Raw genomic sequence first — 44,395 nt, forward strand, 5'->3', positions numbered from 1 at the left:
GGTGCGGCGCTCGGCGGCCAGCTCGGCGAGCCGGGTCGACCGTTCGCCGGCCTTGCGCGGAAGGAAACCCTCGAAGCAGAACCGGTCGGTGGGAAGCCCGGAGAGCGCCAGTGCCGTGAGCACGGCCGAGGGCCCCGGAGCTGCGGTGACCGCGATCCCTTCGGCCACGGCGGCCTCCACCAGGCGGTAGCCGGGGTCGGACACCGACGGCATGCCGGCGTCGGTGACCATCAGGAGGGTCGCCCCGGAGCGCACGTCCTCGAGCAGTTCGGCGGTGCGGGTGGCCTCGTTGTGCTCGTGGTAGCTCACGATCTTCCCGCCCACCGTGACCTCGAGCGCCTGCACCAGCCGGTGGAGCCGGCGAGTGTCTTCGGCGGCAACCACATCGGCGCTGGCCAGCAGCCCGACGAGCCGTTCGGTCGCATCACCCATATTGCCGATCGGGGTTCCCGCCAGCACCACGCGGCCGTGGGTTCCGCCGTCGCCCGTGGTTCCCCGGTAGGCGGCGAAGGCCGGGCGGGCGGTGTCCGCCCCCGGCCCTGCGGCGTCGTCGGGGCCGGGTGCCGGGGCATTTCCTGCGGGATTATTCACTACTCAAGGGTAGCCCCTGCGCTGCAGCCCGGCCCCGCCGCCGAGGTGACCGGAGCTCAGGTGGTGCTGACGTCCTTCGTGGCATGGTCGTAGCGGAAGGTGACCTGACCACCGGGGTGGTGCAGTTCGTGGTCGGAACCGTCCCGGACGCCGAAGGCCCCGTAGTTCTCCACCCAGGAGCGGTCGATGGCCACCTTGTAGGAGTACGCACCCGCCGGAAGGTCGGTGGTGATCTTCCAGACCGACTCTTCCTGATCGAACACCATCTGCACCTCATCGAAGTGCGGGGCCCAGTCCTCGGCGGCACCGAGGTGGGAGCCGAAGTTACCGGCGATGGCGACGGCCGCCGGCTGCCCGGCATGCTGCTCCGCCGCGGAGGTGTGCCCTCCGCTTTCAGCCTCCGCCGGGGCGCCCTCGCCGGCATCCTTCGCTGCGCCGTCCGCGCCGTCTGCAGTTGCAGAGGCCGCGGGAAGCGGGGTGTCCGCGGGCACGGGCGTGCCGGCGGCCAGTGCCGAGGCGAAGGATTCCTCGTCGGGGAAGGCAACCGTCGCCCGGAGCCCCTCCTCAGTGATGGTCCAGCCGCTGCGGCCCTTGACCATCCAGCCCGCCTTGACGAGCTTCGCCGAGGCCGTCGTCAGGGTCTTGAATCCCCGCGGGACGCCGCCGCTGAGCAGTTCGCTTTCACGCTCGTTCAGGGGCACGCGGGCGATGGCCTCGGCCAGCACGGCGGAGCCGGGGCCCCCGGCGGCACCCTGCGCCCGGTCGGCAAGGACATCGAGTACGGCCTTCAGCCTCTGGGTCGTGCCGTCCTGCGCCTTCGTCTTCACAATCGCCCTCCATGGGTTCGTCTTTACACCCGGCAACGCGGAGCCGGTGCCGCATTCCGTCAGTGTCAACGCTAAGTGACGTCCGCGGCATCGGTCCAATAGGTAAGCAGGCGGCCGACTTTCCCCGTCGCGGGTTCCTCGGCCGCGTGCTGGGCACGGTACCCTTGGCGCATGGGGAACCACCACCACGGACACGACTCCACGCACCGCGGGCCGCTCGCCGCCGCGCTGGCAATCACGGTGGCAGTCTTTATTCTCCAGGTCATCGGCGCCGCCCTGACGGGCAGCCTCGCCCTGCTCTTCGACTCGGCCCACGTCTTCACCGACGCCGCCGGGCTCTCCCTCGCACTGGCGGCGGCCACCCTGGCCCTGCGGCCGGCCACCGCACGGCGCACCTGGGGCTTCCGCCGGGCGGAGGTTGTCGCGGCCATGGCCCAGGCCGGCCTGCTCCTCGCCGTCGGGCTCTACGTGCTCATCGAGGGCGTACGCCGGCTCATCGAGCCGACCCCCGTCGCCGGGCCCGAACTGATCGTCTTCGGCGTCATCGGTCTGGCGGGCAATATCGCGGCGCTGGCCGTGCTGGCACGCCACCGCTCTGCGAACTTCAACCTCCGTGCCGCCTTCCTCGAGGTGCTCAACGACGCGCTGGGGTCGGTGGCCGTGATCATTGCCGCCGTCATCATCACCCTGACCGGCTGGGTGCGCGCCGATGCGCTGGTGGCCCTGCTGATCGGGGCCCTGATCGTTCCCCGCACCATCCGTCTGCTGCGCCAGACGGTCAGCGTGTTGCTCGAATCGACGCCTGCGGGCATCGACCCGGACGCCGTACGCTCCCATATTTCGAACCTTGCCTTCGTCACCGACGTCCACGACCTCCACATCACGCAGATCGCCACGGGCCTGCCCGTCCTGACCGCCCACGTGGTGGTGGAAGACGAGTGCTATACCAGCGGCAACGCGCACAAGGTGCTCGACCAGCTGCAGGTGTGCGTCGGGCAGCACTTCGATCTCAGCATCGAGCACAGCACCTTCCAGATCGAACCCGCGAGCCACCGCCTCCACGAAGAGGGTCTCGCCCACTAGGAGAGCGCCCGGCGGAAACGATGCGCCCCGGTAGCATGACAGGGTGAGCCACGCCGCCGTCCTGGAACCCGGGAAGTCCCTGCCGGGATCGCGCAGGTGGGTGGCCTCCGCCCGGGCGGCCTTCACCGAGCAGGCGCTGCTGGCCCGGCTCCTCGGTGCGCAGGCGCCTGGCGGTGTGCTGGCCTGGCTGCTGCCGGTGGTCATCGCCGTCCTGGGCGGAGTGCTGCGCTTCGTCCGCCTCGGCGAGCCGGGCAGCCTGGTCTTCGACGAGACCTACTACGTCAAGGACGCCTACTCGCTGCTGCGTTCCGGCTATGAACGGGAGTGGCCCGAGGAGGCCAACGATTCCTTCAATGCCGGCGATCCGTCGGTAATCCTTCCGACCGCCGACTATGTGGTGCACCCGCCGCTGGGAAAGTGGATGATCGCCGGAGGCCTGCTGCTCTTCGGCCCCGGCAATCCCTTCGGATGGCGTTTCTCGGCGGCGCTGGTCGGAACCCTCTCGATCCTCCTGCTGGCCTTCGTCGCCGGGCGTCTCCTGGGCTCTCCTGTCCTGGGGGCGGCGGCCGGGCTGCTCCTCGCCGTCGACGGCCACCACCTGGTGCACTCGCGCACATCACTCCTTGACATCTTCCTGATGTTCTGGCTGCTGCTGGCCTTCGCCGCGCTGCTGCTGGACCGGGAGCAGGGCCGGAGGCGCCTGGCTCGACGGCTGGCGGCCGCGGCCGGCGGCACCGGCAGCCCGCCGTCCGCCGCCCACCTGCGGTTTGGCCCGTGGCTCGGCCTCCGCCCCTGGCGCATCGCGGCCGGGATCTGCCTGGGGCTGGCCCTCGGGACGAAGTGGTCGGCCCTTCCCTACATCGCCGCGTTCGGCCTCCTCACCGTGGCGTGGGACCTCGGTGCCCGGCGCGTCGCCGGGATCCGGCGGTGGGCCAGCGGGGCCGTGCTGAAGGACGGCCTGCAGGCGTTTGCCTCGATCGTGCCGCTGGCCGCGCTGACCTACCTCGTCACCTGGTCCGGGTGGTTCGCCTCCCGGGACGCCTACGACCGCCAGTGGGCCGCAGCCAACCCGTCCGCGCAGTGGGACTGGGTGCCCCCTGCCCTGAGATCGCTGGCCGAATACCACCGCAGCGCCTACACCTTCCACCAGGGCCTGGCCACGGACCACCCGTATGAGGCCCATGCGGGACTGTGGCTGATCCTCGCCCGCCCCACCTCCTTCTTCTATGAAAAGCCGGCCGGCTGCGGCGCGGAGGCGTGCTCGCAGGCGGTCACGGTGCTGGGCAATCCGCTGATCTGGTGGAGTTCGGCGCTCGCCCTGCTCATCCTGCTGGCGGTGTGGATCCGCAGCAGGGACTGGCGGGCCGCAGCGGTTCTTGTGGGCGCCGCCGCGGGCTACCTGCCGTGGTTCCTCTACCCCGAGCGCACCATGTTCTACTTCTACGCCGTCGCCTTCGAACCCTTCCTCATCCTCGCCCTGGTCTATTGCCTGGGCCTGGTGCTGGGCGGCCCGTCGGACACCCTGCGGCGCCGGCGCGTCGGCGTCCTGCTCGTCGGCGCGTTCCTTGCTGCCGCGGTCCTGGTCTCCGCCTACTTCCTGCCGATCTGGACCGCCGACGTTATTCCCTACGAGCAGTGGCGGCAGCGCATGTGGTTTCCGCGCTGGATCTGAGCCCGCACTCCCCGGGCGGCGCGCGCCGGCGGATACTGTAAGGGCCGGCAGCGGTGCGGCACACCGGCACACCGGCACAAGAACCGGGCCGGGCAGGGGGACGACGGGCGGGGGTGGGACGAATGCTCTTTCGGGACCGGATCGATGCGGGACGGCAGCTCGCCGGGCGGCTGGCCGATCTTTCGGGCCCGGTGGTGGTCCTCGGCCTGCCCCGGGGCGGGGTGCCCGTGGCGGCGGAGGTCGCAGCGGCCCTGCGGGTGCCGCTGGATGTGGTGGTGGTGCGCAAGCTGGGAGTGCCCTCCCAGCCCGAACTGGCGATGGGCGCGATCGGCGAAGACGGCACCCGCGTCCTTGAGGAACGCGTGATCCAGCGCGCCCGCGTGAGCGACGAGCAGCTGCGGGCCGTCGAGGAAAGGGAACGATCCGTCCTCCAGGCACGCACGGCCCTGCTGCGGCGGGGACGCGCGCGCATCGACCTCACCGGCCGCACGGCCGTGGTGGTCGACGACGGCGTCGCCACGGGCGCCACCGCCCGGGTGGCGTGCAGGGTGGTGCGGGGCCTCAACGCCGCCCGGGTCATCCTCGCGGCGCCGGTCGCGCCGTTCGATGCGGCCGCCCGCATCCCCGAGGCCGACGCCCACGTGTTCCTCGCCGTCCCCCACCGCTTCCGGTCCGTGGGCGAGCACTACGGCGATTTCTCCCCCGTGGAGGAGGCCGAGGTCATCTCCCTGCTCAACGCCGCGGCCGCCGGCCGGCCGGACTGAGCCCCCCGAAGACGTCCCATTGCGACAAACCGGCCCGCTTTTTCTGCCGCGCCGGTCGCATTCGGGTGTGCTAGTCGCTTTCGGATGCACGCGTCGTCCCGGTCCGCCCGTCGTCGGGTGCGCCGGCCGCGCCGGTTGACGCTGACACGGAAGGGACTTGTTCTTTCCATTGCCCCAGCGAAGTGATAGAACGGGCCACGAGGCGCAACCCCTACCGCTCGGCGACGCGTTCAGGGCTCCCCGAGGGGCAGGCCTGTCCGTTCCGACGGCAGGGCTCCGCATCCGATTGGAGGAACACATGGGCATCATCTCATCAGGGTTTCGGGGGCGCAGGAACAAGGACCAGCCCGGCCTGCCGCCCGGGCAGTACCTGACCGAAAGCTTCCCTGTCCTCTCCGCCGGCCCGACGCCGAGGATCGACACCGCGGAGTGGGAGTTCCAGCTCACAACCGAGACCGGGCAGGCGCACTCCTGGTCCTGGGACGAGTTCCAGAACCTGCCGCAGGAGGAATTCACCGTCGACATCCACTGCGTGACCAGCTGGTCGAAGTTCGGCACGCGCTGGAAGGGAGTGTCCCTCGACACCTTCTTCCAGGATGTTGACACCTCCCACCCCTACACGATGTTCTCCAGCTACGGCGGCTACACCACGAACCTGCCGATGGAGGACATCCTCAACGGCAAGGCGTGGATCGTCCACCAGTTCGACGGCGAGGATCTCGCGCCCGCCCACGGCGGCCCCGCACGGCTGCTCGTCCCCCACCTCTACTTCTGGAAGAGCGCGAAGTGGGTCCGGGGACTGAGGATGATGGAGCGCAACGACCCGGGCTTCTGGGAGACCAACGGCTACAACCTCCACGGCGATCCCTGGCTCGAGGAACGGTACTGGTGAGCCGCACCTGGAGGACCGCCGACGTCGCCGAGGCCCGGTTCGAGACGGCCACCGCGCGGACCATCGCCCTCCAGTTCCCCGAACCGGTCAGCAGCATCGGGGGCCAGCACGTCGATATCCGGCTCACGGCCCCCGACGGGTACACCGCCGTGCGGTCGTACTCGGTGGCCGGGACGCTGCCGCCGACCGGCCTTGAAATCACCGTTGAGGAGTTGGAGGACGGCGAGGTCTCCCCATACCTCGTGCGTGACCTGACGGTGGGCGACCAGGTGGAGATGCGGGGGCCAGTCGGCGGCTGGTTCGTGTGGCAGCCCTCGGACACCTCCCCGGTGCAGCTCATCGGCGGAGGTTCCGGGGTGGTGCCCCTGATGGCCATGGTGCGCTCCCACCGCGCTGCAGCCAGTACTGTGCCGATGCAGCTCCTCTATTCGGTCCGTGGGCCCTCGAGCATTATCTACCGCGGGGAACTCGAAAAGCTCGAGGCCTCCTCACCGCCCCTGCCGGTTGAGTACATCTATACCCGGGAGGCGCCCGCCGGGGAGCCCGTGGGGCGGCTCTCCTCCGCCACGCTGATGTCACGGATCCTGCCGCCCGCGGCAGACCCGGCCGTGTTCATCTGCGGCGCCACGGGCTTCGTGGAAACGGTGGCGGCCTGGCTCGTGGAGGCCGGGTACCCGGAAGGCCGCATCAAGACGGAACGCTACGGCGGAACAGGAGACGGATCATGAGCCTTGGACTCGATGATGGGTTGGCCGGCGGCACCGGAGCGGAAGCCGACGGGCAGGACTGCCTCGATGGAAACGCCCTGGCGGGACCGCTCTCCGAATTCTCCGCAGGGGATCTCACCCTGGCCGAGGGCCGGTGCGAGAACTGCGGGATGACGGGCGTGCTGGCCACCACCCGCGTCTATGCGCACGCTCCGGGGATGACCGCCCGGTGCAGGGGGTGCGGATCGGTTCTGCTGCGGCTGACCGAGGCGGGGGGCCGGACAGTCCTTGATCTGCGGGGGTTGAGCTACCTGAGCATCCAGCGGGACTGACCGGCGGAGACCTGACCGGCGGGACCCGCTGCGGGGACCGGGCCGGAGCGCCGGGAGTTTCGAAGACGGCCGGCGCGCGGCCCGGCATGACGAATGGTCCCGCGGGCCCGCCGCCCGTGCCCGAGGGCGGCGGGTCCGTACCGGGTCTACTCTCCGCCGGGTCCGGACAGGACGCAGAACTCGTTCCCCTCCGGATCGGCAAGGACCGTCCAGGACGCGTCTGCCGGCTGGCCGATGTCGATCCGGCGCGCGCCCAGCCCGAGGAGCCGCTCCACCTCCGCAGCCGGGGAGCCATCGGCCCGCAGGTCCAAGTGGAGGCGGTTCTTTCCGGTCTTCGGCTCGGGCACCGCAACGACGTCGATGCCCGGCTCCCGGCCGTCCGCGGAGGCGATGCTGATGATGCCCTCGTCCTCCCCGGTCACCTGCCAGCCGAGAGCCGCCGTCCAGAAGGCGGCGACGGCCCGCGGATCGGCGGCGTCAATAGCGACGACGGCGATGCGGCTTGCCATCCTCAGGATTCCGGCGCGCCGATATTGACCAGCCAGCTCACCCCGAACCTGTCGCTACACATGCCGAAGCTGTCGCCCCAGGGTGCCCGTTCGAGCGGCAGCGTCACCGTGCCGCCGTCGATGAGCTTGTCCCAGTACCCGCGCAGTTCGGCCTCGTCGGCGCCGCTCAGCGAGACCGAGTAATTGGTGCCCACGGTGTAATCCATGCTGTTCGGAGTGTCGGCCCCCATCAGCACCAAGCCGCCCTCGGTCTCAAGCATTCCGTGCATGATCTTGTCCTGCTCCGCCGGGTCCTCGCTGGCCTGGAAGTCGCCGAAGGTGCTCAGGGTGAGCTCACCGCCGAAGACCGAATGGTAGAACTCCATCGCCTCCCTGGCCGTATCGCGGAACCCAAGATATGGGTTAAGGCGTGTGGTCATCGCGCTTCCTCCTCAAGGTCGGTGCTGCTCGGCGGTGCTGCTTGGCGGTTCGAAGCGGTGTGCTGCTCCGTGGTACAGCACCGATTATGGGCCCCGGGACGGCGGTGCGGTAGGTCGGAAGGAGATTTCCGCGGGCCCCTGCCTGGCGGCGGGACCCGGCGGACGCGGGTGCCTAGGAGCCGGACAGTGCGGCGCGGTGCCGGGCCTGCAGCTCGTCCTGGGCGGCCTGCGACCGCTCCCGGCGCCTCCGGGTGGGCCAGGTGAGCACCAGGGTCAGCAGCGTCGCCGCGAGCACGAGGAAGCCCACGGTGGCGGCCGCGTCGGTCCAGAACTGCTCGGGGAAGAGCCGGATCAGGGTGTCGTCCACCCGGAAGGTCCAGGTACCGTCGGCGAAGAACACCGCGTGGACCGAGGTGAAGAAGACCTCCCAGGCCAGTACCGCCGACACGGCAAGGACCACGATGAGGACCAGGGTCAGCACGGCGCCCGAGAACAGCGCCCTGCGGATTCCACCCTTGTACCGGCGGGCAAGGTAGGCACAGGCCGCGATTGCGATCAGCAGCAGCACGAACGCGGCGGCGAAGGACAGCTGGAGTACGGCTTTCACGTCCGCCATGTGGCTGACCTCGCTGTCGAGGAACAACTGCTGGCCGCCGGGGTTGACCAGCCCGCCCAGGTAGCGGGCAGGAGCGAAGTTGAGGACGTAGTCGAGCGCGTAGGACCCATAGGTCAGGCGGTCCTGGGTGGAGAACCCGAACTCGTCGGCGGGAAAGCCCGGGCGGTGGTATTCGACCCAGAGGAAGAAGGAGGAGGTGACGGCCCGGACCGCGCCGGCCAGCACCACGATCGGGAAGATCACGGCGACAACCACCTGCAGGAACCGTGCGAGGGCTGGCTTGGCGGCCACGGCGTGTTCCCGTTCGAGGGCGCGCCGCCGGACTTCCTGCTCGGACGGGCGCAGCAGCAGTGCCCCGGTGTCGGAATCCGGTTCGTTCTCCGGCTCCCGGCGCGCATCATTCCCCCCACGCGGGGTCCGTGCCCCTCCGGCCTCCCCCGCGGAGGCACCGGCGGCGGAGGCACCGACGGCGGAGGCCCCGACGGCGGAGGAACCGGCGGCGGTGGCCCCAACGGCGGAGGCGGTGGCAGCGGAGGCCTCGGCTGAGGTCCCGGTGGTGGGGGTGCCGGCTGACGTGTCCGCGCCGGTCCATCCCAACGCCGTTTCCTGCCGCGGGGCATCGCTGACCGGCAGCGCGGCGGTGGCTGGTTCAGGGTCCGTCGCTGGTTCAGTGTCCCTGACTGGTTCAGTGTCCCTGACTGGTTCAGTGTCCCTGACTGGTTCAGTGTCCCTGACTGGTTCAGTGTCCCTGACTGGTTCAGTGTCCCTGACTGGTTCAGTGTCCCTGACTGGTTCAGACCCTTCGAGGCCGGACTCCGGTGCCGGCGGCGCCGGTTCACGCACCGACGTCGACCCCGTAGGCTCCGATGCGTGCCCGGGCGTTCCGGCTCCCCCGGTCGACGCCGCCGGGGAGCCGTGCCACTCGCTGTCGGATGCCCCCGCGGGGACATACCTGGACACATCGGGCATGGTGCTTGCCCTGCGCATGGGCAGCGAGTTGCGCTGGGCGATGGGAGCCGGGGCGGACTCCGGGGCGCGCCCCTGGTGGTCCTGCTCGGTGCCGGTTCCGTCGGTCTCAGCCACTGGGATGTCTCCTTGTTTTGCCTCACTCCGCCGCGTCGCGGCTTTCCCCTTCGAGACTACCGGGCCGCACCCCCGTGCACCCGGAAGGGAAGCCCCGCACGGCGTTCCTTACGCCGTGCGCGCCGCCCCTCCCCGGTCAAGGGCTGCAAGATCTCCGCTGGCCCCGGCCCGGACGGCGCGCCGGCCGAGGATCAGGGCGTACGCCCAGTACGCGGCGAGGACGAGGAGACCGATCCCCAGCCGCGCCCAGTGCGGCAGCCCGCTGGGAGTGACGAAGCCTTCGACGAGGCCCGAGACGAACAGGACGAGGACGAGTCCGAGGGCGACCGTGATCAGGGACCGCCCCTCCTCGGACAGCGCGGCCACCCGGGTCCGCCGTCCCGGCGACACCCAGGCCCAGAAGATCCTCAGGCCCGCAGCCGTGGCGATGAAGATGGCCGTCACCTCCATGAGCCCGTGGGGAAGGATGTAGAGGAAGAACACGTCGAGCTTGTCGAAGGCGGCCATCATCCCGCCGACCAGACCGACGGACTGAGCGTTCTGGTACAGGATGATCGGTGGCCAGATCCCGGTGACCCCGAAGGCGACCGCCTGGAGGGCGATCCAGGCGTTGTTGGTCCACACCAGGCCGGCGAAGGACGCCGCCGGGTTCTCCGAGTAGTAGTCGATGAAGTCCTCCTCGACGAACCGGCGCAGGTCCTCGTCCGTACCGAGGGCCGCGATCACCCCCGGCGTGTTCACCACCCACGCCCCGTACGCCCAGGCGACGGCGGTGAACAGCACCCCCACGACGACGGTGAGCCAGCGCACCCGGTAGAACGCGGCGGGGAGCGAGACGACGAAGAACAGCGCGACATCTTCGAGGAAGTGGGAGCGGGCGCCGCTGAAGCGGGTCCGCGCCCGCGACAGGCGCATCGACAGGGCGCCCGACAGTTCACCTTCGGGGGCGATGGAACGGATCATCGACAGGTGGGTCGACACGCGCTGATACAGCACCAGCAGCTCGTCCGCCTCCGCGCCGGTGAGGCGGCGGCGCCGCACCAGTTCATCGAGCCGCTCCCAGTCGGGGCGGTGCACTGCACTGAAGGCGTCGACGTCCATGCAGCCCACCATATAGCGCGGGGTGGAGGATAGGGTGGAGCCCGGACAGCCGGGAACGCGAAGGGGGAACGTCAGTGGATTCAGTGGTGACCGGCGAGGCCGTGGTCCTCGAACTGCGCTCGGCCGGGTTCGCGGCCCGCGCCCTCAGCTCGATCATCGACTTCGTCGCCCAGATCGTGGTGTTCCTCGGAATTATCTTCCTGGTGGGGAGCACCCTCGACGGGATCCTGGATCCGGCACTGACCCGGGCCCTGACGCTGGTGCTGGTCATCCTGGTGTTCCTGATCCTGCCGGTCACTATCGAGACCCTCACCCGCGGCAAGTCCCTGGGCCGGGTGATGCTCGGGCTGCGGATCGTTCGCGACGACGGCGGCGCCATCCGGTTCCGGCACGCGTTCATCCGCGGCATGCTCGCGGTGCTTGAGATCTACCTGCTGGTCGGCTCGCTCGCCTTCGTCGTGGCGCTGTTCAACGAACGCTCGAAGCGGCTCGGGGACCTGCTGGCCGGGACGTACGCTCTGCGTGAGCGGGTGGTCGTGAAGCCCCGAGCTGTCCCGGAGGTGCCGCACCACCTCCAGGTCTGGGCGTCGACCGCGGATATCGGGCGGCTTCCCGATCCGCTGGCCCGCCGGGTCTCCCAGTTCCTGGCGCAGGCACCTCGCCTCACCCCGCAGTCAAGGGCGGCCCTCGCCGTCGAGCTGGCCCGTGAGGTCGGCGCCGCCGTCGCGCCGGCCCCGCCGCGGGGCACCCATCCGGAGGACTTCCTGGCCGCGGTGGCCGCCACCCGCCGCGGGCGGGACTATTCCCGCATGCTCCGGCAGAAGGAGGCCGTCGGTTCGACGGCTGAACGGCTGCACCGGCTTCCCTTCAGCCGGTAGCCGACCGGCGCGGCGGGCCGGAGGGGCGGACAGGCGCTACTGCCGGGTCCCGTTCACGTAGTCCTCCCAGGACAGGTTCCAGTCACCGAAACCGTCGTGGACGTACATCGGGCCGTAGTTGGTGTTGAGGATCTGCACCACGTCGCCGGGGCCGAAGTTGTCGTAGAAGTACTTCGCCCCTTCCGGGGACATTCCAACGCAGCCATGGGAGACGTTGAGCGAGCCGAGGGCCACCTGAGCGGCGGGCAGCGCCTCGTGGACGAAGGCCCCGCCGTTGCTCAGCCGGCTGGCGTGCTTGACCACCGTCGGCGGGTAGTAGGCTTCGTCGCCGGGCTTGAGCCCGATGGACTCCGCCGTGAACTTCGTCGACTCGTACTTCTCCATCACCACGTGGTAGCCCACGGTGGAGGGCCATTCCGGGGTGCCGAGGGTGACCGGGAAGGTGCGCTGCAGCTTGCCGCCGATATAGATGTTCATGGTCTTGGTCTTGTCATCGACGACCGCGAGGCGGGTGTCGTGGGTCTTCACGGTGAACGTCCGGTCGAAGTTTCCGATCATGGCGTTGCCGAAGTCGACACCGAACAGTTTCATGTCCACCGTGATGGTGCTGTTGGGTGCCCAGAACTCCTGGGGCCGGTAGCGCACCTTGGTGTCGGTAAGCCAGTAGAACGCGCCGGGCTGCCCGCTGGTGCTCGTGACCTTGATGGCCTTCTCGACGGCGTCCTTGTTGACCACCGGCTCGCTGAAGTTGATCTCCAGGGGCTGGCCGGTGCCCACGGTAGTCCCGTCGAGTGGGTACAGGGCGGCGTCGGCCTCGTTGGCCGGTTCGACGGTGGAGAACCGCTGCTCGCGCGTCGTCGTGCCTCCGGAGGCGTCGCTCACCGTGTAGGTGAACGCGTACTGGGTGTTGAACGCCAGCCGCTCCCCCGCGGTCCACTTCGTGCCGTCCGCCGAGAGGGTCCCGCTGACCGGGGCACCGCCGGTGACCGGTTCCAGGGTGACGTCGGAGATTCTGCCGTTTTGTGCGCGGACCTCAGCCACGGTCACCGGATTGACGGCAGCGGCGCCGTCGGCCGGAACCGCGTTCACCGTGACGTCCCGCGCCGGGGGCGCGGTGGTCGGTGCGGGCGCGGCCGGGGTGGAGCTCGGTCCGGCCGGCGCGGACGGGCCAGGACCGGCCTCGCTGGGGGAACCGTCCCAGGGCGAGGCGACCGCCAGTCCGATCCCCCCGCCGGCGACGAGGAGGCCGGCGACGGCGATCGCCACGGCCTTCCCTGCGCGCCGGCCCGATCCGCCCTGCCCAGCTGACTGCGTCATACGCCCAACCCGTTCCTTAAAGAATGCTGCCGAAGTGCGATTTTACGTGCCGGGACCCACCGCGCCGCGCAGGAACGGTTACGAACCGCCAACGATCGGCGTGCCGGCAGCCTCAGTACCGGTACTGGTCGGTCTTGTACGGGCCCGCTGCGTCGAGGTCGAGGTATTCGGCCTGGGCCTTCGTCAGCTCGGTCAGTTCGACGCCGAGCGCGCCAAGGTGCAGCCGGGCGACCTTCTCGTCGAGGATCTTCGGCAGCACGTAGACCTGCTTGTCGTAGGCTGGCACGCCCGCGGCGTCCTCGCGCCCCACCTTGGTGAACAGTTCGATCTGCGCGATGGTCTGGTTGGCGAAGGAGTTGCTCATGACGAACGACGGATGGCCGGTGGCGTTGCCGAGGTTCAGCAGGCGCCCCTCGGAGAGCATAATGATCGAGTGCGCCCCGGTGCCCGCGGCGGCGTCCTCCGGGAAGACCCACTCGTGGACCTGGGGCTTGATCTCGATCCGGGTGATCCCGGGAACCTTCGCGAGTCCGGCGATGTCGATCTCGTTGTCGAAGTGGCCGATGTTCCCGACGATGGCCTGGTGCTTCATGCCCGCCATGTGGGAGGCCATGATGACATCCTTATTGCCGGTGGTGGTGATGAAGATGTCACCGGAGGCCAGCACCGATTCGAGCCGGGCCACCTGGTAGCCGTCCATGGCGGCCTGCAGCGCGCAGATCGGGTCGATCTCGGTGACGATCACGCGCGCACCCTGGCCGCGCAGGGCCTCGGCCGCGCCCTTGCCGACGTCGCCGTATCCGCACACGACGGCGACCTTGCCGCCGATGAGCACGTCGGTGGCGCGGTTGAGGCCGTCGGGCAGCGAGTGCCGGATGCCGTACTTGTTGTCGAACTTCGACTTCGTCACCGAGTCGTTGACGTTGATCGCCGGGAACAGCAGCTTGCCCTGCGCCGCCAGCTGGTACAGGCGGTGCACTCCGGTCGTCGTCTCTTCGGTGACGCCCTGAATGCCGGCGGCGATCGCCGTCCACTTACCGGGCTCGGTGTCGATGGTGCTGCGCAGCACGTCGAGGAACACGGTGTACTCGTGGGAGTAGTCGACGTCGTTTTCGGCCGGGTTCGCCGGGACGGCCCCGGCAGCCTCGAACTCGGCGCCCTTGTGCACGAGCATGGTGGCGTCGCCGCCGTCATCGAGGATCATGTTGGGCCCGAGGCCCTCGGCCGAGCCGGGCCAGGTGAGGATCTGGGCCGCGGTCCACCAGTATTCCTCGAGCGTCTCGTTCTTCCAGGCGAACACGGGCACGCCGGCCGGCTCGTTCACGCTTCCGGACCCCACGACGACGGCGGCCGCCGCCTCGTCCTGGGTGGAGAAGATGTTGCAGGAGGCCCAGCGCACCTCGGCGCCGAGCGCCGTGAGGGTCTCGATGAGGACGGCGGTCTGCACGGTCATGTGCAGGGATCCGGCGATGCGGGCGCCCTTCAGCGGCTGCGAATCGGCGTACTCGCGGCGCAGCGCCATCAGCCCGGGCATCTCGTGTTCGGCCAGGCGGATCTGGTGCCGGCCGGCCTCGGCGAGGGAGATGTCGGCGATCTTGTAATCGAAGGTCATGGGATTCCTCATCGTGTGCCGGGATGGGCGGCATCGGATGCCGCTGAATGTGCTTCGGAGGCAAGGAGCACCGGGATGCCCTCCTCAAGGCGGTAGGTGCGCCGGAGCCCGTCGGGGCCGGACCCAGCGGAGACCAGGACGCCGTCCTGCTCCACCAGGGCGGCTCCGGTGACCGGGCAGCGCAGCACCTCGAGCAGCTGCTTGGACAGATGTGCCATGGGATGGAGCTTTCTGGAGAGGGGGTGGAGGCCTTCCTCCAGCCTACCGCCGGGCCGGTGGAGGCGGGAAACCCGGGGGTGCGCCTATTCCTTGAGGATGCGCAGGTGCCCGCGGCGCGGTCCGGCGCCTTCGGCGGGCGGCTCGATGGGGGTCCTGCTCGAGCGCTGGGAGACCTGCCCGGACTCAGGGGCGCGGTCGACGCCGGCCTCGCGGACAGCATCGGCCAGGGCGAGCAGGTCGTCGGGGTTCGGCCCGGGGGGCGTCGAGGGAAGCATCAGGTGGACCACTTCCCAGCCGCGGGGCACCGTCAGGGTTTCGGCGTGCTGGGCGCACAGGTCGTAGCAGTGCGGCTCCGCGTAGGTCGCCAGCGGCCCGAGCACGGCCGTCGAGTCGGCATAGACGTAGGTGAGCGTGGCGAAGGCAGGGCGCTGGCACGCGGAACGAGAGCATGAACGGAGGGATCCCACGATCGGCAAGCCTACCCGCTGCCCGGTACAAACTCCGGGAGCACCGCCGCGGCGGGCAGCCCGATGGATGCATCGAGAGTGCGATGGGCATACAGTTCTACCATGCGGGATGCTTCAACATTTTCGGTTAACCTCTCCGGCGCCGAGGCGGCGGGGCCCCGTGGGGGCCGTTCCTATTTCGAGCGCCGCAGGAACCGGCGGGGCAGGGGCCTTCGGGGTGACCTGATCGGGTCGCATCTCCCGGGCTTCCGGACGCGGGCGGAGCGGTTCGACGACTGGGTGATGGAATCGGCCCAGCGCCTTGAGCGGCTCTGGGGCGAGCGGATCCAGGACCTTCAGATCATCGTCCAGGAGATCCCCGACGGGCTCGAGGACCTGACCCGGGAGAAGATACGGGACCTGCTCGGCTCCGCGACCCCGGCCGCCCCCGGTCGTCCGGCGGCAATCACCGTGTACCGCCACCCGGTGGAGATGGCGGCCAAGGGCGTGATGCCGGTCAACGAACTGGTGCACGATGTCGTCGTCGAGCAGGCCGCTGAGCTGCTCGGCATGGCGCCGGAGGCCGTTGACCCGGCCTACGGGCGCTCCCAGGCCTGACCGGCCGCACTTTCCCGCGCCGGCTGCCGGCTGCCGCTGCGTCGGGGCTCAGTAGCCGAGGATGACCGGGATGCTCTCGCGTCCCGTGGCTCCGGGTGGCACGGCACTCACCGCGATGCCGGCGGCACCGGAGAGGGTGTTGACCTGCGCGCCGTACACGGGATCCCCCGTGGCGCTGATGACCGCCGCGGCGGCGCCCACCATCAGTTCCGAGGCAGGCACGGCCACCGAGGTGCCGCCGGCGAGGTTGAAGATTTTCGGGGTGCCCAGGGTCCCGTCGGCCCGGATACCGGTCACGCTCACCTCCGAGCGGCCGGACGGCGAACCGAAGACCAGCGAGGCGTCAGTGCCGTCGGCGAAGACGACACTCGAATCTCCGCCGATCCGCGCCGCGGCAACGGCAAGGCCCTGATCGACGGGTTTGCCCGGGCCTGTCCCCCTGCTGACCCGCACGGCCGCCGAGACCGGAACATCGGCGCTGACGGCGACGGTGTAGTTCCCCTCGGGCAGCTCATCGAGCGGCAGCGTCGTCAACGCTCCCGCCCGGGCCGTGACGACGCCGCCGTCGTCGAGGGCCCGCTCTCCGTCGGGGCCGAGGACCACCACATCGAGGACGGCGTCGCTGGTTCCCGGCACCAGCACCTGCAGGGCCGGGGCGGCCCCCTCGTACCCCTCCTGCTCCCGGATGCGCCGGGCGGTGGCGGCGTCCTGGATGAACACACCGGGAAGGACCTGGGTGTCCGCGGGACCGGCGGTCGGTGTCAGCAGTTCCACCCCGCCGGGGGTGAGCCCCCGCAGCTCGCTCTGCTGGATATAGGCGGTGATCCGGCCGCCTGTACTGCGCACCCGCACCGCGAGCTGCTCCTGGTCGGCCGCGAGCCCGCCGAGGACAAGCTGGCGGGTCTGGCCGGGCGGCACGAGCAGCCCGGTGCCGCCGGCGGCCTTCAACGGCCCCTCGGCGCCGGTCAGTTCGAGGTCGACGGTCGCCGGGGTCGAGGTGGGGTTGGACAGGAGGAGCACCGAGGTTGAGCCGACGGTGGTGTCGGCCCCGAGGATCCACAGGTCATTCGAGGGCGCCTGGCAGGGGGCGGCGGCGAGCCCGCGCAGGTCGCCGTCCCTGGCGGTGTAGCTGAACATGGCGCCGGCCACCGGAGTCTGCGCGCCGAGCGGTTCGGCCCGGAACACCGAGGTATCCTGGACGGCCGTACCGCCGGCCACTCCGGCGGTACGGCTGGTCAGCCCGGTGGAGTCGCTGCTCGCCGGAGGGGCGGCCTCCGCACCCTCCGAGGGTCCCTTCGAGAGCACCGCCAGCGGGTCCCCGCCGCCGAGGGGGGAAAGGGCGCTGCCCGGAAGAGCTCCCGAGAGGTCTCCCAGGACCATGGCACTGACGGAGGTCTTGGCCGACTTTGAGACGGGGCTGAATTCCGGGTCGATGCCTCCGGCATCGGCGCCGAGCAGCCGGGGCGGTCCTGCGCAGACCGCCGTGTAGTCTCCGGCGGGCACGGCCGTCTCTGCCAGGTCATAGCCGAGGGCGTCCGCCGCCGGCCGTGGAATCAGGGTTCCGGTGGCCAGCGCCGCCGTGGCTCCGAGCACCAGCACCGCGGCCGCGGCACCCCGCGGCCCGTGCAGGCCATGGCGGCGGGGGCTCACGGCTACCGGCGTGGCCGCCGCTGCAGAGGACGCCGGATCGGGGGCGGGATCCTGCACTGCAGCAGCGTCGGTGCCGGCCGGTTCCGATGCGCGCTGGGCGGTGCCCTCCTGGGGCACGTCCTCCCGCTTTCCTCCCGCCTGGGGGGTTTCCTCCTGCGGAAGTCCCTCCTGGAGGGCGGGCTGTCCGGGGCTCCCGCCCTCGGTGCGTCCGTTCCCGGTTCCCCTGTCGGTGGCGCCGCTCATGCTTCCGTCTTTCCAGAGTTCGATCCCACGAGACCGGGACCGGTCCCGTGCTGGCCCCTTCCGCCGTCCGCCTTCAGGGACCCCGACCCGTGCCGCATGGGCTCCTCCGGTGTGTGCCCGCTTCGGGGTGCCGTCGGAGCTGCGGGCCGCCCCCGCTCCGGACGCACCGCCGCGGGCACGCGCGCCAGCTTCAGACCGGTCGGGAGTGGAAGCGCGAGCAGCAGCGTGATGAGCAGGACCGCGCCCTGGCCGGCCTCGATCCACGGCTGCCAGGGGCTGAGGAACCTCACCTCGAGCTCACCGCCGGCAGCGGGCAGCGCGAAGGCCTGGGCCCATCCGGTCGACTGGCTGTCCAGGGCCCGCCCGTTGAGGGTGGCCTTCCAGCCCGGATCCGCCCGTTCCGCGAGCACCAGGGTGCGGCCCTCGGACCCGGACGGGATATCGGCGTCGACGCTGAGCGGGCCGGAGGGAACGAGTGCCTCGGCGCTGCCGGAGGCATCGAGGATGCGCACCCGCGCGGTCTGCGCTCCGGCGTCCTCGACGCCGGCCGATGTTGCCGGCGGCACCACCCGCCAGAGCCAGCCGGAGGGTGTATTGCCGACTGCGGCCAGCCCCGGGACGGAGTTCAGCTGCCCGGCCAGCAGTTCCGCCGCCGTTCCGCTCTGCTGGAGCACGACATAGCCGACGCCGAGGGCGCGAAGGTCCTCCCGCGGGTCGATGCCGGTTCCTCCGGTGATCACCGCGACGGTGGTCCGAAGTGCTGCCGTCGCATCGTCGTCGCCGCGCACGGCCGCCCGGCCCGGAGGCCCCTGGACGGCGCGGGCAGCGTACAGCGGGGACAGCGCATCGAGGGTGGTGCCGCCCCCGCGGACCAGGGCGGCATCGATGGCGCCCTCCTCCGTTCGTTGGAGCACCAGGGTGCGGGTGCGGTCCGGTCCGTTGCCGCGGTCGGCGGCGGTCGCCGGCAGGGTCCGGGCCGGGCTGGGTGAGACCTGAAGGTCGGCTCCGAACCGGGTGCCGGGGGCTGCCGTGCCGTCTGGAACGGTGTCCGCAGTCCTATTCCCCTCAGTCCCGTTCCCTGCAGGGGACTGCCCCCCGGAAGCGGGTGCCGCCATGCCGGAGGCCGGCGCCGCAAGCACCTGGGGAAGGGTCCACAGTCCAAGGCTGACTGCCGGACCGAGGGCCAGCATGACCGCACCCCCCGCAAGCAGCGGCCGGACCCCGCGCCGGACCGCTCCGGCGGACGACGTCCGGGCGGCGAAGCGGTCGGCGCCCAGAAGCGCGGCGGCGAGCACGGCCAGGCTGAAGGCCGAGACCAGGGGGCCGGGGAACGGCGGGATGAGGGAGGTCGGGCCCACCGCGACCGGCAGGTAGGCCGAGGCCGCGCTGCAGGCCAGCACCAGGAGGGCGACGGCCCACGCGGACAGCGCCACCGGCCGGATGCGCCCGGAGACCAGCGCACCGGCGGCGAGCAGCACGACCGGCGCTCCTACGACGAGGGCGGCGGCCAGTGCCCACGGTCCGGCGGCCGGGATGCCGGCCGGGGCGGCGAGGGCGTCAAAGGACACCGGGTAGCCGAGCACCTGCTGCCAGGGCGCGGCAGCGGAGAACTGAAGCGGCACTCCCGGGTCGCCGAGGATGCCTCGGGGCTCGAGCCCCGCGGAGATGGCGACCGGGAGGGCCAGGACGAGGGGAGGAAGCAACGACCACCAAAGGGTCCGGGCCCTCCGGCGCAGGATCAGGCATGCTGCGGCGAGGCCGAGGACGGCGGCGGGCAGCAGTGATGGCGCCGCAGAAGTGGCTGCGGCCAGGGCGAGGCCGGCCGCTGCTGCGGCGGTCCAGCTGGGCACCCCGTTCGTGCCGGGCCGCAACCGGACCTCACCCGTTGCGGACGGGACGGAGGCGGCGGCGCCGACGGCACGGACCAGGCCCAGGAGCACGAGCGGCAGCAGGAGGTGGGCAAGCAGGGCGCCGAGCCTGCCGCTGCCGAGCGCGACCTGCAGGGCCGGCACCGCAGCCCAGAAGAACGCCGCCCACAGGCGCAGCCCTGGCGAGCGGGTGAGCGCGCCCGCGGCAAACCAGGCGGCGAGCCCGGCCAGCGGCAGGGCGAGCAGGTGGAGAGTGACGAGCGCCGCATTAGGGTTTCCCAGCCCGAGCGCCGAGAGCGCCCAGAGCAGGTAGGAGAAGGGGCTGCCGTGCCCGGGCGCCCCGGAGCCCAGTGGCACCCACCAGGCCGAGGCTTTCTCCCAGATCTCCCCCGGCGTGGTCGCAAGGGGCAGCAGCGCTCCCCCAGCCAAGGACGGGGCACCGATCCAGCCGCGCAGGGCCACCAGCGAAACACCGATCAGCACGGCCGCGGCGGCAAGTGCCCCCGCCCCGACCCAGGCCCGGCCCGGCGCCGCCAGCGCCGCGAAATCGTCGTTGCTGTCACCGGCCGGGACGTCCTGCTCGGGAACGGCCCCCATGCCGCCTCCCCCGGCAACCGCCCCACGGGCGGTGAACGCCTCAAGGACGGACCGGCGGTGCGCCCAGACCTCGCGGCGCGGAGTGAGCAGCGGCCGCACGACGCCCCGTGGCAGCCGCCGGGTCCGTCGTGCGCTGCGCCGGGACCTGGCCAGGACCACCGGACGAAGCGCCGCAGCGAGGCTTGCCAGGAGCTGCCCCGTCCCGTGGGCGGGATCCTTGGCGAGCAGTCCAAGCAGCAGCCGACCGAAGCCACCGAGCACCGCGCCGACGGCGAGGAAGGGCACCTGCCACAGCGGGGCGTGCTTGAGCCGAAGGAAAACCTCAGCCCGGCGGGCGGCCCGGCTGCCGACCGGCCCGGTCCCGCGGGAGGAGGCATGGTACACCACGGCGGCCGGCACCACGACCACGCGGTGTCCGGCGAGGCGGTTGCGCCAGCAGAAGTCGATGTCGTCGCCCACGCCTGGCAGTGCCGGATCGAACCCGCCCAGGGCGTCCCAGACGTCCCTGCGGATCAGCATCCCGGCGGAGTTCACCGCGAAAATGTCGCTGCGGGCGTCGTACTGGCCCTGGTCGTGCTCGTCGACGTCGATGAGGGTGAGCCGCTCTGCCCACCGGCTGATGGAGAGCCCGACGTCGAGGAGTTCCCGCGGATTGTCCCAGTGAACCTGCTTGGTCCCGGCGACCGTCACCGAGGGTGCGCGCTCGACGGCCAGGAGCAGCTCCTCGAGCGCTGTGGGCCCGGGTGCCGAGTCGTCATGCAGCAACCAGAGCCAGTCCTGGTTCTCCGAGCCCTCGGCGGCGGCCTTCCGCGGGGAAATCTGCGCAACGGCCGTCCGGACGGCGGCACCGAATCCGGCCCGCGCCGGGGAACCCACCACCGGCGCGCCGACGGGAAGGCCGAGCTGGAGGGTCGACGCCGAGTCGTCGGTGGAACCGGTGTCAACGCCGACACAGAAGTCGACCGGGCGGGTTTGCCCGGCGAGGGCCTCGAGGGTGGTGGAAAGATAGCGGGCGCCGTTGTGGGCTACAACGACGGCCGTAACGCGGAGGTCAAGCAGAATCAGACTGCTCGCTTCCGCAACCGGCGCCGCTCGCGCTCCGAGAGTCCGCCCCAGATGCCGAAGCGCTCGTCGTTCTCAAGCGCGTACTCGAGGCATTCCGAGCGGACCATGCAGGCACCGCAGACCTTCTTGGCGTCCCGGGTGGAGCCGCCCTTCTCGGGGAAAAAGGCCTCGGGGTCGGTCTGGGCGCACAGTGCATCCGACTGCCAGCCGAGTTCGCCGTCGTCGTAACCGCCGGCCGGCGGCAGGCCGGGCCACTCGGGTGGGGCCTTCCGCTCGCCCTGGGCCGGAGCCTGCGCGCTCCAGGCCTCGTCGGAGCGGCCGGGCAGGACGAGGAGGCTGCTCGGGCCCTGCTCCACTTCCGGCAGGCCGGTCAGTGCTTCATGAGCCGCCAGGAAGGCGGTGGCCTGGTCCTCGAGGGAACTGCGCGTATCCTCGCGGTACCGCTCGGCCGCACCGGGGTCGGCGGGGTCAAGGAACCAGTCGTCGGGCACCCCCCGCGAACCGTAGCGCGCCGAAGCATGCGCTGCGATGTGGCGTTGGTCCTCGACGCGTTCTGGATTCCCCATAGTCAGCCCTTCCGGTGTCCCCGTCCCAGCCTCATCCCGGTCGACGCTCGCGCCGGGGTGCTGGAAAAAATCCGATACCTAATTACAAGGGTGTAATACACAGGAGTCAAGCGGGGGCGGCAATTTTACAGAGCAAAATTCCATTCGCGGGCGAACGCCACGCGGGAAAACCTACTCGAATTACCCGCCGCACTACTTGGAAGAGACCCGGGATGCCGGAGCTGACCTCCCCGGGATGCGCACGTCCTATCAATTCTATGCTGGGAAGCGCACATGCCTCTAATCGCGGCGTCCCCCGTCCCCACCCTCGGAGAAATACCCATGGACCAGCACCCCCTTCCCACGGCCGTCCTCTCCCGCCTGCGGGAAGCGACCTCTCCGCGCCTCGTCTGGTACGGCCCCGACGGCCGCATCGAACTGTCGGGCAGGGTGTTCGACAACTGGGTCGCAAAAACGGCGAACCTCCTCGTTGAGGAACTCGACGCCGAGGCCGGCATGCGCGTTGAGCTCGACCTGCCGGTTCACTGGAAGTCCCTGGTGTGGGCGTTGGCCTGCTGGCAGGTGGGGGCGGTCCTGGTCCCCGCATCCGCTCCGCCGGGAACCGACCCCGGCCCGGGGTCGGGCGCGGACCTTGTGGTGACCTCGGCCGAGCGGGAGGTGGCCCCGCCGGCCGTACAGGTTGCCGTCGCCCTTGGCGCGCTGGCCCTGCGCTGGCCCGCCCCGCTGCCCGCGGGGGCGGTCGACTACGCCGCCGAGGTGCGTTCCTACGGCGATTATTTCGCGGACGCCGTGGCGCAGGACTCCTCCACCGTCCTGTTCGATGGTGCCGGAGCGGACAGCGCCGGGCCGGCATATCCCCTGACCGTCGCCGGCCTGAGCCGGCTCTATGCGGCGGTGCCTGAGCCCTCCGGCGTCGTGCTCCTGGGAGCGGACACCTCCCTGCCCCGGGCCCTGGCTGCGGCCCTCGCGGCCTGGAGCGTCGACGGGACCCTCGTCGTCGTCCATCCGGAGGTTCCGCTCACGCAGAGCCTGCTCGACGGCGAACGCGTGGGCGCCCGGGCGGCCTTCGCCGCGGACGCCGGCTGAGACCGGAGGGGAGCGCCGGGAACGGGCTACTTCGGGTCCGGATCTCCGGTGCCGACGCGAACGTTTCCGGCGGCCCCGGCCTCGGGCAGGGTCCCGGTGTGGATGTGTAGGAGTTCGTGGTCCTGGCTGAAGTTCGGGTCCGCATCGAGTTCGGCGTTGAAGACCCAGAACCGGTAGGCCACGAAACGCACCGCGGTCGCGAGCACCGTGCCCGCAACGCCGGCAAGGAACAGCACGTTGGGATCGAGAATTCCGAAGGGGTACTTGGCGAGCCAGACGCAGCCGGCGGCGATGCCCATTCCGATCACGTTGATCAGGACGAACATCGAGAATTCGCGGAGCGCGTTGGGCTGCCTGCGGTGGCGGAACGTCCAGTAGCGGTTGGCGACCCAGGCGAAGAGAGTCGCAACGGAGGCGGACACCAGGCGGGCCTTGACCTCGCTGCCGGCCATCGGGCCGTGGATCAGCCACCAGAACAGCCCGTTGTCTATGACAAACGCCACGCCACCGACGGCCCCGAATTTGGCGAGTTCCCGCCAGAAGAGGGAGACGAGGCCCCGGATGCGTTCCGTAACTGCTGACATGTGACCTCCGCGGTCCAAGGGTAATTACCGTCCACCGCAGAGCGTCGGGCCCGCCACTGCGTGCGGCCCGGCGGAACACCGGGCGGTGTCCCGCTCCGCGCCGGCGCGTGGCGTACGAGCCATCATCTTACGGGCCGAACCTGTGCGTTTCCTACCTCTTCGGCTCCGTCCGGCCCCCCGCATCCCCGCGATGGCTGCGCTGGTAGGTACCCTGAGATAGTGACTTTTCCCGTAATTGGCGTAGTGGGCGGTGGCCAGCTGGCCCGCATGATGGCAGGGCCGGCGATTGAGCTCGGCCTCGAATTGAGGGTCCTGGCGGAGGGGCCGGGCGTGTCGGCCGTGGCCGCCGTCGCCTCGTCAACCGTTGGCGACTACACCGATCTCCAGGCGCTGCGCGCGTTCGCCGCAGGGGTCGACGTGCTGACCTTCGACCACGAGCATGTGCCCGGGGAGCTGCTGGAGCAGCTCACCGCCGAAGGCATCAATGTGCAGCCGCGCCCCTCGGCCCTCGCCCATGCCCAGGACAAGCTGCGGATGCGCCGCGCAGTCGAGGACCTTGGCCTGCCCAACCCGCGCTGGGCCCCCGTCGCCGACCTCGGCGCCCTTGAGGCCTTCGGCCGCACCGCCGGCTGGCCCGTGGTCCTGAAAACCCCCCGCGGCGGCTACGACGGCAAGGGCGTCCTCGTCCTGGACACGCCCGCGGACCTCCACCGGGCCGCCGACTGGTTCGGGGCGGGCGACCTCCTCGCGGAGCAGTTCGTGCCGTTCGAGCGCGAACTGTCGGTCCTCGTGGCCCGCACGCCGTCGGGCCGGACCCGGGCCTGGCCCGTCGTGCACTCGATCCAGGTCGCCAGCGTCTGCGACGAGGTCATCGCACCGGCGCAGGGGCTCGACCCGTCGGTGGCGGCCGCCGCCACCGAGGCGGCGCTGCGGCTCGCCGAGGCGCTGGAGGTGACCGGCGTGATGGCCGTTGAACTCTTCGAAACGCCCGCTTCCCCTTCTGGCTTCCTGATCAATGAACTGGCGATGCGCCCCCATAACTCCGGGCACTGGACAATGGACGGCTCGGTCACCGGGCAGTTCGAACAGCACCTGCGCGCCGTCCTCGACCTTCCGCTCGGGGACACCTCCCCGACCGGACCGGTCGTGGTCATGAAGAACTACCTGGGCGGGGCCAACACCGACATTTTCGGTGCCTACGCCGAGGCCCTCGCCGCGGAGCCGTCGGCTAAAGTGCACTTCTACGGCAAAGAGGTGCGCCCCGGCCGCAAGATCGGCCACGTGAACGTCGTTGCCGCGGCGGGTGAGGACCTCCAGACGGTCCGGGCCCGGGCCGGCAGGACCGCTGCGACCCTGCGCGACGGCACCGATTCCTGGAAGGAAAAATAGTGATCAACCCATTGGTGGGACTGGTGATGGGTTCGGATTCGGACTGGCCCGTCATGGAGCAGGCGGCCGCGGCCCTCGACGAGTTCGGGATCGCGTACGAGGCCGACGTCGTCTCGGCGCACCGGATGCCCGTGGAGATGATCGAGTACGGCCGGCAGGCGCACGAACGCGGGCTGCGCGTCCTGATTGCCGGTGCCGGCGGAGCCGCACACCTGCCCGGGATGCTCGCCGCCGTGACCCCGCTGCCGGTGATCGGTGTGCCCGTCCCGCTGAAGTACCTCGACGGCATCGACTCGCTGCTCTCCATCGTCCAGATGCCAGCGGGTGTGCCCGTGGCCACCGTCTCGATCGGCGGAGCCCGCAACGCGGGACTGCTCGCTGCCCGCATCCTCGCCGCCGGTGAGGGCGAAACCGCCGAAAGGCTGAGGGCCCGGCTCGTCTCCTTCGCAGCGGACCTGAAGGAGACGGCCACAGCGAAGGGCGCCGCCCTGCGCGGGCGCGCCGGACGCCGGGCGACGGAGGCCCCATGATCGACAACCCAAGCGCCTCCACCCCCGCGCGGGGCGTCCGCGGGCAGCTCACCGATCCGGTGCGCTATCCCCAGTCGGCCCCGCCCGAGGTGCGGACCAAGCGTGCCTTCTTCCTGCTCGTCCTGACGCTGTTCCTGCCCGGTTCGGCCCAGATCGTCGCCGGCGACCGGAGCCTCGGCCGCCGGGCGCTGCGGGTCACCCTCACCGTCTGGGTCCTGGCCATCGCCGGTGCCGTCCTGGCTGCCTCGAAGCGGCAGATCCTCGTGACCATGGTGACCCACCAGCTGTGGTCGCTGCTGCTGATCGCCGTACTGCTGGCGCTGGCCGCCGGGTGGGCGTTCCTGTTCATCAACACCTTACGGATTATCTGCCTGCCGCTGCTCGAGCGCGGGGTGCGGCCCCTGGTGGCCGCCGCCCTCGCCGTCGTCATGTTCGCCACCAGCGGCTCGCTCGCCTACGGCGCCTACCTCCTGGGCCTCGGCCGCTCCACCGTCGGCTCGATCTTTCAGGCCGGGCCGGCCTTCGACCCCGTTGACGGCCGCTACAACTTCCTGCTGATGGGAGGCGACGCCGGGGAGGACCGCACCGGGCGCCGCCCCGACAGCATCTCCGTCATCAGCGTCGACGCCAAGACCGGGGCGACGATCACCTTCAGCATCCCGCGCAACTTCCAGAACGCTCCGTTCCCGGAGGATTCGCCCATGCGCGAGGTGTACCCCGACGGCTACAACTGCGGCGACGAGTGCATCATCAACAGCCTCTACACGACGGTGTCCCAGAACTACGCCGACCTCTACCCGGGGAGCAAGGACCCGGGGGCCGAGGCCATGATGGACGCCGCGTCCGGAGTGCTCGGCCTCGAGGTGCAGGGCTACCTCCTCGTCGACCTCAACGGCTTCGAGGAGCTCATTGACGCAATGGGAGGCATCCGCATCAACGCCGGCGGCTGGGTTCCCATTTCGGGCCCCGACATCCCCGGAACCGACCCGGTGCGCCACTACCCGCCCGAGGGCTGGATCCCGCCGGGAGTCCAGACCCTCGACGGCTTCCACGCCCTCTGGTATGCCCGCTCGCGCGAGTTCGTCACCGACTACGACCGCATCTCCCGGCAGCAATGCGTACAGCAGGCCATGATCGCCCAGCTCGACCCGGCGACGCTGCTCACCCATTTCCAGGCGATCGCCGCCGCCGGAACCCAGGTCGTCGAGACCGACATCCCCTCCGACCAGCTCGGAAGCTTCGTGGACCTGGCGCTGAAGGCCAAGGAGCACGAGACGCGCCGCCTGACCATCGGCCCGCCGGACTTCGGCACCCCGGCCGACAACTTCGTCACCTACCCCAACTTCGACGACATCCACTCCCGCGTCCAGCAGGAGTTCGCCGCGGCCGCCGAAACCGATGCCGGGGCCGCCGGGGAGCTGCCCGGTCTCGAGCGCGCGGGCCTCACCACCGTGCTGCCTGCACAGACCACGGATCCGGGCATCACCCAGGAGTACCTCGACCAGCTCGCCGCCATCGGTGACGACGCCACCCTGAGCACCCTGCTGGCCGACAACGGGGAATGCTCCCCGGCCTGATCCCGACGAAGAGGAGCGCCATGTACCTGCTCGAGAACACCATCCGGCCCTACGCGTGGGGCTCCCGGACCGCGATCGCCGAGCTCCTGGGCAGGGCCCCCTCCGGCGGGCCGGAGGCCGAACTGTGGATCGGCGCCCACCCCGGGGCGCCGTCCATGGCCCAGCTGCCGGATGGACGCTCCCCGCTCGACGACGTCATCGACGCCGACCCCGACGGAACCCTGGGCGGGGAGGTGGCGGCGCGGTTCGGGCGCCGGCTCCCCTACCTGATGAAGGTGCTCGCCGCCGGGTCGGCGCTCTCGCTGCAGGTGCACCCCAGCACCGGGCAGGCGGAGGCGGGCTTCGACGCCGAGGAACGCGCCGGCGTCGCACCGGACGCGCCCGAGCGCAACTATAAGGACCGCAGCGCCAAGCCCGAAATGGTGTTCGCCCTCTCCCCCTTCGAGGCGCTGTGCGGGTTCCGGCCGCTGGCCGACGCCGCCGCCGTCCTCAGCCACCTCGAGACCCTGGTGGAGCCGGGCTCGGAGGAGGCCGAGGTACTCGGGGCGGTGGCTGCGGAGCTCGGATCCGGCGCCGCCGGACTGCGGTCGGGCTTCGAGATGCTCCTTGCCGCCCGTCCGGAGATCGTCTCGGCGGTCGAAGCGGCCGTGTCTGCCCCGCCGGAAGGATCCGGGGACGCCGGCGACCCCCGCTTCACCCGGGACCTGGCCACCGTGGCCGAACTCGGTTCGCAGTACCCCGGCGACCCCGGCGTCCTGATCGCCCTGCTGCTCAACCGCGTCTCGCTGCAGCCCGGGGAGGTGCTCTACCTCCCCGCCGGGAACATCCACGCCTACCTCAGCGGGCTCGGCATCGAGGTGATGGCCTCCTCGGACAATGTGCTCCGCGGCGGGCTGACCCCCAAGCACGTCGACACGCGCGAGCTCCTGAAGACCGTCGTGTTCGAGCCGCTCGCACCCCCGGCGCTGCAGCCCGAGCGCACAATGCTCGGGCAGGAACTGTACCGTCCGCCGTTCGAGGAGTTCCAGCTCCAGCGCATCGCCCTCGGCCCGGTCTCCGGGCCCGGGCAGGAGGGAAGCATGGCTCCCTCGCACCTGCCGCTGGCGCAGCACGGGCCCACGGTGGTCCTCGCCGTCTCCGGCTCAATCCTGCTCGACTCACCCGTCTCGGACCTGCTGCTGACCCGGGGCCAGTGCGCCTTCATCCCCGCCGGGGAAGCACCGGTCCTGGTGCGGCCGGCCGGTGAAAGCACCGACGAGGGCGTCCTCGCCTTCGCCGTCACCGTCGGTGGGGACGCGGACGGGGTCGACGGCGCCTGAGTCCGGCGCCCGGCGGCGGCCGGGTCAGCGGCGGAGTTTGGCCGCGGCCGCTCCGACCAGCACCCGGCCGCCCCGCACCGCCGTCTTGGCCAGCGGCAGGGCCGACGCGAACACCGGGTACAGGGGGGAGAGCGCTTTGTCCCAGGTGCCCATCAGCTGGTCCTCGTGGCCGGCCCAGCCCATCTTGAACTTTGAGACGCCGTCGTTGAGGAGCCCGTTGAAGTCGTAGCGGGTGATCCCCCGCCGCTTCATCTCCTCGATGGCGAACCACTTCAGGGCGTAGTTCGCGCGGAGCCGCTCGCCCTCCTCGGTCATCCCGCCGTACAGCTCGAAGGACGTGGCGTCGCTGGCGGAGAGCCACAGGAAGGCCACCACCTCGGTGCCGCTGTAGGCCGCGTACACCGGGGAGGCCTCGCCCAGGTTGTCGAAAATGTCGAAGTAGTACGAGTCCTCGTGGATTCCAAAGCCGGCCCGCTCCGCGGTCTGGCGGTAGACGGCCAGGCAGGCCGGCAGCTCCCCGCGGACGACCCGCCGGTAATCGAGGGCCTCCCGGCCCGACTTGCGGATGTACTGGCGGTGCTTCTTGCTCATCCCCGCCAGCAGGTCTTCGGTGGACTGCGTGAGGTCCAGGATCAGGGTGCGCCCGATGAGGATTGTATTGGTGCTGCGCTTCCAGCCGGCGGAGGCCAGACGCGCCTCGACCGCGCTGCCGGCCTCCCAGTCCGGTTCGATCGAGAGCGCGACGGAGCCATGGGCCGAGGAGACGTGCGCCGCCAGGGCGTCGAGGACCTCCACCTCGCGGCCTTTCACGGCCTGCGGTCCCCGCGGGATGTAGGCGAGGCTGCGCAGGGGGAACGGGAGCTTCCGCAGCAGCACCTGCGCCGAGCCGACCGTTGCGGCGCCGTCGCGCACCTCGACGCGCTCCACCGACCACCCGTGGTCCGCCTTCGTCTGGCCCCACCCCCACAGCTGCTGGGGATGACCGGACAGGGCGTTCACACCGGCATCCCAGAGGGCGCGGTCAAGGCAGGGCGTTACGGAGAGGCTCATGAGCCAACTCTATCCGGGGGTTCCGTCCGGGGGCGGCACCCCCAACCCGCCCGGCACCGCCCGGGGCCACCCCTCTCGGGAGCGCAGCACCGACCGTTCAACCGCCCGCGGCACCGTTCCTACGGCAGTCCGGGTGGAAGCGGCACCCGCCGGCCGCAGGAGTTCCGGGCGCTCGATCCGTGTGACAAGAGACACCCTGAGGCGTCTCCGGGCAGGCCCGTGGCGTACCCGCGCGTAGGGTGGAAAGTATGCCTAGAACCGCCGCACGATCTGACGGACCACCCGGACAGCACGACACACCGGCTCCCGACCTCCCCGAATCCAGCCTTGATTCCGGCCCGGCTCCCGCCCTGCCGGACCCGGATCCCACCCCCGCCCCCGGCTCCGCCAGGCTTGACCGGCCGGTATTCTTCACCGCCCTCGGCGTCGTCACCGCACTGGTGCTGGCCGCGGCCATCTTCCCGTCGGAATTCACCGACGTCACCGCCGCCGTCCTCGCCGGCCTCGTCACCAACTTCGGCTGGGCCTTCGTTGCGACCGCCACCGGCTTTGTCGCCTTCGCCCTCTTCCTCGTCTTCAGCAGGTACGGCAGGATCCGGCTCGGCCGCGACGACGAAAAACCCCGGTACTCGACGCCGTCCTGGATCGCCATGATGTTCAGCGCCGGCATGGGCATCGGCCTGATGTTCTACGGCGTCACCGAGCCCATCTCCCACTACCTGACGCCGCCCGTGGAGGGCATCGAACCGGGCAGCCCGGCCGCCGCGCGCCAGGCCATGAACTACACGCTGTTCCACTGGGCCATCCACCCGTGGGCCATCTACGCGGTCGTCGGCCTGGCCCTCGCCTACTCCGCCTACCGCAAGGGCCGCGGAGCCGGCTTCAGCGGCGCGTTCCTCCCCCTGTTCCGCGGCAGGCCGGCCCCCGGTGCGCTGCGCGCCATCGACGTCTTCGCCATCTTCGCAACCCTCTTCGGATCGGCGACCTCCCTGGGCCTCGGCGTCCTCCAGATCAACGGCGGCCTCACCGAGGTCTTCGGCACCGGAAGCAGCCTCGGCCTGCAGATCGGCATCATCGCCCTGCTGACGATCTGCTTCGTCATCTCCGCCGTCAGCGGCATCAGCCGCGGCATCAAGTGGCTCTCCAACGGCAACATGATCCTCGCCCTGGCCCTGCTGTTCTTCCTCTTCGTCGTCGGACCCACGGTGTTCATCCTCGAGCTGATCCCGGCCTCCGCCGGCAGCTACCTCGTCAGCCTGCCGCAGATGGCCTCGCGCACCGGCGCGTTCGGCGGCCACGAGTGGCTCTCCACCTGGACCATCTTCTACTGGGCCTGGTGGATTTCCTGGACGCCCTTCGTCGGCTCGTTCCTGGCCAAGATCTCCCGCGGGCGCACCATCCGGGAGTTCGTGATCGGCGTCGTCGCCGTGCCCAGCGCGATCAGCGTGCTCTGGTTCAGCGTCTGGGGCGGAACCGCGATCACCGCGCAGGACTCCGGCACCGACATCGCCGCCGCGAATGCCGAAAGCCAGGAGTCGGCGATGTTCGCCCTGCTGGCCGACTACCCGCTGGCCGCCATCACCTCGGTCATCGTGGTGCTCCTCGTGGCCGTGTTCTTCATCTCCGGCGCCGATGCCTCATCCATCGTCCTCGGCTCGCTGTCCTCCTTCGGCGCGGCCGTGCCGCCGAAGTGGATCACCGTGCTGTGGGGGCTGCTCACGGGAGCGGTGGCGGCAACCCTGCTCTGGGTGGGAAGCCTTTCCGCCCTGCAGACGCTGACCATCATCGCCGCCGCGCCGTTTCTGCTCATCATGATCGGCCTGTGCACGGCGCTGATGATGGACCTGGTCCGGGACCCGGCCGTCACCGGCCCCCGCCCGGCGTCGCTTCGCGAGGCCCGGCAGCGGCGCGCCCGGCTCCTCCGCGGCCGCCGGCGGAAGCTGCAGTAAGCGCGTCAGGGCACCTTCACGATCGCACTGCCCGACGCCGCGCTCTCGGCGACCGCGGCGAGCACCCGCTGGAGCTGCAGCCCGTCCTCGAAGGACGGGCTCGGCTCCACGCCGGCCGCCACGGCCACCAGGAAGTCGCGGATCTCGTGCGTGAAGGAGTGCTCCCAGCCGAGCAGGTGGCCCTGCGGCCACCACGCCTCGAGGTAGGGGTGTTCGGGTTCGGTGACCAGGACGCGGGTGAACCCCTGCCCGGCGGCGGCGACCGTGCCGTCGAACACGGAGAGCTCGTTGAGCGACTCGGAGTCGAAGGAAAGGGACCCGCGGGTGCCGAAGACCTCGATCCGCAGGGCGTTCTTCCGGCCCAGCGCCATCCGTGACACCTCGACGCTCGCCACCGCCCCCGAGGTCAGCGACAGGCTCGCCCAGACCGCGTCGTCGACCGTGACCTCCTGCGGGCCGTCGGGTCCGCGGCGGGACCCGACGAAGGTGCGCATCCGGCCGGTCACATCGGCGACGGTGTCCCCCAGCAGGAACTGCACCTGGTCGATGGCGTGGGAGGCGATGTCCCCCAGCGCCCCGGAGCCGGCCTTCTCCTTCTGAAGCCGCCACACCATGGGCGCCTCGGCGTCGGCCAGCCAGTCCTGGAGGTACGCCGTGCGGACCTGGCGGATCTCCCCTAGCCGGCCCTCGGCGATGAGCGTGCGGGCCAGGGCGAGCGCGGGGACCCGCCGGAAGTTGAACCCGACCATCGACTGGATGCCGCGCGCCCGGGCCGCGCGGGCGGCAGCGACCATGGTTTCGGCCTCCGCGACGGTATTGGCCAGCGGTTTCTCCACCAGGACATGCTTTCCGGCCTCAAGGGCGGCGACGGCGATCTCGGCGTGCAGCCACCCCGGAGTGCAGATGTCGACGATGTCGATGTCAGGCCGGTCCAGGACCTTCCGCCAGTCGGTCTCGGATTCCTGCCACCCGTACCGCCGGGCCGCGTCGGCCACCGAGTCGGCGTCCCGCCCGACGAGGACCTTCTGTTCGAAGGCCGGCACCTCGAAGTACCCGGCGACATTGCGCCAGGCATGGGAGTGCGCCTTGCCCATGAAGGCGTAGCCGATCACGGCCACGCCCAGCGGGCGGGTCGAATCTCGCTGCGGAGACATCGACATCACCGGTCCTTTCCCCGGCGGAGGCCGGCGCCGTGCCTGCTTGATTTGCCTGCTTGATCTGCCTACTTGATGCGGGCGTAGCTTTCCCATTTGTGGGCCTGGTGCTCGCCGTCGACCACCCGGATCGTCCCGGACTTCGAGCGCATGACGATCGACTGGGTGAGGACCTTGTCCTTGTTGTACCGCACCCCGCGCAGCAGGTCGCCGTCGGTGATGCCCGTCGCGGCGAAGTAGCAGTTGTCGCTGGTGACCAGGTCGTCCGTGGAGAGGACCCGGTCGAGGTCGTGCCCGGCGTCGATGGCCTTCTGCTTCTCCTCGTCGCTGGTGGGCCACAGCCGGCCCTGGATGACACCGCCGAGGGTCTTGATGGCGCAGGCGGCCACGATCCCCTCGGGTGTTCCGCCGATGCCCATCAGGGCGTCGACGTCGGTGCCTTCTCGGGCAGCGGCGATCGCGCCGGCGACGTCGCCGTCCATGATGAACTTCGTGCGGGCCCCGGCGGCACGGATCTCCTCGATCAGCGGCTTGTGCCGGTCCCGGTCGAGCACCATGACGTTGAGCTGGCTGACCTTCTTGCCCTTGGACTTCGCGATCAGGTGGAGGTTCTGCTTGACCGGCAGGCGCAGGTCGACCATGTCCGCGGCCTCCGGGCCGGTGACCAGCTTTTCCATGTAGAACACCGCCGACGGGTCGAACATGGTGCCGCGTTCGGCGACGGCGAGCACGGCGAGCGCGTTGTTGATGCCCAGGGCGGTCAGCCGGGTGCCGTCGATGGGGTCGACCGCGACGTCGCACAGCGGCCCGCTGCCGTCGCCGACCCGCTCGCCGTTGTAGAGCATCGGGGCTTCGTCCTTCTCGCCCTCGCCGATGACGACGATGCCGTTGAAGTGGACCGTGGAGAGCAGTGAGCGCATGGCGTCGACCGCGGCGCCGTCCGCGAGGTTCTTGTCACCGAAGCCCACCCAGTGCCCGCCTGCGATGGCGGCGGCCTCGGTGACGCGCACCAGTTCCAGCGCGAGGTTGCGGTCCGGTTCCTGGTCACCGACGGCAAGGGCCGGCGACAGGGTGGAGTACTGGGCGTTCTGGGCGGTGGGGTTTGCGGCGTTCTCGCTCACGTGGGTCCTCATCGTTGAAGGCAGTGTTGGCGCAGGTCCGGTTCCGCCGGCGGGGCCGGCACAGTCCCTGAAGCCATCATAGTGGGGCAGGTCCGCCAGTGGAGCCCGGGCTTGCGGTCATCCGTTTAGGCCGGGGGCCTTCGGTGGGGGAAAATGGGAAGGTGAGCGATGCACAGCAGGAGACCGCAGGGCCCGACGGCGCCCGGCCCGGTGCCGACAATCCGGCGCCCAAGCCGGTCCTGACCCCCGCGCAGGCCAAGCGCGCCAACTCGACGGTGGTGGGCATGGTGATGGCGGTGGCCGCGACCGTCGCGATCGTCGTCCCGGTCGTCCTGATCAATCCCACGCACACCGCCGAGACCTACCAGCGCGACATCGACGTCGATCGGGTCGCCGGCCAGGCCGCGGGCGACGCCGGCTACGAGCCGGCCGCCCCGGAGCTGCCCGAGGACTGGAACTCGAACTTCGCGCGCTGGACCTCGGGCACCAGCGACGGGGTCGACTACTGGGAGGTCGGCTACCTCACCCCGGACAAGGGCTTCATCCAGTTCACCCAGACCGTCGAGGGCAACCCGTCCTGGACGGCCCAGCAGGCCGGTGAGGCGCAGGTCTCCGGCGGACGCACCATCGGCGGCGTCGAGTGGGAGCTGCTCGATGCCTCGAACGGCGATACGGTGCTCACCTCCGAGGTGGACGGATCGACGCTCATCCTCAGCGGCGAGGCCGACCTCACCGAATTCGACGTGCTGGCCGAGGCTGTCCTGGCCGACGTCGAGCCCGCGCCGCCGACTGCCGAGTCCCCCTGACCCACCGGTAGAGTGGGCAGCGTGACCGAGCAACTGACCCCCGCCCAGGCCTGGCTCCGACTTCAGGAAGGCAACGCGCGCTTCGTCGCAGCGGATTCCTCCCACCCCAACCAGGACGCCTCGCGCAGAACCTCCCTGGTGCACAACCAGAACCCCTTCGCCGTGATCTTCGGGTGCTCCGACTCCCGGCTGGCCGCCGAGATCATCTTCGACCTCGGCCTCGGCGACGTGTTCGTCGTCCGTACCGCGGGCCAGGTGATCGACGACGCCGTCCTCGGTTCCCTCGAATACAGCGTGAGCGTGCTGGGCGTGCCGCTGATCGTCATCCTCGGGCACGACAACTGCGGGGCGGTCACTGCGACGATGGACGCCATCGACACCGGAAACATGCCCACCGGGTTCCTGCGGGACCTCGTGGAGCGCATCACCCCCTCCGTGTTGACCGCCCGGCGCGACGGAACGACGGAGGTCAACGGCACCGCCGTCGAGCACGTGCGGCAGACCTCCAAGCGCCTGGTGGACAGCTCCCGGGTGATCGCCGACGCCGTGGAGTCCGGCTCGACCGCCGTCGTCGGGGTATCGTACCGGCTGGCGGAGGGCAAGGTTGTGCGGGTCTCCGGATTTGGCGCACTGTAAGCGCTGAGGCGAGAATTGGCCCATGACGCCAACCCCGAATACCACTTCCCAGGACGCCGGATTCCGGATCGAGCACGACACCATGGGCGAGGTCCGCGTTCCGGCGAACGCCCTGTACCGCGCGCAGACCCAGCGCGCCGTTGAAAACTTCCCGATCTCCGGCACCACCCTTGAGCGGGCGCACATCGAAGCGCTGGCCCGCATCAAGAAGGCAGCCGCGACGGCCAACGCCGAACTGGGGGTGCTCGACGGCGAGCGCGCCCGGGCCATCGAAGCCGCGGCCGAGGAGGTGGCGGCGGGAAAGTACGACGGCGACTTCCCCGTCGACATCTACCAGACCGGCTCGGGGACCTCCTCGAACATGAACGCGAACGAGGTCATCGCCACCCTGGCCACCCGCGCCCTTGAGGCCGCCGGCAGCGCGGTGACGGTCCACCCGAACGACCACGTCAACGCCTCCCAGTCCTCCAACGACGTCTTCCCGACCTCCGTGCACGTCGCGGCGACCTCGGCGCTGACCAACGACCTCATCCCGGCCCTTGAGCACCTCGCCGCGGCGCTGGAGCGCAAGGCCGCGGAGTTCAGCACCGTGGTGAAGTCCGGGCGCACCCACCTGATGGACGCCACCCCGGTCACCCTCGGGCAGGAGTTCGGCGGCTACGCCGCGCAGGTCCGCTACGGCATCGAGCGGATTCAGGCATCCCTGCCCCGCGTCGCCGAGGTTCCCCTGGGCGGCACCGCCGTCGGCACCGGCATCAACACTCCGGCCGGCTTCTCGGCGCGCGTGATCGAGCTGCTCGCCGCCGACACCGCCCTTCCGCTGACCGAAGCCCGCGACCACTTCGAGGCCCAGGCGAACCGCGACGGCCTCGTTGAGGTCTCCGGGATGCTGCGCACCATCGCCGTGTCCCTGACGAAGATCCACAACGACCTGCGCTGGCTCGGCTCCGGCCCCAACACGGGCCTCGGCGAGATCGCCCTGCCCGACCTGCAGCCCGGCTCCTCGATCATGCCGGGCAAGGTCAACCCGGTCATCCCGGAGGCCGTGCTCATGGTCTGCGCGCAGGTTATCGGCAATGACGCCACCGTGGCCTGGGCCGGCACCAACGGCGCGTTCGAGCTCAATGTCGGCATCCCGGTGATCGCCCGCAACGTGCTCGAGTCGATCCGCCTGCTCAGCAACTCCTGCCGCGTCTCGGCCGACCGCATGGTCGACGGGATCACCGCGAACGTGGACCGGGCGCGCTTCCTCGCCGAGGCCTCGCCGTCGATCGTCACCCCGCTGAACAAGTTCATCGGCTACGAGAACGCCGCGAAGATCGCCAAGAAGGCCGTCGCCGAGGGACTCACCGTGCGTGAGGCCGTTCTCGCCCTGGGCTTCGTGGAACGCGGCGACCTGACGGAGGAGCAGCTCGATACGGCACTCGACGTCCTTTCGATGACCCGGCCGCCGCAGGCCTGACGCCTCCCGCGCGGCCGCCCGCGGCCAGCGCACCCGAAAACGACAAACGCACCGGTTTTATCCGGTGCGTTCGTCGTTAACGGGTGCGTGCGTCGCTATGGGGCACCGGGTCAGCGCTGGAAGGTGGGCACGCCGTCGGCGGCGGCGGCCGTGAGAACCAGCTCGCGGTGGCGCGCGTTGAGCTCCGGCAGGGCATCCAGGGCGAACCAGCCCACCTCGAGGGACTCGTCGTCGTTCACGCGGGCCTCCCCGCCGAGGTAGCGGCAGCGGAAGTCGAGGTTCAGGAACGTGCAGACATCGCCGTTGGGGAAGGTGATCGGGCCGACGACGCTAACGTTGAGGAGCACCTCGACCTCCACGTCCACGCCGGTCTCCTCGTACACCTCCCGGCGCATCGCCTGGGCCGGTTCCTCCCCCGGATCCACCATGCCGGTGATGATCGTCCACCGGCCGTTGTCCGCGCGCCGGCCCAGCAGCACCTCCCCCGCCGCGTTGTAGACCACCGCACCAACCCCGGGCAGCCAGAGCGGGGCGTGGCCGATCTTTTCCCTCAGTTCAAGGACGAAGTCGGGTGTAGGCATGCAAAACACCCTACGTCACCGCCGCACCCCAGGCCGTCCGCGCCCAGGCCGTACGCCCTCACGGCCGGGGTGCCGCCCGAAGTGCGCCCCTAGATCTCAGCGCCTTCGAGCAGGTCGGTGACCAGTGCCGCGATGGGCGAGCGCTCCGAGCGGGTCAGGGTGATGTGCCCGAACAGGGGGTGGCCCTTGAGGGTCTCGACGACGGCGGCGATGCCGTCGTGCCGGCCCACCCGGAGGTTGTCGCGCTGGGCGATGTCGTGGGTGAGCACGATCCGCGAGTTCTGCCCGATCCGGCTCATCACCGTGAGGAGCACGTTCTTCTCGAGGGACTGCGCCTCGTCGACGATGACGAAGGAGTCGTGGAGGCTGCGCCCGCGGATGTGGGTCAGCGGGAGCACCTCGAGCATGCCGCGGTCGAGCACCTCCTCGACGACCTCCTGCGAGACCAGCGCGCCAAGGGTGTCGAAGACCGCCTGCGCCCACGGGTTCATCTTGTCGTTCTCGCTGCCGGGAAGGTACCCGAGCTCCTGCCCGCCCACCGCGTACAGGGGCCGGAACACCACGACCTTGCGGTGCTCCCGCCGCTCCAGGACGGCCTCCAGCCCGGCGCACAGGGCCAGCGCCGACTTGCCGGTGCCGGCCCGCCCGCCCAGGGACACGATGCCAACCTCCTTGTCCAGCAGCAGGTCGATGGCCAGGCGCTGCTCGGCGGAGCGGCCGGAGAGCCCGAAAACGTCCCGGTCGGCCCGCACCACGCGGAGCTGTTTGTCCGCACCGACCCGCGCCAGCCCCGAGCCGCGGGGCGAATGGAGGATCGCACCGGTGTTGACGGGCAGCTCCGCGCCGGCATCCGAGTGCACCGGCCGGTGGTCGTAGAGGGCGTTGAGGTCCTCCACCGACACATCGAGCTCGGCCACCCCGGTCCAGCCGGAGTCCTTGACGAGTTCGTTGCGGTACTCGTCGGCCAGCAGCCCCATGGCGGAGGCCTTCACCCGCATGGGCAGGTCCTTCGAGACCACGGTGACGTCCCGGCCCTCGAGGGACAGGTGCTTGGCCACGGCCAGGATCCGCGCGTCGTTTCCGGCGCTGCGGAACCCAACCGGAAGGACCTCCGGCGAGACGTGGTTGAGCTCGACCTTCAGCGTTCCGCCCTCTTCCCCGAGAGGGACCGCCGTGTCCAGCCCGCCGTGCTTGACCCGCAGGTCATCGAGCAGCCGCAGCGCCTTCCGCGCGAAGTAGCCAAGCTCCGGGTCGTGGCGCTTGCCTTCGAGCTCGGAGATGACGACGACGGGAAGGATCACCTCGTGCTCGGCGAACCGCAGCACCGCCCGCGGGTCCGACAGCAGGACCGAGGTGTCGATGACGTAGCTGCGCCGGCCGTCAGCGGCCGGAGATGAGGTGGTGTTGGATGGCGCCACGTGGACTCCGCTCCGGGGTGCGGGCACCCCGAGTTCGAGGTGGGGCGAGGCGGCCCGGGCGGAGGCCGGGTCCGGCCTCCCCGGGCTGAGCGGAACGGGTGTGCGTTCCGGCGTCATGGGCGGCCTCTCCGTCCGCCGGCGGAGGCGCCGGTGGATGGAGAAAGACTACGCCGACAGCGGCCGGGACGAGCAGCAGAATTACCGTGTCGAAAATGAATTGCCGATGAACCGTTATGAACCGAAGCGGCGCTGCCGACGCCCGAAGTCGCGCAGCGCGCGGAGGAAGTCGACGCGGCGGAAGTCCGGCCAGAGCGCCTCGCAGAAGTAGAACTCGCTGTAGGCGCTCTGCCACATCAGGAACCCGGAGAGCCGCTGCTCCCCCGAGGTGCGGATCACCAGGTCGGGATCCTGCTGTCCGCGCGTGTAGAGGAACGACGAGATGTGCTCATCGGTGAGCTCCGCCGCGAGCTGCTCAAGGGATTTACCCTTGTCCGCGGAGTCAAGGAGAAGTTCCTTGACGGCGTCGACGATCTCCCGCCGTCCGCCGTAGCCGACGGCGACGTTGACGTGGACTCCGTCGATGTCCGCGGTCTGGGCCGCGAGGTCCGCCAGCTTCCCGGCGAGGTCTTCGGGGAGCAGTTCGAGTGCGCCCACGGGCTGGACGCGGACCCGGTGGCTCTCGCCGAGCCGGTCGAGGGTGTTGGCGATGATGTCGAGGAGCTGCTCGATCTCCTCCTGCGGACGGCCCATATTGTCGGTGGAGAGCATGTAGAGGGTGACGACGTCCACGCCGATTTCCTCGCACCAGCCGAGGAACTCGTGGATCTTGTCGGCCCCGGCCTGGTGCCCCTGGCTTGTCGGGGCACCGGCGAGTTTTGCCCACCGCCGGTTGCCGTCGACCATGACGCCGATGTGGTGCGGAATGCGCTCCGGGCTCAGCCCCCGCTGGAGCCGCCGTTCATAAAAGCTGTAGGCGAATTCTGGGATCTTCAGGAACACGCCCGGGTCGCCCTTCCTTTCGGTCCAATGTCCGCGCGCCTTGCGGAGCGCTACCCCTACGGTACCGGCCCGGCGGGGAATCACCCGGAACCTGGCCCTCCCACATCGCTACCCGTCGGTAACTTACGTCACCGTAGGTTACTCTCTTTGCATGACTTCGCCTTCTCAGCGCCGGAAGAAGCCAGCCCCCGCGGACCGGCCGGGACCGGTGGAGGCTGCCCTCGACGACGTGGCCGAAGCCCTGGCGGCGAAGCCGTCCTGGCGGGGCTGGATCCATGCGGTCGCCACTCCCCTGGCCCTCGCGGCGGGCATCGTGCTCGTCCTCGCCGCCCCCACCGGCGGGCTCCGGGCGGCCTCAGCGGTGTATGCCGCCACCGGCGTCCTGCTCTTTGGGGTCAGCGCCGTCTACCACCGCGGGAACTGGAGTGCGCGGACGCGCCTGGTGCTCAAGCGGCTCGACCACACCAACATCATGCTGGTCATCGCCGGGTCCTATACGCCGCTGGCCTGGGCGATGCTCGAGCGCGGCACCGCGGTGACCCTGCTGTGGATCATCTGGGCGGGCGCGCTCGTCGGGGTCCTGTTCCGGATCCTGTGGCTCAACGCGCCGCGCTGGCTCTACGTGCCGGTCTATGTGGCCCTAGGCATGGGCGCTCTGTTCTATCTCCCCGCCTTCTGGGCGGCCGACCCCCTGGTCACGGTGCTCATCCTGGCCGGCGGCGCGCTCTACATCGCGGGGGCGGTGTTCTACGCGCTGCGCCGCCCGAACTTCAGCGTCGAACGCTTCGGCTTCCACGAGCTTTTCCACGCCTTCACCGTGGCCGCGTTCGCCGCCCATTTCACGGCGATCCTGCTCGCCGTGCTCGACCCGGCCACCGCCTGACCTGGCGGCCGCGCTCAGGGCGCTCGAAGGAGCTCCACGAGTTCCGCCGGGGTCTCAACCGGGCGCTGGCAGACCATTTCCCGGCACAGATAGGCCCGGGGCGCCCCGGCCTCCCCCGGCGTCCTGCCCGCGAGCAGCGGCACGGCACCGTCCGCCGCGCCGTCCGGACCCGCCGGGGCGAGGACGAGACCGGCCCGCCCGAACCGCCGCCCCGCGTCGGCGAGCGCCGCCGCGGCCTCCGGTGAGCCCCCGACGACGGCGAGTTCCTGCGGACCGGCGGCGAAGGCCTGGGCCGCCGCGAGTGCCCAGCCGACGGCGGACGGGGCACGGTCGGCCAGGTGGGCCGCGTAGCGCAGGATTTCGGCGGACAGCGCCCGGTGCCGGGCGGACCCGCTGTAGGCGGAGTAGGTGAGCAGGGCGGAGGCGAACAGCGCCGTGCCGCTCGGGGTGGGGCCGTCGAGGGGTTCGGAGCCTTCCTCGGACCCCTGGGCGGCGAGCAGCGGCCCGTCCGGGGCGGCGGAGTCGGTCAGGCGTCCGCCGCGCAGGAACCGCCGTTCGGCGGTGAGGAGGAGCCGCTCCGCGGCGGTGTACCAGGTGGTGTCCCCGGTCGCGGCGAACAGGGCGAAGAAACCCTCAGCGCACCCGGCGTAGTCCTCGAGCAGTCCCTCGATGCCGATGGCGCGCCCCTCGTGGGAGACCCGGCGCAGCACCGCGCCGTCCCAGTGAACCTCGAGCAGGTAGGACGCCGCGGCGGCGGCAGCGTCGATCAGCGGCCGCTCGCCAAGGGCCGCCCCGGAGTCGGCCAGCGCCGCGATAGCCAGGCCGTTCCACCCCGCCACGACCTTGCTGTCCCGGCCCGGCTGCGGGCGCGCGGCCCGGGCCGCACGGAGCCGGGGTGCCGCCCGGCCCCAGAGCCGGCGTTCGGCGGCGGTAAAGGCCCTGCCGGCGTGGAGGGTGAAGGCGCCGTCCTCGACCGCGCCGGCGGCGGTGTCGAACAGGTCCGCGACAGCCTGCGCCTCGGCACCGAGCACCGCCTCCAGCTCCCCGCGGGTCCATACGTAGGTCCCGCCCTCGACGGAGTGCCCGTCGACGAGGGTGTCGGCGTCGAGCGATGAGGCGAACGCGCCGCCGGCGACCACCATCTCCCCGAGCAGCCACTGCGCCGTGCCGCGCACGACGTCGGCGGCGAGCGCCCGGTGGGCATCGGTGCGCGCGGTCAGCGTGGAGTCGGCGTAGAGGCGCAGCAGCTGGGCATTGTCGTAGAGCATCTTCTCGAAGTGCGGCACCGCCCAGGCCCGGTCGACGGCGTAGCGGGCAAAGCCGCCGCCGAGACGGTCGTAGATGCCGGAGACGGCCATGGCCTCGAGGGTCCTGCCCGCGAGCCCGGCGGCCTCTTCCGCCATGGCCGAGGTGCCCCGGGCGTGGGCGAGCAGGAAGCGGAGCGCGGTGGAGGGCGGGAACTTGGGTGCGCCGCCGAAGCCGGCATACACCCGGTCCTCCCCTTCGGCCAGGGCGCGCACCGCCGCCTCAAGCAGCGCATCCTCCACGGGCGCGCCGGACCCGGCGGAGACCCGCACCGCATCCGGTTCCCAGTCCAGGCCGAGGGCTCCGACGAGGGCGCTTTTCTGCCGCTGCGCCGCGCCCAGGCCCTCGGCGAGCGCCGCGGCGCTGCGCTGCACCTCCTCCCGGCGCTGGTCCCACGCCTCGGAGACCGCTTCGAGGACCTGGCGGAAGGACGGGCGCCCGGCGATGGGCGAGGGCGGGAAGTAGGTGCCGGCGAAGAAGGCACGGCCGTCGGGGAGGGCGAAGACGCTCATCGGCCACCCGCCCTGGCCGGTCATGGCCTGGGTTGCCCCCATGTAGACGGCGTCGACGTCGGGGCGCTCCTCGCGGTCCACCTTGATGCTGACGAACCGCTGGTTGAGGTACTGCGCCACAACGTCGTCTTCGAAGGACTCATGGGCCATGACGTGGCACCAGTGGCAGGCGGCGTAGCCGACGGAGAGGAATACCGGAACGTCCCGGGCGCGGGCCTCGGCGAACGCCTCGTCCCCGAACGGCCACCAGTCGACCGGGTTGTCCGCGTGCTGGCGGAGGTAGGCCGATGCCTGGGCCTTCAGCCGCCCGCCCACGGGTCAGTCCCGTCCGGCCGTTCCGGGAGCCGTGCCGGTACCTGCGCCCGGCCCGGACTCCGAACGGTTCGTGGCCTCAGGACGGTCCGCGGACTCCGGACGGTCCTGGGCTTCCGGACGGTCTGTCGCTGTCGGCCGGGCAGCATCGGGTCCGGCCCCGTTCTCGTCAAGCATGGAGTTGTACCGGACACGGCGGATCCGCTTGCTCATATCCCGGATGAGGAAGATGACGGCGACGACGATCACCACCGTGAAGATGAAGCCCAGGGTTCCCGGCGTCACGGACTCCGGGTCGAGACCCGGCCGAAGGTTATCCCCGGTTGAGGAAGCCACGGCGGCGGCCAGGTTGAGCGGGAGGTTCACTTTGCACCACTTTCAAATCCGGCGGCAGAGGGCCCGCCACCTTCCAATTCTACGTGGCCCGGGGTCAGCGCGGCTCCGGCATTCCGGCGAACAGGTCATCCTCCGGAAGGGTGGACCCCACGTGGGAGTGGATGAGCGAATAGTCCTCCCAGGGCCACACCTTCCGTTGCATGTCGGCGGAGACGGCGAAGAAGAACCCCTCGGGGTCGACCTGCGTGCGATGCGACATCAGCGCCTGATCCCGCAGCCCGAAGTAGTCACCGGCATCGATCTGCGTGGTGGTCGCGTGCGTGGGTGCCGGCGGCTGGTGCCCCTCGGCGTCCGCCTCGAGCCACTGGGCGATGCGCTCGGAGTAGGGCGACTGGATCCCGGCTTCCTCGAGGGCAAAGTGCAGGGCCCGAAAACGCTCGGGGTTGAAGGCGCGGTCGTAGTAGAGCTTGTCGACGCGCCAGGGATCTCCTGTGCCGGGGTAGCGGGAGGGGTCCGCCGCCGCCTCGAAGGCTTCAACGGCGACCCGGTGGGCCATGATGTGGTCCGGGTGCGGATACCCGCCGTTCTCGTCATAGCTGAGGATCACGTGCGGGCGGAACTCACGCACGAGCCGGACCAGCGGCGCGGCGGCGCGTTCCAGCGGCTGCAGGGCGAAGCAGCCCGCCGGCAGGTCCGGCAGCGGATCCCCTTCGGGCAGCCCCGAGTCGGCGAAGCCCAGCCAGCGCTGCTTCACCGAGAGGATCTCCGCGGCGCGGGCCATCTCCAGGCGCCGCAAGCCGGCCAGATCGCGGCGGGCATGAGGGTCGCCCTCCATCGCCGCGTTCAGGATGGATCCGCGTTCGCCTCCCGTGCAGGTGGCAACGAGCACGTCGACGCCGGCGGCCGCGTACTTCGCCATGGTCGCCGCGCCCTTGCTCGACTCGTCGTCGGGGTGGGCATGGACCGCCAGGAGGCGGAATCCATGACGGGACGCGGCGGGGTTATCCGTGCTGAACAAGCGGGCTCCTGGTGAGGGTCGGGTGAGGCAGGGGCGCGGTCGGCGGCGTCGGCGAACCGCCCCGCGAATCGACGGTAAAATACGGAGGTGAGCTCCGGAAATGCGCCTACCCCAAGAGTAGCCAATCGTTACGGTGCCCCCAAGCCGGTCCGTGCGGCCGGACGGCGCCGCTGGTGGGTCATCGGCGCCCTCGCCGCGGCCGTCATCGCCATCGGAATTTTCGCCTTTTCCACTGGAGCCCCGCGGGTTTCCTTCAAGGACGTCGGGTTCTCCTTCTCCTCCGGCCAGCAGGCACGGGTGGACTTCGAGGTGACCAAGCCCACCGACGCCACCGCCCGCTGCGCGGTGCAGGTGCTGAGCGAAAACTACGCCGTCGTCGGGTGGAAGGTTGTGACCATCGGGCCGGGCGCCGCCTCCGAGGGTGCCGCCGGGCGCACGACGGCGCAGCAGGTCGAACTGCGCACCGACTCCCCGGGCGTTTCCGGCGGCGTGGACAGCTGCTGGATCGCTGGAACGCGCGACTGACGGGTTTCCGCCCGCCGAAACTGCACGTTCGCCCGCTTTGCCGCCGGCAGTCTCTAGTTTTTAGCGCAACACCTTGAGGAACGGGGTGTGGTGTGGGTAAGAAGATTGGGTGGGAGACGCGGGCGGCGGCGTATCGGGCGCTGATCCGAGGCGTTTCGACGGTCCGGG

The 44,395-nt window shown here is 70.7% G+C and carries 42 protein-coding genes (1 of these 42 running past the window's edge); 19 read left to right on the top strand and 23 right to left on the bottom strand.

The genetic code is table 11. The features are described 5' to 3' along the window. Positions 1-462, bottom strand: the 5' portion of a protein-coding gene (gene rsmI / locus GVV86_RS07980; protein WP_281406941.1) for a 16S rRNA (cytidine(1402)-2'-O)-methyltransferase. It extends 360 nt beyond the left edge of the window; 462 of the gene's 822 nt are visible here — the first part of the coding sequence; the start codon lies at positions 460-462; the stop codon falls past the left edge of the window. A gap of 185 nt (positions 463-647) precedes the next feature. Continuing rightward, the gene (locus GVV86_RS07985) at positions 648-1,418 is read right to left on the bottom strand and encodes a pullulanase X25 domain-containing protein (protein WP_425513924.1); all 771 of its coding nucleotides are present in this window, start codon (positions 1,416-1,418) and stop codon (positions 648-650) included. Between the two features lie 171 nt (positions 1,419-1,589). Between GVV86_RS07985 and GVV86_RS07990 the strand changes: the two genes are divergently transcribed. The 6 genes from GVV86_RS07990 to GVV86_RS08015 all read left to right on the top strand — a co-directional run bounded on the left by GVV86_RS07990 (position 1,590) and on the right by GVV86_RS08015 (position 6,868). Then, positions 1,590-2,501, top strand: a complete 912-nt coding sequence (locus tag GVV86_RS07990; RefSeq protein ID WP_159615722.1) for a cation diffusion facilitator family transporter — start codon at positions 1,590-1,592, stop codon at positions 2,499-2,501. A 43-nt stretch (positions 2,502-2,544) separates the two neighbouring features. Next, on the top strand, positions 2,545-4,173 hold the full coding sequence (locus GVV86_RS07995) for a dolichyl-phosphate-mannose--protein mannosyltransferase (RefSeq protein WP_159802431.1): 1,629 nt from the start codon (positions 2,545-2,547) through the stop codon (positions 4,171-4,173). Positions 4,174-4,295: 122 nt separating this feature from the next. Next, a complete protein-coding gene (locus GVV86_RS08000; RefSeq protein ID WP_159615717.1) occupies positions 4,296-4,937 on the top strand; it encodes a phosphoribosyltransferase in 642 nt (213 codons plus the stop codon). 298 nt (positions 4,938-5,235) lie between these two features. Continuing rightward, complete coding sequence (locus GVV86_RS08005; protein WP_159615715.1) at positions 5,236-5,829, top strand: sulfite oxidase-like oxidoreductase; 594 nt, start codon at positions 5,236-5,238, stop codon at positions 5,827-5,829. Next, entirely contained in the window at positions 5,826-6,557 is a 732-nt protein-coding gene (locus GVV86_RS08010) for an FAD-binding oxidoreductase (protein ID WP_201291393.1), read from the top strand. Before GVV86_RS08005 ends, GVV86_RS08010 begins: the two co-directional genes overlap by 4 nt. Beyond that, entirely contained in the window at positions 6,554-6,868 is a 315-nt protein-coding gene (locus tag GVV86_RS08015) for a DUF6510 family protein (protein WP_201291394.1), read from the top strand. Before GVV86_RS08010 ends, GVV86_RS08015 begins: the two co-directional genes overlap by 4 nt. 146 nt (positions 6,869-7,014) lie before the next feature. Here GVV86_RS08015 and GVV86_RS08020 read toward each other — a convergent pair whose 3' ends face one another. The 4 genes from GVV86_RS08020 to GVV86_RS08035 all read right to left on the bottom strand — a co-directional run bounded on the left by GVV86_RS08020 (position 7,015) and on the right by GVV86_RS08035 (position 10,596). Beyond that, positions 7,015-7,377 carry a VOC family protein gene (locus GVV86_RS08020; RefSeq protein ID WP_159615713.1) on the bottom strand — a complete coding sequence of 121 codons (363 nt, stop codon included), beginning with the start codon at positions 7,375-7,377 and terminating at the stop codon, positions 7,015-7,017. 2 nt (positions 7,378-7,379) lie between these two features. Then, positions 7,380-7,796, bottom strand: a complete 417-nt coding sequence (locus tag GVV86_RS08025) for a VOC family protein (protein WP_159615711.1) — start codon at positions 7,794-7,796, stop codon at positions 7,380-7,382. Positions 7,797-7,968: 172 nt separating this feature from the next. After that, positions 7,969-9,009, bottom strand: coding sequence for a TIGR01906 family membrane protein (locus GVV86_RS08030; protein WP_246669910.1), 1,041 nt, complete (start codon positions 9,007-9,009; stop codon positions 7,969-7,971). Between the two features lie 594 nt (positions 9,010-9,603). Next, complete coding sequence (locus tag GVV86_RS08035) at positions 9,604-10,596, bottom strand: stage II sporulation protein M (protein WP_159802433.1); 993 nt, start codon at positions 10,594-10,596, stop codon at positions 9,604-9,606. Positions 10,597-10,670: 74 nt separating this feature from the next. Between GVV86_RS08035 and GVV86_RS08040 the strand changes: the two genes are divergently transcribed. Then, on the top strand, positions 10,671-11,474 hold the full coding sequence (locus GVV86_RS08040) for an RDD family protein (RefSeq protein ID WP_159615707.1): 804 nt from the start codon (positions 10,671-10,673) through the stop codon (positions 11,472-11,474). A gap of 36 nt (positions 11,475-11,510) precedes the next feature. Here GVV86_RS08040 and GVV86_RS08045 read toward each other — a convergent pair whose 3' ends face one another. The 4 genes from GVV86_RS08045 to GVV86_RS08060 form a co-directional block, all read right to left on the bottom strand. Next, positions 11,511-12,791, bottom strand: a complete 1,281-nt coding sequence (locus GVV86_RS08045) for a L,D-transpeptidase (RefSeq protein ID WP_159802435.1) — start codon at positions 12,789-12,791, stop codon at positions 11,511-11,513. Between the two features lie 112 nt (positions 12,792-12,903). Then, entirely contained in the window at positions 12,904-14,403 is a 1,500-nt protein-coding gene (gene ahcY, locus GVV86_RS08050; protein ID WP_159615703.1) for an adenosylhomocysteinase, read from the bottom strand. Positions 14,404-14,411: 8 nt separating this feature from the next. Next, on the bottom strand, positions 14,412-14,621 hold the full coding sequence (locus GVV86_RS08055; RefSeq protein ID WP_159615701.1) for a Trm112 family protein: 210 nt from the start codon (positions 14,619-14,621) through the stop codon (positions 14,412-14,414). An 84-nt stretch (positions 14,622-14,705) separates the two neighbouring features. Next, positions 14,706-15,089 (bottom strand): DUF3499 domain-containing protein, encoded by a 384-nt coding sequence (locus GVV86_RS08060; protein ID WP_159802437.1) that lies wholly within the window; start codon positions 15,087-15,089, stop codon positions 14,706-14,708. A 102-nt stretch (positions 15,090-15,191) separates the two neighbouring features. On the opposite strand from GVV86_RS08060, the gene GVV86_RS08065 reads away from it, so the two are divergent. After that, entirely contained in the window at positions 15,192-15,686 is a 495-nt protein-coding gene (locus GVV86_RS08065) for a metallopeptidase family protein (protein WP_159615697.1), read from the top strand. A gap of 48 nt (positions 15,687-15,734) precedes the next feature. On the opposite strand, the gene GVV86_RS08070 is transcribed toward GVV86_RS08065, so the two are convergent. From GVV86_RS08070 to GVV86_RS18610, 3 genes are read right to left on the bottom strand one after another with little or no spacing between them, the layout of a single operon-like run. After that, a complete protein-coding gene (locus tag GVV86_RS08070) occupies positions 15,735-17,579 on the bottom strand; it encodes a DUF5719 family protein (protein ID WP_159802439.1) in 1,845 nt (614 codons plus the stop codon). Then, positions 17,576-21,109: a glycosyltransferase family 2 protein gene (locus GVV86_RS08075; RefSeq protein WP_343206286.1), complete on the bottom strand. Its 3,534-nt coding sequence runs from the start codon at positions 21,107-21,109 to the stop codon at positions 17,576-17,578. The genes GVV86_RS08070 and GVV86_RS08075 overlap by 4 nt, the downstream gene beginning before the upstream one ends. Beyond that, on the bottom strand, positions 21,106-21,675 hold the full coding sequence (locus tag GVV86_RS18610; RefSeq protein WP_159802441.1) for a WhiB family transcriptional regulator: 570 nt from the start codon (positions 21,673-21,675) through the stop codon (positions 21,106-21,108). Before GVV86_RS18610 ends, GVV86_RS08075 begins: the two co-directional genes overlap by 4 nt. Before the next feature lie 321 nt (positions 21,676-21,996). On the opposite strand from GVV86_RS18610, the gene GVV86_RS08085 reads away from it, so the two are divergent. After that, positions 21,997-22,761 (top strand): TIGR03089 family protein, encoded by a 765-nt coding sequence (locus GVV86_RS08085; RefSeq protein ID WP_159802443.1) that lies wholly within the window; start codon positions 21,997-21,999, stop codon positions 22,759-22,761. A gap of 26 nt (positions 22,762-22,787) precedes the next feature. Here GVV86_RS08085 and GVV86_RS08090 read toward each other — a convergent pair whose 3' ends face one another. Then, positions 22,788-23,345, bottom strand: coding sequence for a GtrA family protein (locus GVV86_RS08090; protein WP_159802445.1), 558 nt, complete (start codon positions 23,343-23,345; stop codon positions 22,788-22,790). A gap of 219 nt (positions 23,346-23,564) precedes the next feature. Here GVV86_RS08090 and GVV86_RS08095 point away from each other — a divergent pair, with 219 nt between their 5' ends. From GVV86_RS08095 to manA, 4 genes are read left to right on the top strand one after another with little or no spacing between them, the layout of a single operon-like run. Further along, positions 23,565-24,734, top strand: coding sequence for a 5-(carboxyamino)imidazole ribonucleotide synthase (locus GVV86_RS08095; protein ID WP_159615687.1), 1,170 nt, complete (start codon positions 23,565-23,567; stop codon positions 24,732-24,734). A gap of 26 nt (positions 24,735-24,760) precedes the next feature. Then, positions 24,761-25,264, top strand: coding sequence for a 5-(carboxyamino)imidazole ribonucleotide mutase (purE, locus tag GVV86_RS08100; RefSeq protein WP_159802484.1), 504 nt, complete (start codon positions 24,761-24,763; stop codon positions 25,262-25,264). Beyond that, positions 25,261-26,841, top strand: a complete 1,581-nt coding sequence (locus GVV86_RS08105; protein ID WP_159802447.1) for an LCP family protein — start codon at positions 25,261-25,263, stop codon at positions 26,839-26,841. The genes purE and GVV86_RS08105 overlap by 4 nt, the downstream gene beginning before the upstream one ends. Positions 26,842-26,861: 20 nt before the next feature. After that, the gene (manA, locus tag GVV86_RS08110) at positions 26,862-28,160 is read left to right on the top strand and encodes a mannose-6-phosphate isomerase, class I (RefSeq protein WP_159802449.1); all 1,299 of its coding nucleotides are present in this window, start codon (positions 26,862-26,864) and stop codon (positions 28,158-28,160) included. A 24-nt stretch (positions 28,161-28,184) separates the two neighbouring features. Here manA and GVV86_RS08115 read toward each other — a convergent pair whose 3' ends face one another. Beyond that, a complete protein-coding gene (locus GVV86_RS08115; protein WP_159802451.1) occupies positions 28,185-29,210 on the bottom strand; it encodes a lipid II:glycine glycyltransferase FemX in 1,026 nt (341 codons plus the stop codon). A gap of 248 nt (positions 29,211-29,458) precedes the next feature. Between GVV86_RS08115 and GVV86_RS08120 the strand changes: the two genes are divergently transcribed. After that, positions 29,459-31,159, top strand: coding sequence for a BCCT family transporter (locus tag GVV86_RS08120; RefSeq protein WP_159802453.1), 1,701 nt, complete (start codon positions 29,459-29,461; stop codon positions 31,157-31,159). A 5-nt stretch (positions 31,160-31,164) separates the two neighbouring features. On the opposite strand, the gene GVV86_RS08125 is transcribed toward GVV86_RS08120, so the two are convergent. After that, positions 31,165-32,319, bottom strand: coding sequence for a Gfo/Idh/MocA family protein (locus GVV86_RS08125; RefSeq protein WP_159615677.1), 1,155 nt, complete (start codon positions 32,317-32,319; stop codon positions 31,165-31,167). 62 nt (positions 32,320-32,381) lie between these two features. Then, positions 32,382-33,446, bottom strand: coding sequence for a class II fructose-bisphosphatase (gene glpX / locus GVV86_RS08130; protein WP_159615675.1), 1,065 nt, complete (start codon positions 33,444-33,446; stop codon positions 32,382-32,384). 149 nt (positions 33,447-33,595) lie between these two features. Here glpX and GVV86_RS08135 point away from each other — a divergent pair, with 149 nt between their 5' ends. From GVV86_RS08135 to GVV86_RS08145, 3 genes are read left to right on the top strand one after another with little or no spacing between them, the layout of a single operon-like run. Further along, entirely contained in the window at positions 33,596-34,240 is a 645-nt protein-coding gene (locus tag GVV86_RS08135) for a DUF4245 domain-containing protein (protein ID WP_246199562.1), read from the top strand. Between the two features lie 21 nt (positions 34,241-34,261). Next, on the top strand, positions 34,262-34,876 hold the full coding sequence (locus GVV86_RS08140) for a carbonic anhydrase (RefSeq protein WP_120166966.1): 615 nt from the start codon (positions 34,262-34,264) through the stop codon (positions 34,874-34,876). A 22-nt stretch (positions 34,877-34,898) separates the two neighbouring features. Further along, positions 34,899-36,338 (top strand): class II fumarate hydratase, encoded by a 1,440-nt coding sequence (locus tag GVV86_RS08145; protein ID WP_159615671.1) that lies wholly within the window; start codon positions 34,899-34,901, stop codon positions 36,336-36,338. Positions 36,339-36,448: 110 nt separating this feature from the next. Here the strand turns inward: GVV86_RS08145 and GVV86_RS08150 are convergent, their stop codons facing one another. The 3 genes from GVV86_RS08150 to GVV86_RS08160 all read right to left on the bottom strand — a co-directional run bounded on the left by GVV86_RS08150 (position 36,449) and on the right by GVV86_RS08160 (position 39,330). Next, positions 36,449-36,919, bottom strand: coding sequence for an NUDIX hydrolase (locus GVV86_RS08150; protein ID WP_159802455.1), 471 nt, complete (start codon positions 36,917-36,919; stop codon positions 36,449-36,451). 89 nt (positions 36,920-37,008) lie between these two features. Next, entirely contained in the window at positions 37,009-38,454 is a 1,446-nt protein-coding gene (phoH2, locus tag GVV86_RS08155) for an RNA 5'-3' helicase PhoH2 (RefSeq protein WP_159615667.1), read from the bottom strand. A 114-nt stretch (positions 38,455-38,568) separates the two neighbouring features. Then, complete coding sequence (locus tag GVV86_RS08160) at positions 38,569-39,330, bottom strand: isoprenyl transferase (RefSeq protein ID WP_159616147.1); 762 nt, start codon at positions 39,328-39,330, stop codon at positions 38,569-38,571. 235 nt (positions 39,331-39,565) lie between these two features. Between GVV86_RS08160 and trhA the strand changes: the two genes are divergently transcribed. Next, on the top strand, positions 39,566-40,219 hold the full coding sequence (gene trhA, locus GVV86_RS08165) for a PAQR family membrane homeostasis protein TrhA (protein ID WP_159616145.1): 654 nt from the start codon (positions 39,566-39,568) through the stop codon (positions 40,217-40,219). A gap of 14 nt (positions 40,220-40,233) precedes the next feature. Here trhA and GVV86_RS08170 read toward each other — a convergent pair whose 3' ends face one another. The 3 genes from GVV86_RS08170 to mca form a co-directional block, all read right to left on the bottom strand. Next, positions 40,234-42,351 carry a thioredoxin domain-containing protein gene (locus tag GVV86_RS08170; RefSeq protein WP_159802457.1) on the bottom strand — a complete coding sequence of 706 codons (2,118 nt, stop codon included), beginning with the start codon at positions 42,349-42,351 and terminating at the stop codon, positions 40,234-40,236. 3 nt (positions 42,352-42,354) lie between these two features. Continuing rightward, a complete protein-coding gene (locus tag GVV86_RS08175; RefSeq protein WP_159802459.1) occupies positions 42,355-42,714 on the bottom strand; it encodes a hypothetical protein in 360 nt (119 codons plus the stop codon). A 64-nt stretch (positions 42,715-42,778) separates the two neighbouring features. Continuing rightward, on the bottom strand, positions 42,779-43,702 hold the full coding sequence (gene mca / locus GVV86_RS08180) for a mycothiol conjugate amidase Mca (RefSeq protein WP_159615661.1): 924 nt from the start codon (positions 43,700-43,702) through the stop codon (positions 42,779-42,781). 87 nt (positions 43,703-43,789) lie between these two features. On the opposite strand from mca, the gene GVV86_RS08185 reads away from it, so the two are divergent. Further along, positions 43,790-44,227 (top strand): DUF4307 domain-containing protein, encoded by a 438-nt coding sequence (locus tag GVV86_RS08185; RefSeq protein ID WP_246669911.1) that lies wholly within the window; start codon positions 43,790-43,792, stop codon positions 44,225-44,227. Positions 44,228-44,395: the final 168 nt, after the last annotated feature.

Origin of the sequence: Arthrobacter zhaoguopingii, from assembly GCF_009828595.1 — a bacterium.
In the GTDB taxonomy this organism is placed as follows: Bacteria; Actinomycetota; Actinomycetes; order Actinomycetales; family Micrococcaceae; genus Arthrobacter_D; species Arthrobacter_D zhaoguopingii.

Excerpts from the sequence above, each read along its gene's own strand:
- GVV86_RS08150 (WP_159802455.1), bottom strand. The coding sequence starts at position 36,919 with ATGCCTACACCCGACTTCGTCCTTGAACTGAGGGAAAAGATCGGCCAC.
- GVV86_RS08090 (WP_159802445.1), bottom strand. The coding sequence starts at position 23,345 with ATGTCAGCAGTTACGGAACGCATCCGGGGCCTCGTCTCCCTCTTCTGG.
- manA (WP_159802449.1), top strand. The coding sequence starts at position 26,862 with ATGTACCTGCTCGAGAACACCATCCGGCCCTACGCGTGGGGCTCCCGG.
- GVV86_RS08035 (WP_159802433.1), bottom strand. The coding sequence starts at position 10,596 with ATGGACGTCGACGCCTTCAGTGCAGTGCACCGCCCCGACTGGGAGCGG.
- GVV86_RS08025 (WP_159615711.1), bottom strand. The coding sequence starts at position 7,796 with ATGACCACACGCCTTAACCCATATCTTGGGTTCCGCGATACGGCCAGG.
- GVV86_RS07990 (WP_159615722.1), top strand. The coding sequence starts at position 1,590 with ATGGGGAACCACCACCACGGACACGACTCCACGCACCGCGGGCCGCTC.
- GVV86_RS08065 (WP_159615697.1), top strand. The coding sequence starts at position 15,192 with ATGCGGGATGCTTCAACATTTTCGGTTAACCTCTCCGGCGCCGAGGCG.
- GVV86_RS08120 (WP_159802453.1), top strand. The coding sequence starts at position 29,459 with ATGCCTAGAACCGCCGCACGATCTGACGGACCACCCGGACAGCACGAC.
- GVV86_RS08005 (WP_159615715.1), top strand. The coding sequence starts at position 5,236 with ATGGGCATCATCTCATCAGGGTTTCGGGGGCGCAGGAACAAGGACCAG.
- GVV86_RS18610 (WP_159802441.1), bottom strand. The coding sequence starts at position 21,675 with ATGGGGAATCCAGAACGCGTCGAGGACCAACGCCACATCGCAGCGCAT.
- glpX (WP_159615675.1), bottom strand. The coding sequence starts at position 33,446 with ATGAGGACCCACGTGAGCGAGAACGCCGCAAACCCCACCGCCCAGAAC.
- GVV86_RS08070 (WP_159802439.1), bottom strand. The coding sequence starts at position 17,579 with ATGAGCGGCGCCACCGACAGGGGAACCGGGAACGGACGCACCGAGGGC.
- ahcY (WP_159615703.1), bottom strand. The coding sequence starts at position 14,403 with ATGACCTTCGATTACAAGATCGCCGACATCTCCCTCGCCGAGGCCGGC.
- GVV86_RS08115 (WP_159802451.1), bottom strand. The coding sequence starts at position 29,210 with ATGAGCCTCTCCGTAACGCCCTGCCTTGACCGCGCCCTCTGGGATGCC.
- GVV86_RS08015 (WP_201291394.1), top strand. The coding sequence starts at position 6,554 with ATGAGCCTTGGACTCGATGATGGGTTGGCCGGCGGCACCGGAGCGGAA.
- GVV86_RS08105 (WP_159802447.1), top strand. The coding sequence starts at position 25,261 with ATGATCGACAACCCAAGCGCCTCCACCCCCGCGCGGGGCGTCCGCGGG.
- phoH2 (WP_159615667.1), bottom strand. The coding sequence starts at position 38,454 with ATGACGCCGGAACGCACACCCGTTCCGCTCAGCCCGGGGAGGCCGGAC.
- GVV86_RS08125 (WP_159615677.1), bottom strand. The coding sequence starts at position 32,319 with ATGTCGATGTCTCCGCAGCGAGATTCGACCCGCCCGCTGGGCGTGGCC.
- GVV86_RS08020 (WP_159615713.1), bottom strand. The coding sequence starts at position 7,377 with ATGGCAAGCCGCATCGCCGTCGTCGCTATTGACGCCGCCGATCCGCGG.
- GVV86_RS08055 (WP_159615701.1), bottom strand. The coding sequence starts at position 14,621 with ATGGCACATCTGTCCAAGCAGCTGCTCGAGGTGCTGCGCTGCCCGGTC.
- GVV86_RS08145 (WP_159615671.1), top strand. The coding sequence starts at position 34,899 with ATGACGCCAACCCCGAATACCACTTCCCAGGACGCCGGATTCCGGATC.
- GVV86_RS08000 (WP_159615717.1), top strand. The coding sequence starts at position 4,296 with ATGCTCTTTCGGGACCGGATCGATGCGGGACGGCAGCTCGCCGGGCGG.
- purE (WP_159802484.1), top strand. The coding sequence starts at position 24,761 with ATGGGTTCGGATTCGGACTGGCCCGTCATGGAGCAGGCGGCCGCGGCC.
- GVV86_RS08085 (WP_159802443.1), top strand. The coding sequence starts at position 21,997 with ATGGACCAGCACCCCCTTCCCACGGCCGTCCTCTCCCGCCTGCGGGAA.
- GVV86_RS08045 (WP_159802435.1), bottom strand. The coding sequence starts at position 12,791 with ATGACGCAGTCAGCTGGGCAGGGCGGATCGGGCCGGCGCGCAGGGAAG.